Annotated in this window: 54 protein-coding genes (2 of these 54 running past the window's edge); 29 read left to right on the forward strand and 25 right to left on the reverse strand. The window is 59.7% G+C overall.

Going from position 1 to position 56656, the window contains the following annotated elements; all coding sequences use genetic code 11:
- From bufB to AC07VO_RS21570, 9 genes are all read right to left on the reverse strand, one after another.
- A protein-coding gene (bufB, locus tag AC07VO_RS21530; RefSeq protein WP_086944793.1) for an MNIO family bufferin maturase crosses the window boundary here: on the reverse strand, positions 1-207 show its start. It extends 648 nt beyond the left edge of the window; 207 of the gene's 855 nt are visible here — the first part of the coding sequence; the start codon lies at positions 205-207; its stop codon lies beyond the left edge, outside the window.
- Between the two features lie 26 nt (positions 208-233).
- Positions 234-539, reverse strand: a complete 306-nt coding sequence (locus AC07VO_RS21535; RefSeq protein WP_018926899.1) for a BufA1 family periplasmic bufferin-type metallophore — start codon at positions 537-539, stop codon at positions 234-236.
- Between the two features lie 155 nt (positions 540-694).
- Positions 695-1387, reverse strand: a complete 693-nt coding sequence (locus AC07VO_RS21540; protein WP_086944794.1) for an RES family NAD+ phosphorylase — start codon at positions 1385-1387, stop codon at positions 695-697.
- On the reverse strand, positions 1381-1785 hold the full coding sequence (locus tag AC07VO_RS21545; protein WP_019647893.1) for an antitoxin Xre-like helix-turn-helix domain-containing protein: 405 nt from the start codon (positions 1783-1785) through the stop codon (positions 1381-1383). Before AC07VO_RS21545 ends, AC07VO_RS21540 begins: the two co-directional genes overlap by 7 nt.
- Before the next feature lie 214 nt (positions 1786-1999).
- Positions 2000-2701: an ABC transporter ATP-binding protein gene (locus AC07VO_RS21550; RefSeq protein WP_018926896.1), complete on the reverse strand. Its 702-nt coding sequence runs from the start codon at positions 2699-2701 to the stop codon at positions 2000-2002.
- Complete coding sequence (livG, locus tag AC07VO_RS21555; protein ID WP_018926895.1) at positions 2702-3469, reverse strand: high-affinity branched-chain amino acid ABC transporter ATP-binding protein LivG; 768 nt, start codon at positions 3467-3469, stop codon at positions 2702-2704.
- Positions 3466-4722 (reverse strand): high-affinity branched-chain amino acid ABC transporter permease LivM, encoded by a 1257-nt coding sequence (locus AC07VO_RS21560; RefSeq protein WP_064619898.1) that lies wholly within the window; start codon positions 4720-4722, stop codon positions 3466-3468. The genes livG and AC07VO_RS21560 overlap by 4 nt, the downstream gene beginning before the upstream one ends.
- Entirely contained in the window at positions 4719-5642 is a 924-nt protein-coding gene (gene livH, locus AC07VO_RS21565; protein WP_495007666.1) for a high-affinity branched-chain amino acid ABC transporter permease LivH, read from the reverse strand. Before livH ends, AC07VO_RS21560 begins: the two co-directional genes overlap by 4 nt.
- A gap of 227 nt (positions 5643-5869) precedes the next feature.
- A complete protein-coding gene (locus tag AC07VO_RS21570; RefSeq protein ID WP_019580926.1) occupies positions 5870-6997 on the reverse strand; it encodes a branched-chain amino acid ABC transporter substrate-binding protein in 1128 nt (375 codons plus the stop codon).
- A 350-nt stretch (positions 6998-7347) separates the two neighbouring features.
- On the opposite strand from AC07VO_RS21570, the gene AC07VO_RS21575 reads away from it, so the two are divergent.
- Positions 7348-7653, forward strand: a complete 306-nt coding sequence (locus tag AC07VO_RS21575) for a DUF2288 domain-containing protein (protein ID WP_026286481.1) — start codon at positions 7348-7350, stop codon at positions 7651-7653.
- Positions 7654-7967: 314 nt separating this feature from the next.
- On the opposite strand, the gene AC07VO_RS21580 is transcribed toward AC07VO_RS21575, so the two are convergent.
- Positions 7968-10166: a hypothetical protein gene (locus tag AC07VO_RS21580; RefSeq protein ID WP_018926890.1), complete on the reverse strand. Its 2199-nt coding sequence runs from the start codon at positions 10164-10166 to the stop codon at positions 7968-7970.
- A 197-nt stretch (positions 10167-10363) separates the two neighbouring features.
- On the opposite strand from AC07VO_RS21580, the gene AC07VO_RS21585 reads away from it, so the two are divergent.
- Positions 10364-11260, forward strand: a complete 897-nt coding sequence (locus tag AC07VO_RS21585) for an NAD(P)-dependent oxidoreductase (RefSeq protein ID WP_168206183.1) — start codon at positions 10364-10366, stop codon at positions 11258-11260.
- Here AC07VO_RS21585 and AC07VO_RS21590 read toward each other — a convergent pair.
- A complete protein-coding gene (locus AC07VO_RS21590) occupies positions 11151-13427 on the reverse strand; it encodes a putative bifunctional diguanylate cyclase/phosphodiesterase (protein ID WP_495007667.1) in 2277 nt (758 codons plus the stop codon). The two genes, AC07VO_RS21585 and AC07VO_RS21590, sit on opposite strands and share 110 nt — an antisense overlap.
- A 148-nt stretch (positions 13428-13575) precedes the next feature.
- Positions 13576-13941: a YkgJ family cysteine cluster protein gene (locus AC07VO_RS21595; protein ID WP_018926887.1), complete on the reverse strand. Its 366-nt coding sequence runs from the start codon at positions 13939-13941 to the stop codon at positions 13576-13578.
- 262 nt (positions 13942-14203) lie between these two features.
- On the opposite strand from AC07VO_RS21595, the gene AC07VO_RS21600 reads away from it, so the two are divergent.
- Positions 14204-15571, forward strand: coding sequence for a spinster family MFS transporter (locus AC07VO_RS21600; RefSeq protein ID WP_256580779.1), 1368 nt, complete (start codon positions 14204-14206; stop codon positions 15569-15571).
- Between the two features lie 112 nt (positions 15572-15683).
- Here the strand turns inward: AC07VO_RS21600 and rapA are convergent, their stop codons facing one another.
- Positions 15684-18530: an RNA polymerase-associated protein RapA gene (gene rapA / locus AC07VO_RS21605; protein ID WP_018926884.1), complete on the reverse strand. Its 2847-nt coding sequence runs from the start codon at positions 18528-18530 to the stop codon at positions 15684-15686.
- A gap of 229 nt (positions 18531-18759) precedes the next feature.
- Between rapA and AC07VO_RS21610 the strand changes: the two genes are divergently transcribed.
- The 3 genes from AC07VO_RS21610 (at position 18760) to ccoM (ending at position 19628) form a co-directional block, all read left to right on the forward strand.
- Positions 18760-19101 (forward strand): hypothetical protein, encoded by a 342-nt coding sequence (locus tag AC07VO_RS21610; protein ID WP_018926883.1) that lies wholly within the window; start codon positions 18760-18762, stop codon positions 19099-19101.
- Between the two features lie 104 nt (positions 19102-19205).
- Positions 19206-19367 (forward strand): hypothetical protein, encoded by a 162-nt coding sequence (locus tag AC07VO_RS21615; protein ID WP_007935839.1) that lies wholly within the window; start codon positions 19206-19208, stop codon positions 19365-19367.
- 144 nt (positions 19368-19511) lie between these two features.
- Complete coding sequence (gene ccoM, locus AC07VO_RS21620; RefSeq protein WP_018926882.1) at positions 19512-19628, forward strand: cytochrome c oxidase subunit CcoM; 117 nt, start codon at positions 19512-19514, stop codon at positions 19626-19628.
- A 193-nt stretch (positions 19629-19821) separates the two neighbouring features.
- Here the strand turns inward: ccoM and AC07VO_RS21625 are convergent, their stop codons facing one another.
- Positions 19822-21297 carry an inorganic phosphate transporter gene (locus AC07VO_RS21625; RefSeq protein WP_018926881.1) on the reverse strand — a complete coding sequence of 492 codons (1476 nt, stop codon included), beginning with the start codon at positions 21295-21297 and terminating at the stop codon, positions 19822-19824.
- 377 nt (positions 21298-21674) lie between these two features.
- Entirely contained in the window at positions 21675-21875 is a 201-nt protein-coding gene (locus AC07VO_RS21630; RefSeq protein ID WP_018926880.1) for a hypothetical protein, read from the reverse strand.
- Between the two features lie 210 nt (positions 21876-22085).
- Between AC07VO_RS21630 and AC07VO_RS21635 the strand changes: the two genes are divergently transcribed.
- The 12 genes from AC07VO_RS21635 (at position 22086) to pcaC (ending at position 33544) form a co-directional block, all read left to right on the forward strand.
- Positions 22086-22271: a hypothetical protein gene (locus AC07VO_RS21635; protein ID WP_138866217.1), complete on the forward strand. Its 186-nt coding sequence runs from the start codon at positions 22086-22088 to the stop codon at positions 22269-22271.
- Positions 22272-22532: 261 nt separating this feature from the next.
- On the forward strand, positions 22533-23375 hold the full coding sequence (pcaR, locus tag AC07VO_RS21640; RefSeq protein ID WP_007935836.1) for a pca regulon transcriptional regulator PcaR: 843 nt from the start codon (positions 22533-22535) through the stop codon (positions 23373-23375).
- 288 nt (positions 23376-23663) lie between these two features.
- Positions 23664-25010, forward strand: coding sequence for a 4-hydroxybenzoate transporter PcaK (gene pcaK / locus AC07VO_RS21645; protein WP_019647901.1), 1347 nt, complete (start codon positions 23664-23666; stop codon positions 25008-25010).
- 220 nt (positions 25011-25230) lie between these two features.
- Positions 25231-26088, forward strand: a complete 858-nt coding sequence (locus tag AC07VO_RS21650) for a CoA transferase subunit A (protein WP_018926877.1) — start codon at positions 25231-25233, stop codon at positions 26086-26088.
- Complete coding sequence (locus AC07VO_RS21655; protein WP_019580916.1) at positions 26088-26867, forward strand: CoA-transferase subunit beta; 780 nt, start codon at positions 26088-26090, stop codon at positions 26865-26867. The genes AC07VO_RS21650 and AC07VO_RS21655 overlap by 1 nt, the downstream gene beginning before the upstream one ends.
- Positions 26864-28069: a 3-oxoadipyl-CoA thiolase gene (pcaF, locus tag AC07VO_RS21660; RefSeq protein ID WP_173861175.1), complete on the forward strand. Its 1206-nt coding sequence runs from the start codon at positions 26864-26866 to the stop codon at positions 28067-28069. The genes AC07VO_RS21655 and pcaF overlap by 4 nt, the downstream gene beginning before the upstream one ends.
- 37 nt (positions 28070-28106) lie before the next feature.
- On the forward strand, positions 28107-28811 hold the full coding sequence (pcaH, locus tag AC07VO_RS21665; RefSeq protein ID WP_018926874.1) for a protocatechuate 3,4-dioxygenase subunit beta: 705 nt from the start codon (positions 28107-28109) through the stop codon (positions 28809-28811).
- Between the two features lies 1 nt (position 28812).
- A complete protein-coding gene (gene pcaG, locus AC07VO_RS21670) occupies positions 28813-29379 on the forward strand; it encodes a protocatechuate 3,4-dioxygenase subunit alpha (protein WP_018926873.1) in 567 nt (188 codons plus the stop codon).
- 238 nt (positions 29380-29617) lie between these two features.
- On the forward strand, positions 29618-30913 hold the full coding sequence (locus tag AC07VO_RS21675) for an MFS family transporter (RefSeq protein WP_064619884.1): 1296 nt from the start codon (positions 29618-29620) through the stop codon (positions 30911-30913).
- Positions 30914-30958: 45 nt separating this feature from the next.
- Positions 30959-32323, forward strand: a complete 1365-nt coding sequence (locus AC07VO_RS21680; RefSeq protein WP_086944796.1) for a 3-carboxy-cis,cis-muconate cycloisomerase — start codon at positions 30959-30961, stop codon at positions 32321-32323.
- Between the two features lie 11 nt (positions 32324-32334).
- Positions 32335-33141, forward strand: coding sequence for a 3-oxoadipate enol-lactonase (pcaD, locus tag AC07VO_RS21685; RefSeq protein ID WP_086944797.1), 807 nt, complete (start codon positions 32335-32337; stop codon positions 33139-33141).
- Positions 33142-33151: 10 nt separating this feature from the next.
- Positions 33152-33544 carry a 4-carboxymuconolactone decarboxylase gene (pcaC, locus tag AC07VO_RS21690; protein ID WP_028939260.1) on the forward strand — a complete coding sequence of 131 codons (393 nt, stop codon included), beginning with the start codon at positions 33152-33154 and terminating at the stop codon, positions 33542-33544.
- Positions 33545-33652: 108 nt separating this feature from the next.
- Here the strand turns inward: pcaC and AC07VO_RS21695 are convergent, their stop codons facing one another.
- Positions 33653-34912, reverse strand: a complete 1260-nt coding sequence (locus AC07VO_RS21695; protein ID WP_018926868.1) for an OprD family porin — start codon at positions 34910-34912, stop codon at positions 33653-33655.
- A gap of 621 nt (positions 34913-35533) precedes the next feature.
- On the opposite strand from AC07VO_RS21695, the gene AC07VO_RS21700 reads away from it, so the two are divergent.
- From AC07VO_RS21700 to AC07VO_RS21715, 4 genes are all read left to right on the forward strand, one after another.
- Positions 35534-35797 carry an Os1348 family RiPP precursor gene (locus AC07VO_RS21700; RefSeq protein WP_018926867.1) on the forward strand — a complete coding sequence of 88 codons (264 nt, stop codon included), beginning with the start codon at positions 35534-35536 and terminating at the stop codon, positions 35795-35797.
- A gap of 111 nt (positions 35798-35908) precedes the next feature.
- The gene (locus AC07VO_RS21705) at positions 35909-36385 is read left to right on the forward strand and encodes a GNAT family N-acetyltransferase (protein ID WP_026286480.1); all 477 of its coding nucleotides are present in this window, start codon (positions 35909-35911) and stop codon (positions 36383-36385) included.
- Positions 36386-36399: 14 nt separating this feature from the next.
- Positions 36400-37560: an aKG-HExxH-type peptide beta-hydroxylase gene (locus AC07VO_RS21710; RefSeq protein WP_019580907.1), complete on the forward strand. Its 1161-nt coding sequence runs from the start codon at positions 36400-36402 to the stop codon at positions 37558-37560.
- A gap of 16 nt (positions 37561-37576) precedes the next feature.
- On the forward strand, positions 37577-39547 hold the full coding sequence (locus tag AC07VO_RS21715) for a multinuclear nonheme iron-dependent oxidase (protein WP_086944798.1): 1971 nt from the start codon (positions 37577-37579) through the stop codon (positions 39545-39547).
- A 72-nt stretch (positions 39548-39619) separates the two neighbouring features.
- On the opposite strand, the gene emhC is transcribed toward AC07VO_RS21715, so the two are convergent.
- The 3 genes from emhC to AC07VO_RS21730 are packed head-to-tail and all read right to left on the reverse strand — an operon-like array spanning position 39620 to position 45402.
- Positions 39620-41080, reverse strand: a complete 1461-nt coding sequence (gene emhC / locus AC07VO_RS21720) for an efflux RND transporter outer membrane subunit EmhC (RefSeq protein WP_019580905.1) — start codon at positions 41078-41080, stop codon at positions 39620-39622.
- Entirely contained in the window at positions 41080-44241 is a 3162-nt protein-coding gene (gene emhB / locus AC07VO_RS21725; RefSeq protein ID WP_018926862.1) for an efflux RND transporter permease subunit EmhB, read from the reverse strand. The genes emhC and emhB overlap by 1 nt, the downstream gene beginning before the upstream one ends.
- Positions 44242-44244: 3 nt before the next feature.
- Positions 44245-45402 (reverse strand): efflux RND transporter periplasmic adaptor subunit, encoded by a 1158-nt coding sequence (locus AC07VO_RS21730; RefSeq protein ID WP_018926861.1) that lies wholly within the window; start codon positions 45400-45402, stop codon positions 44245-44247.
- A 264-nt stretch (positions 45403-45666) separates the two neighbouring features.
- Between AC07VO_RS21730 and emhR the strand changes: the two genes are divergently transcribed.
- On the forward strand, positions 45667-46299 hold the full coding sequence (gene emhR, locus AC07VO_RS21735) for an efflux system transcriptional repressor EmhR (protein WP_064619872.1): 633 nt from the start codon (positions 45667-45669) through the stop codon (positions 46297-46299).
- 300 nt (positions 46300-46599) lie between these two features.
- Here emhR and AC07VO_RS21740 read toward each other — a convergent pair whose 3' ends face one another.
- Genes AC07VO_RS21740 through AC07VO_RS21750 form a run of 3 tightly spaced genes read right to left on the reverse strand, consistent with a single transcriptional unit; the run spans position 46600 to position 49180 of the window.
- Positions 46600-47649, reverse strand: coding sequence for an alkene reductase (locus tag AC07VO_RS21740; protein ID WP_086944799.1), 1050 nt, complete (start codon positions 47647-47649; stop codon positions 46600-46602).
- 21 nt (positions 47650-47670) lie between these two features.
- Positions 47671-48837, reverse strand: coding sequence for an MFS transporter (locus AC07VO_RS21745; protein ID WP_086944800.1), 1167 nt, complete (start codon positions 48835-48837; stop codon positions 47671-47673).
- Between the two features lie 34 nt (positions 48838-48871).
- Positions 48872-49180, reverse strand: a complete 309-nt coding sequence (locus AC07VO_RS21750) for an ArsR/SmtB family transcription factor (protein ID WP_086944801.1) — start codon at positions 49178-49180, stop codon at positions 48872-48874.
- 155 nt (positions 49181-49335) lie between these two features.
- On the opposite strand from AC07VO_RS21750, the gene AC07VO_RS21755 reads away from it, so the two are divergent.
- Positions 49336-49914, forward strand: coding sequence for an acyl carrier protein phosphodiesterase (locus AC07VO_RS21755; protein WP_086944802.1), 579 nt, complete (start codon positions 49336-49338; stop codon positions 49912-49914).
- Between the two features lie 45 nt (positions 49915-49959).
- On the opposite strand, the gene AC07VO_RS21760 is transcribed toward AC07VO_RS21755, so the two are convergent.
- Positions 49960-50751: a lysophospholipid acyltransferase family protein gene (locus AC07VO_RS21760; protein WP_495007668.1), complete on the reverse strand. Its 792-nt coding sequence runs from the start codon at positions 50749-50751 to the stop codon at positions 49960-49962.
- Positions 50751-51506, reverse strand: coding sequence for an L-ornithine N(alpha)-acyltransferase (gene olsB / locus AC07VO_RS21765; RefSeq protein WP_019580897.1), 756 nt, complete (start codon positions 51504-51506; stop codon positions 50751-50753). Before olsB ends, AC07VO_RS21760 begins: the two co-directional genes overlap by 1 nt.
- 154 nt (positions 51507-51660) lie before the next feature.
- Here olsB and AC07VO_RS21770 point away from each other — a divergent pair, with 154 nt between their 5' ends.
- From AC07VO_RS21770 to AC07VO_RS21790, 5 genes are all read left to right on the forward strand, one after another.
- Positions 51661-52548, forward strand: coding sequence for an acyl-CoA dehydrogenase middle domain-containing protein (locus tag AC07VO_RS21770; protein ID WP_086944804.1), 888 nt, complete (start codon positions 51661-51663; stop codon positions 52546-52548).
- A gap of 65 nt (positions 52549-52613) precedes the next feature.
- Complete coding sequence (locus AC07VO_RS21775) at positions 52614-53708, forward strand: serine hydrolase domain-containing protein (RefSeq protein WP_086944805.1); 1095 nt, start codon at positions 52614-52616, stop codon at positions 53706-53708.
- A complete protein-coding gene (locus tag AC07VO_RS21780) occupies positions 53705-54034 on the forward strand; it encodes a hypothetical protein (protein ID WP_064619846.1) in 330 nt (109 codons plus the stop codon). Before AC07VO_RS21775 ends, AC07VO_RS21780 begins: the two co-directional genes overlap by 4 nt.
- 232 nt (positions 54035-54266) lie before the next feature.
- Positions 54267-54857, forward strand: a complete 591-nt coding sequence (locus AC07VO_RS21785) for a YceI family protein (RefSeq protein WP_018926850.1) — start codon at positions 54267-54269, stop codon at positions 54855-54857.
- Position 54858: 1 nt separating this feature from the next.
- The gene (locus AC07VO_RS21790; protein WP_018926849.1) at positions 54859-56016 is read left to right on the forward strand and encodes a phospholipase D-like domain-containing protein; all 1158 of its coding nucleotides are present in this window, start codon (positions 54859-54861) and stop codon (positions 56014-56016) included.
- A gap of 57 nt (positions 56017-56073) precedes the next feature.
- On the opposite strand, the gene bglX is transcribed toward AC07VO_RS21790, so the two are convergent.
- Positions 56074-56656, reverse strand: partial view of a beta-glucosidase BglX gene (gene bglX, locus AC07VO_RS21795; protein ID WP_018926848.1) — the 3' portion only. It continues 1709 nt past the right edge of the window; the window shows 583 of its 2292 coding nt (coding positions 1710-2292); its start codon lies beyond the right edge, outside the window; it ends in the stop codon at positions 56074-56076.

Genomic DNA, 56656 nt, shown 5'->3' on the forward strand with positions numbered 1-56656 from the left:
GGACAGGCCAACACCGTGCAGCGACAGCGGATACTGCTTACGGATCAATCCCAGAAAATGATGAAACGGGCCGCCGGCCACCATGTAGTTTTCGGCGTGGACTTCGAAGAAACCGATGTCCGGTTGTGCACCGAGCACTTCACGAAAGTGCTCGGTCTTGAGCCCCAGCCCGGAGCGGGGCGGGAGCCCGGAGAATGAATGGTTCATGGTCGACACTCTGGCTGGGGGACTGATTACGACTTGGCTTTGTAGGCTTCCATCTGGCCGAAACCGGTTGGCGAGGTCTTGCTCATTGTGGTGGCGCAGGTGCCCTTGGGGACGAGCTTCCAGGCGTTGGCCTGGTAGTCGGTTTTGGCGGTGCCAGCGCAAGTGGTACCAGCACCAGCGGCGCAATCGTTATGACCTTTCATGGCCACGCCGAAGCATTTTTCCATGTTGGCGTCAGCGGCATGGGCCGTGGAGACAGCGGCGATGCTCAGGGCAGAACCAAGTGCCAGAACCAGGGCGGTGGCGGACAGGGTGCGGGTGGTAGCAGTCATGATGTTTCTCCGAAATTGAGCTTGGTATGGCAAGCGTTTGTGCTTGCTTACCGCTCTAGAGAAACGACAGGGCGGGGTGTTACAGCTGACTGCAGATTTTTTTCAAAAATCCTCAAAACACCATCAATCCCCTGTGGGAGGCGCCGATAAGACAGTCATGCAATGCTGATTTTATTAACGCTAGTGATCTGACCGTTCCAGATCATCTCGTAGTGGGCTGTTTGAATGACTGATGAGACTGGTCTGGGAGTCATCAGCGCCCAGCAGTAGTTGCCATGCATACGCACGGAGTTGTATCGCAGGCCAAGGCTCCCTGCATCCTTGACTGCCTTACCCAAGCGATGTGAGTGCGTGTAGTCGACGGGATCGTAGATAGGATCGTGCATCGGAATGGATACGGCATCCCTCATTGCTTCGTCAACGAAAGTGCAGGATAACCCCCGGAAAACAAACCTCTCGTAATTGAGATTCTGGACATTCGACCAATACTGATTTTGGTGATGCTGTACCTCAGCCAGAGCAGTTTCCATCGAGGCAGCCAAGTACAACACGCCGAAACTGCCATCGCTGAAACGCGAGCCAGTTGGGTTGACGTGGGTGAAAGGGGCTGTCGCATAAGAGCATCCAGGGATGCCAAAGGGAATTTCCGCACGCGGTATCAGCTCAAGCCGACCTACCTCATTTTGCAGCCTCGGATTTGTGAGGGCCTGTATCTGATACAGAACATCAAATTCGTTCGCGTCCGCCACGTCGTCAAACAACGCAATGGGCGGAAACTTTGAATTGATCAATCGGTAGGCCTGCAACTGCTCACCGGCCAATACTGGCAACTGGCTCACCATTACCATTGTGCGCCTCGCAGCACGTCGATCCGCCGAAACGTCTCGTACAAGGAAATCATATCCCCCTGGGACATGATTTCGAGCGGGGTACGCCCGTTGAAGAACTCGTTTTCGTTCGCCATCGTCGGAAAACCATAGACGTTCTCAGGGTTATCAAAGACAAGACGCAGAGCGGCATGGATGTTGAGAATAAAACTGATGCGCTGCATCTGGTCTGAATCCAGGTTTACGGACCAATCGGGATCGCGCTGCTTTGCCCGTGAGTACGTACTGCGGGAAATGCGCAGGATACGACAGGCCTGATCGCCCGATGCCTGCCACTTTTCGAGTATGCCTACAGCTGCTCGCAAACCAGTCACGCACTGGTCTTTGGTGAATCCTTGTGCCTGGGAGGTTGCTGTCATGTTGATCACTTCTTGTTTATCTGTAGATACAAATATATGCAAGATGACTCTATAGATCAATGACGTTTATGAGGCGGGGCTCCTCCGACAGGGCTTCTTCTTTATCATTCAGGTTGTGCTAAAGATACACAGCCCCGTAGGAGCGGCCTTCGGTGAGGTTTGTGCCAGGCACAAAAAAACGGCCCGAAGGCCGTTTTTTGTTTACCGCAAAGGCTTAACCGCCGAGGTACGCTTCGCGTACTTTCGGGTCGGTCAACAGCGCTTCACCGGTCCCGCTCATCACCACCCGGCCGTTTTCCAGCACGTAGGCACGGTCGGCGATTTTCAGGGCCTGGTTGGCGTTCTGCTCCACCAGGAACACCGTCACACCGTCCTTACGCAGTTGTTCGATGATGTCGAAGATCTGCTGGATGATGATCGGTGCCAGGCCCAGCGATGGCTCGTCAAGCAGCAGCAGCTTGGGCTTGCTCATCAGCGCGCGGCCGATGGCGAGCATTTGCTGTTCGCCGCCGGACATGGTGCCGCCGCGTTGGGCAAAGCGTTCTTTCAGGCGTGGGAAAAGTCCCAGAACCTTGTCCATCTGTTCCTGATAATCGCCCTTGTCGGTGAAGAACCCGCCCATGGCGAGGTTTTCTTCCACGGTCAGGCGGGCAAACACCCGACGGCCTTCCGGAACCACGGCGATGCTTTTACGCATGATCTGCGACGAGTCCTGGCCGACGAGCTCTTCGCCCATGTAGCGGATGCTGCCGCTGTGGGCTTGCGGCGAACCGCAGAGGGTCATCAGCAGGGTCGACTTGCCGGCACCGTTGGCGCCGATCAGGGTCACGATCTCGCCCTGGCGGACTTCGACGTTGACGCTGTGCAGCGCCTGGATCTTGCCGTAGAAGGTGGAAACGTTTTCGAACTGCAGCATTTACGCTTCCCCCAGGTAGGCTTTGATCACTTCAGGATTGTCGCGGATCTGCTCCGGCGTGCCGTTGGCCAACGGTGTGCCCTGGTTGATCACGAAGATATGGTCGGAAATGCTCATGACCAGTTTCATGTCGTGTTCGATCAATAGCACCGTCACATTATGCTCTTCACGCAGGGTGCCGATCAGCGCCTTGAGGTCGTCGGTTTCCCGCGGGTTGAGGCCGGCGGCCGGTTCGTCGAGCATGAGGATGCTTGGACGGGTCATCATGCAGCGGGCGATTTCCAGGCGGCGCTGCTGACCATAAGCCAGGGTGCCGGCCGGGCGGTTGGCGAACTCCTTGAGGTTGACCTTTTCCAGCCAGAACTCGGCGTATTCCATCGCCTCGCGTTCGCTGCGGCGAAACGCCGGGGTCTTGAACAGGCCTGCCAGGAAGTTGGTGTTCAGGTGCCGGTGCTGAGCAATCAGCAGGTTTTCCACGGCGGTCATGTCCTTGAACAGCCGCACGTTCTGGAACGTCCGCACCACGCCTTTGCCGGCGATCTTGTGGCCGGGCAGGCCTTCGATCGCTTCACCGTTGAGCTGGATAGTGCCGGCGGTGGGTTTGTAGAACCCGGTCAGGCAGTTGAATACAGTGGTCTTGCCGGCGCCGTTGGGGCCGATCATCGAGACCACTTGTTTCTCTTTGACGCTCAAGGCTACGCCGTTGACCGCCAACAGGCCGCCGAAGCGCATGCTCAGGCCATCTACTTTCAGGATCTCTCTGCTCATTTACGCAGCTCCATGTGAGGACGTTGCATGGGCAGCAGACCTTGAGGACGCCAGATCATCATCAGCACCATCAAGGCGCCGAACATCAACATGCGGTATTCGCTGAAGTCACGCATCAGTTCGGGCAACAGGATCATCACGACAGCCGCGAGAACCACGCCCAACTGCGAGCCCATGCCGCCCAACACCACGATGGCGAGGATGGTGGCCGACTCGATGAAGGTGAACGACTCCGGCGTGACCAGCCCTTGGCGCGCGGCGAAGAAGCTACCGGCGAAACCAGCGAAGCAGGCACCCAGGGTGAAGGCCGACAGCTTGATCACGGTCGGGTTCAGGCCCAGGGCACGGCAGGCGATTTCGTCTTCGCGCAAGGCTTCCCAGGCACGGCCGATCGGCATGCGCAGCAGGCGGTTGATCACGAACAGCGCGAACAGTGCCAGCAACAGCGCCACCAGGTAGAGGAAAACCACCTTGCTGACCGGGTTGTACGTCAGGCCGAAGAACTCGTGGAAGGTCTGCATGCCTTCGGTGGCCGTTCTTTCGAAGGTCAGGCCGAACAGCGACGGTTTGGGAATGTTGCTGATGCCGTTCGGTCCGCCGGTGAGGCCCGTCAGGTTACGCAGGAACAGACGGATGATCTCACCGAAGCCCAGGGTCACGATCGCCAGATAGTCACCGCGCAGGCGCAGCACCGGGAAACCGAGCAGGAAGCCGAATGTGGCCGCCATCAGGCCGGCGATCGGCAGGCAGATCCAGAAGCTCAGCCCGTAGTAGTGCGACAGCAGCGCATAGCTGTAGGCGCCCACGGCGTAGAAGCCGACGTAACCGAGGTCGAGCAGGCCGGCCAGACCGACCACGATGTTCAGGCCCAGGCCGAGCAGCACGTAGATCAGGATCAGCGTGGCGATGTCCACCGCACCGCGTGAACCGAAGAACGGCCAGACCAGTGCCACGACGATCAACGCCATGATGATCCAGCGCTGGGTGGTCGGCAGGGTCAGGAAGTGGCTCGCGCTGGCCGGGATCAGTTTGCCCTTGGGCACGGAGCTCATGGCCGCCGAGTATTCGCGGTCGAACAGCACACGCAGGAACATCAGCACCGAGCAGGTGGCGATGATGATCAGCGTGGAGGTGCTGGCGCCTTCCACTTCGAGGTTGATCCCGGCGATGGACAGTTTCAGGCCGAGTACCGGATAGGCCACGGCCCATACCAGCAGGGCGCTGAACAGCGCCTGTTTAAGATTCCTAGTCATACTTTCTCAACCTCCGGACGACCCAGCAGGCCGGTTGGCCGGAATAACAGCACCAGGACCAGAAGGCCGAAAGCCACCACGTCCTTGTACTGGTCACCGAATATATCGGCGCCGAATGCTTCGGCTACCCCCAGCACCAGACCACCGAGCATGGCGCCCGGAATGCTGCCGATGCCACCCAGCACCGCCGCGGTAAAGGCTTTGAGGCCTACCAGGAATCCGGCGTTAGGGTTGATCACGCCGTACTGCATGCTCAACAGTACTGCCGCCACGGCCGCCAGGGCGGCACCGATGACGAAGGTCAGGGCGATGATGTTGTTGGTGTTGATGCCCAGCAGGTTGGCCATCTTGATGTCTTCGGCACAGGCCCGACAGGCGCGTCCCAGACGTGAACGCGAGATGAACTGGGTGAGACAGAGCATCACCACCAGGGTCAACACGAACACCAGGATCTGCATGTAGGAGATCAGCACTTCCTGTGCGCCGCCTGGACCGAAGCTGAAGCTGCCCGGAATCAGGTTAGGGATCGATTTGTCCTTGGAGTCCTGCGAGAGCAGTACGGAGTTCTGCAGGAAGATCGACATGCCGATGGCGGAGATCAGCGGGATCAGACGGTTACTGCCCCGCAGAGGGCGGTAGGCGATCCGTTCGATACTGTAGCCGTAGGCACTGGTCACTACGATGGTCGCCAGGAAAGCGGCGGTCATCAACAACGGCAGAGAATGGATACCCAGCATGGCCAGTCCGGCAAGGACGATGAAGGCCACGTAGGAACCGATCATGTAGACCTCGCCATGGGCGAAGTTAATCATTCCAATAATGCCGTAAACCATTGTGTAGCCAATGGCTATAAGGGCATAGGTGCTGCCAATGGTCATCCCATTAACCAGCTGTTGGAAGAAGTGATAGATCTCAGGCATTACAGCGCTCCTAAAAACCTGATACGCATTTCACTGGTGGAGTCATGTTCCGGCCCGGGCTGTGTGGTCTGTGGCCACCTTCGCACGAGCGTTTGCCAGCGAACCGCTGGTGACGGTTTTAAGATTTTCAGGTAAGCCAACTCCCGGATCGCGGGACTCTGACTCATTAATCTCGTAAAACAAAGCCCACTGCTTGCGCAGTGGGCTTTATTAATCATGGCGCTAGCTTACTGAGGGGAAACTTCGGTTTTTGGTTTGCCGAAGTGCCACTCATAGACCACGAATTTGAAGTCTTTCAGGTCGCCCTTGCTGTCGAACGACAGATCACCGGTCGGGGTCTTGAAGGTGCCTTTGTGAATGGCTTCAGCCACCTTGGCGGTGTCTTCGCTCTTGGCAGCCTTGATACCTTCGGCAATCACTTCGACAGCCGAGTAGGCCGGGAACACGAACGGACCGCTTGGGTCCTGCTTCTTGTCGGCAAAGGCTTGTACCAGGGCTTTGTTGGCTGGGTCCTGGTCGAAGGATTTCGGCAGGGTGACCAACAGGCCTTCGGAAGCATTCTGGGCAATTTGCGAGATGGAGTCGTTGCCGACGCCTTCAGGCCCCATGAACTTGGCTTTCAGGCCTTTTTCCTGGGACTGACGCAGGATCAGGCCCAGCTCCGGGTGGTAGCCGCCGTAGTAGACGAAGTCGACGTTGGCTTGCTTGAGCTTCTGGATGATCGAGGAGAAGTCCTTGTCACCGGCGTTGAGGCCTTCGAACACGGCAACCTTGACGCCTTTCTTCTCAAGGGTCTGTTTCACGGCGGTGGCGATGCCTTCACCGTATTGCTGTTTGTCGTGCAGCACGGCAACGATTTTCGGTTTTACGTGATCGGCAATGTAGTTACCGGCGGCAGGGCCCTGGGCGCTGTCCAGGCCGATGGTGCGGAACACCAGCTTGTAACCACGGGTGGTGATGTCCGGGTTGGTGGCGGCCGGGGTGATCATGATCACGCCTTCGTCTTCGTAGATGTCCGAAGCTGGCTGGGTGGAGCTGGAGCACAGGTGGCCGACCACGAATTTCACACCATCGTTGACCACTTTGTTGGCGACGGCCACGGCTTGTTTAGGGTCGCACGCGTCGTCGTATTCCTTGGCTTCGAGCATCTTGCCGTCGACGCCGCCCTTCGCGTTGATCTGCTCGATGGCCATCTTGGCGCCGATGAACTGCATGTCGCCGTATTGAGTGACCGGGCCGGTTTTAGGGCCGGCGATGCCGATCTTGATGGTGTCGGCGGCGAACGAATGGCTGGCAACCCCGGCCAGAACCATAGCGGCAAACAGTTTTGAAATCTGCTTAGTAGCCTTAGTCATAGTGCTCCACTCTTACTGTTGTAGTTTTTATAGTCCTGGCGCCGTAGCAGCAGAACCGGGTCAGATATCGTCGATATCCTCCGGAAAATGCCCCCGGCAACTGTACCGGTACAGTGTAGAGCGCCGATTGTTAGCCTGGGAAGCTGGCGCCAGGGGGCAAAACCTGAGGGTGTCGCTTTGTTGAAAGAAAAAGACAGAATCGCGGCAGGATGTTAGCTGGCTAATACTTGAAGCAGCAGCATTCCCTGGCTTTCCCGGTTTTTTCAATCGGTAACGCAATTGCATCCGGGTTTTTCTGGCGCAACACCGACGTTATCATTCACATCGATTTCTTTTGCGGACAGGAACCCATGACTCAAGAACCTAGCACCCTCTATGCCAAGCTGCTTGGTGAAACCGCATCTATTACCTGGAAAGAGTTGGAGCCGTTCTTCGCCAAGGGTGCCCTATTGTGGGTCGACCCAGGCCTGGATTTGATTGCTGCGGCGGAGGCGGTGGCGACCGATGAAGGCGAGAAAGTCGCTGCCTGGCTGGCCGCCGACAAGGTCGCCAAGCTGTCTGAAACGCGGGCGCTGGATCTTTTCGAGCGTGATCCGGAGCTGTGGGCCGTGGTTGTTTCGCCGTGGATTATGATCCAGGAAAGGGCGAAGGCTTGAATGCTTGCACCGATTTGGTGCTTTGTTTTGTCGGGCAAAAGTGTGTAGCCGAGTAGCGTGATGGCACGTTGCCGTGGAGAAAGGCCACAGAAAGGCCGGTATAACGGTGACGTAAACGTAACGGGAACAGTTTATTGAGCAGCCGATGGGCTGCTCAATTGTTTCTGGGTGTTGTGATCGTTCCCACGCTCTGCGTGGGAATGCAGCCCGGGACGCTCTGCGCCCCAAAAGCGGACGCGGAGCGTCCATTGAGGCGTTCCCACGCGGAGCGTGGAAACGATCATCACAAGGCTGCGATCGTTAAAGGCTCGACCTCAATAAGCCGTCTTGCCCGTATGGTTATTCAGCGAAATAACCTTGGTCTTGCCAATCCGGTGACGGTAGATCTCGCGCAGGTACTTGATCGCCTTCTTCACGCAATCGCGCGACAAACGAATGTCATTGATCGAGACGAACTTGTCCTTGTCGTTGATCAGCTCGCGGTACTTCTTCTCGTACATCGGTTTGATCGCGTACCAGTTGGTGTCGAGGATCTTCGCCGGGTTTTCGAATTCGTTGAGCAGGTCGTCGATCCGGTCTTCGTCGAAGTCTTCATGGATGATGAAGTCCAGGATCGAGTTATCCAGCGTTTCGTCGAAGCGATACGGATTTTTTGCGAAGCAACGCTTGATGAACGCCACGATCAGCGTCAGGAAGTCGTCCGACAGGCATGGGCTCTTGGCGATCAGGGTGGTCAGCGACAGGTTGGCCGAGGCGCCGATTACCAATGCATAACGCTTGAGCGTGGTGTTGGGGAACAGACTGTTGAGGTGAGTCTTCAACCGGTTCAGGTCCATGTAGGACAGTTTGTAGTCTTTAGGCAGGGACACGATCGACACCACCGACGAGCAGTTCTTGAAGAAGTGCAGGTCGTGCAAGGCGGCTGCGTCATAGCCCGAATTCTTGTACTGCTCGAGCGAGGCGCGGTAGCGCTTGGACTCGATTGGCAACAGGCTGATGCCTTCAATCGCCTGAGTGACTTTGTTGAAGTGCGGCAGGTCGATGGAACGGAAGAACAGATCGTCGATGTTCAAGCGCTGCGGCTCTTTGTCGAACACCTTGAATTTGTCGCTGCTCGGCGGCGGGGTTTCCGGCACCACGGACTCGGCGTAGGCAATTGCCACCGGGCCGGCCAGGCTCATGAACAGGTCGTTGGCGTCCAGGCGAATGGTTTCGCCGATGTCGATGCCTGCGCGACGGAAATAGTTCTGGTCGTAGTCGGTGGTGACCGCCTGCGCCGTCAGAATGTTGAAGATCTGCTGTGAGATGTACTGGTTGGCGTGCTTTTCCATCGCGTTGACGTCGATATTCTGGATGTTGCCGTCATCGCTTTCTTCGGCATAACGCATGATGTCGTTGGAGATCAGCATCATCGCGTTCCATGGACGGATACGGCCCATGACGCTGGCTTCGCTGCTGTCTTCGTTGGCGAAGTTGTAGGAGAAGTCCCACTCTTCCGACAGGTATTTGCACAGCAGGCGACCGGCGTTGATGTGCAGCGCTTCGGACATTTCACTGCGGTGATCGGAAATGTTCGGCAGTACGCAGATGCCGCTGGTGAAGATCGGCTCGAAGACGAAGGAATGGCCGCTCTTGCCGTCGTGTTCGTCCATCGGCTTGGTGTCGAACGTCTTGTTCATGTACGAGTGCTGCTGGGCCAGGCCGAATTCCGAGGCCATGCCCGAACCGGTACCGCCACCGGCACTGAAGATCGAGAAGTACAGGCGCGACTGGTTGGCCTTGATCCCGCAGCTGTCGATCAGGTACGAGTGAATCATCTTCCAGTCGGGGCTGGAGAAGCGCTGGGTGTCCTTGTTCAGGATGATCTTGGCCAGGTACTGGCCGAGGATCGGCGCGTTACCGGCGCCACCGGCGTGGACTTCCGACAAGTCCATGATTTTCATTTTGCTGTAGTCGCGCAAAAAGCCGCTTTTTTCGCCCTTGCGCGAGAAACGGATGCGACCGGCGATGTCCTTGTCCAGGTCGCCGAGCATCACCAGCGGTTCCACCAGGAATACCGGTTTGGTGGCCTTGTTCGGCCCCAGGCGCAGGTTGTTGCGAATCCACTGCGCCGGGCTGTAGCCCTTTTCGGCGTAGCGTTTATCCGGCGACGGACGGTCTTCGTTGTTGAATTCGTTGAGGTAGAACTTGCGGGCGTTGTACACCAGCTCCGCCACGTCCAGCGCGATGTTCGAACCGCAGCGGCCCAGGCCGATCAGGCACACCGAGGGGAATTCCTGGTCGTTGTGCTGTTCGTTGTCGCCTTCCAGATGGGGCGGGCGCGGGAACACCAGGTCGCGCAGGCCGTCGAGGTTGTCGAGGATGCGGTCGGTATTGGTTTCGGTGAAGTACAGGTATTGCTGAGTCGACAGCGGACGCGACGGGGGCAATGGCTTCGACGATGAGGGGCTGTTCGCCGCGGGGCTCAGGGTCAGGTCGGATACCGCGGTGGCCGGATTGTTTTTAGAAGTCATTGTGCGCCATATACCTGGACTGGTCGGCTCGTCGACAAGTGTCATCGAGTCATCACGGAATGGGATCTCGCGTCTTTTTTTAGCGCGAATGTGGCCCAAGCGTCAGGGCCTTGGCCTGAACATCGCTCGGGGGAATCCTTTCCTTAACCATGATGAATCGGCCAATATTCGATGATCTTTAATCAAGGGGAGGCTAAATGATGGCAACGTTGCCTGCGCTGGGGTTCGCCGGAATCGGCCTGATGGGTTTGCCGATGTGCCGACGCCTGTTGGCGGCCGGTTACCCGCTGACGGTGTGGAACCGCAACCCGGCCAAGTGTGCAGCGCTGGTCGAGGCTGGTGCGCGGCAAGTGGCGACACCGGCCGAGCTGTGTCAGCACGCCGACGTGGTGATGTTGTGCCTGGCCGATACCGCGGTGGTTCGTGAGGTGGTGTTTGGCGCGGCTGGCGTTGCCGAGGGGGCGAAAAGCGGCCAGTTGCTGGTGGATTTTTCCAGCCTGGAGCCCACCGCAACGCGGGAAATGGCCACAGCACTGGCCAATAAAACCGGGATGGGTTGGCTCGATGCGCCAGTGTCCGGCGGGGTGGTCGGCGCCGAGGCCGGCAGCCTGGCGATCATGGTTGGTGGCGAGGCGGCAGACCTGGCGCGCGTGCGGCCGGTGTTGCTGACCCTTGGCCAGCGCGTGACCCACATGGGCGCGGTCGGCGCGGGGCAGGTGACCAAGGCCTGCAATCAGATGATCGTCGCCTGCAATGCCTTGGTCATTGCTGAAGTGGTGAGCCTGGCCGAGCGCTCCGGGGTCGATGCCAGCCTCATTGCCGAGGCGCTGGCCGGTGGTTTCGCCGATTCAAAACCGTTGCAGATTCTCGCGCCGCAAATGGCCGAAAGCCGTTTCGAGCCCGTGAAATGGCACGTACGTACGTTGCTGAAGGATCTCGATACCGCCGTGAAGTTTTCCCGCGAACAGGGTTCGGCCACGCCGATCAGCGGATTGGCCGCACAACTGATGCGCCTCCATGGGGGGCAGGGGTTCCTGGAAAAGGATCCTTCGACGTTAGTGCAGTTGTACCGTGAGCCAGACTCAACGGATTGACGGCATGCGTGTGCTGGTTGATTTCGGCCAGTACCGGCCGCAACTCAGCCAGCGGCACCGGATGGCTAAGCAGGTAGCCCTGGACGAAATCGCAGCCGTGGCGTTGGAGAAAGTCGTATTGCTCGAGGGTCTCGACGCCTACGGTGACGACCTGCAAATGCAGGGTGTGGGCCATGACGATAATGGCCTGGACGATTTCCATGTCCTGGGTCGCCTTGGGGATGTCCTGAATGAACGAGCGGTCGATCTTCAGCGTGTTTAATGGCAGGCGCCTGAGGTAGGCCAGGGATGAATAGCCGGTGCCGAAGTCGTCGATCGACAACGAAACGCCAAGGGCGCGAATCTGCCGCAGCAACACCAGGGTATTGGAAATATTGCCCATCAGCGCATTCTCGGTCACCTCCAGCTCCAGTCGCTGGGGCGTCACCCCGTAGATGCGCAGGGCGTGTTCGATTTCATCGGCCAGTTCTTCTCGCGCCAGGTTCAGGGGCGAGCAATTCACTGCGATCTTGAGGTCTTCGCAATCGTGGCGGGACAGTTCGCCCAGGTCTGCGCAGGCTTTGCGCAATACCCAATTGTCCAGTTCGGCGATCAGGCCGTTGGCCTCGGCGATGGCGATGAACCGGTCCGGCGTCAGCAGTCCGTGAACCGGGTGTTGCCAGCGGACCAGCGCTTCCAGTTTGGTGACTCGGCCGATTCTCAGGTCATAGATCGGCTGGTAATACAGCATCAACCCGGAGTCTTCGCGCAGGGCGTGACGCAGTTCTTCTTCAAGTTGCAACTCCAGGGTGGCGCGGGCTTTCAGGTTGGAACTGAAAAAGTGCAACCCGTTACGACCGCTGCCCTTGGACTGATAGAGCGCCAGGTCGGCGTTCTTCAGCAGTTCTTCGCAGGTCTTGCCGTCTTCCGGAAACAGGCTGATGCCGATGCTGGTGGTCATGACCATGCGCCGTCCGGACAACTCGATGGGGTCCTTCATTTTCAGCATGATGCGCTGGGCCATATGCCGCGCTTCTTCACGGTCGTACAGGTTGATGAGGAGGCAGAATTCGTCGCCTCCGAAACGCGCCACCACGTCTTCGTGGCTGCGCACTGAGGCCTTGATGTGGCTGGCGAGGACTTTGAGCAGTTCGTCGCCGGCATCATGGCCAAGGCTGTCGTTAATCCGCTTGAAGTGGTCGATGTCGAGGAATATCACCGCGAGCATGCCGCCCTCGTTGGTTTTTTCGATGAGTTTTTCGGCGAAGAGCTGGTTGAAGCCCCGGCGGTTGAGCAGGTTGGTCAAGGGGTCGTAATGCGCCACCTGTTGCAGCGACATGCGTGCCTGATCCAGTTGACCGAGCAGGGCGTTGACCCGCTGCAGGTCGGACTCCTTGTGTTGCAGCTTCTTGTCCGCCAGTGCGGCACTGATGCTGCTGCCGATGATCAACAGCGCCATCACTGCCACTGTCAGCCCCAGTTGCAGGTGATTGTTGTCGCCGGGCAGCGGTTGAAGGCTGTCGTCGGGCAGCACCAGGTTGAGCGATGCCATGCCGGTGAAATGCATGCTGACAATGCCGGCCCCGAGCACCAGGCTGGCGGTGTATTTGAGCAGTAGATGATACGCACCGGTGTCATCGCGCAAGTGACTGGAAATCAACAGGGCAGCCAGGCTGGCACCGATGGCGATCACGACGGAGAGCACGAACAGGGCGGGTTGGTAATAGACCAGCGCATTCGATCGCAGTGCGGCCATGCCCACATAGTGCATGGTTGCGATGCCCAGGCCGATCCACACCGCGGCCCGCAGGTATTGCCAGAAATTCAGTTGGGGATGGCTCAGGGTGTACATGGCCAGCCACGAGGCGGTCAGGGCGAACAACAGCGAGATCAGGGTAGTGGGCAGGTGGTAATGGATTTCGATCGGCACCTGGAACGCCAGCATGCTGATGAAGTGCATGGACCAGATACCGCCCGCCAGACACCCGGCGCCGACCCAGCGCCAGAGTCGTTGAGAGGCGGACTTTTCCACATGACCCACCCGCTCGGTCATGTCCAGCGTGGCGAAACCGGCCGTGCAGGCGACCAGATAGGCCAGCAACACCAGAAACGGGTTATGGGTGCAATTGAGTATGACCTGCCCGCTGTCCGGCAGCCCGGTCATGAAATGCAAACCAAGCCACTCCATAGCATGTCCCGTCTGTGAGTCATCTTGGCCTGCGTCATGCGCGCTGGCGAATGCTGGCAGTATAGAGGGCTTACACGGAGCGCAAGGGATGATAGCGCAATGATGTCAAATATTTTTCGAATGGCTTGATTGCGGTCGCTGCCAAGCCTTAGGCGATCTGCTCAAAAGGCGTTTCGAATTCAGGTTGCAGGGCGGGCAGCCCGAACGCGGCCCGTGCCGCATCGCAATCCACGTTCGCCTCGCCATTGGCCCAAGAGGCGTCGAACTCCCGACAAGTGCTGGAGCGCTGATCGTAAATCGAGCACTGCACGGTGCTGCCCACTTCACCCACCAGACCGACACAGCGAACAGGTTTGCAGTCTGTGCCCAGCATGGCCACCCGGCTGGGGCTGATGGACGTGACCAGTTCGTCAGGCACCGTGCCCCCGGCCGAGGTGCATTCACCCCAGAAAAAAGACACGCGGAAATGAGAACAGCAGGCACCGCAATTCAGACACGGACTGGCTTCGGACATGGGCAATGATCAAAGGAGGAATGGGAACGGGGTGGGCAGACAAGGCCGCTATTCTAGGCTTCGCCATGCCGTTGGGAAGGGGGGCGCAGAGGTATTTTTCCAGCCTGCGACTGATGGTGAAAAACCTGGCTTCCTGACAGCACTGATCCCACAGGTTATGTGTGGCGCCATGGGCTGATATCAGCCTTGCGAATAATGACAGACAGCCCTGACGGGCCTGACTAGATTGGAGGTTCCGGGGACAGTGACGGCCCCAACAACAATAAAAAGAGACGGACCCATGCAGAACTCGACCCAAGCGGCGAATGCCTGGCGCATTCTGTTCCTGTTGTTCCTGGCCAACCTGTTCAACTTCTTCGATCGCACCATTCCGGCGATCATCATCGAGCCGATCCGCATGGAATGGCACCTCAGCGACTTTCAGCTGGGGATCATCGGGACTGCATTCACCATCGTCTACGCTATTGCCGGCCTGCCTCTGGGGCGATTGGCCGATACTGGCTCGCGCAGCAAACTGATGGGCTGGGGCCTGGCGGCATGGAGCGGGCTGACCGCGGTCAACGGGTTGGTGGGCAGTTTCTGGAGTTTCCTGATCGTGCGGATGGGCATCGGCATCGGTGAAGCCAGTTACGCGCCGGCTGCCAACTCGCTGATCGGCGACTTGTTCCCGGCGCATCGTCGGGCGCGGGCCATGGGCATTTTCATGCTCGGCTTGCCGCTGGGCCTGCTGCTGGCGTTCTTCACCATTGGTGCGATGGTGAAGGCGTTCGACAGCTGGCGTGCGCCGTTCTTTATCGCGGCGGTGCCGGGGTTGATCCTGGCGGTCTTCATGTTCTTCATCAAAGAGCCGAAACGTGGCGCGGCGGAAAGCGTGCAGGTTTCACAGGAGCGTGTGGACCGGCCGATCCGTCGAGTGCTGGCGGTGCCGACTTTTCTGTGGCTGGTGATGGCGGGGCTTTGTTTCAACTTCGCCACCTATGCCTGCAACTCGTTTCTGGTGCCGATGCTGCAGCGTTATTTTCTGATGCCGTTACAGGACGCGGCGGTGGCGACCGGGGTGATCGTCGGAGTGACCGGGTTGTTCGGCCTGACATTAGGCGGATGGATTGCCGACAAGATTCACCAGCGGGTGGCCAACGGGCGACTGCTGTTCGCCGCGTTCAGCCTGATCATTTCGACGTTGTGCACGGCTTGGGCGCTGCATGCCGGGCGGATCGAGATCGGGGTATTTGTCGCGGTATTCAGCCTGGGGTGGTTATTCGCCTACAACTTCTACACCTGCGTGTACACGGCGATTCAGGACGTGGTCGAACCACGCCTGCGGGCGACGGCGATGGCGTTGTTCTTTGCCGGGTTGTATCTGTTGGGCGGTGGTTTGGGGCCGGTGGTGGTGGGCGGTCTGTCCGATCACTTCGCCCATACCGCGATGCTCTCGGCGGGTGCCGAGCAGATGACCGAGGCATTCAAGGCTGTCGGCCTGCATGACGCGATGTACCTGATCCCGGTGGCGCTGTTTTTCACCATGGTGTTTCTGTTTTTGGCATCGCGGTGTTTTGTGCGGGATGCCAAGCGGATGAAAGAAGGGTTGGTGGCGGTGGTTGAGCCAAAGGGTGCTGCGGTCACGGCCTGAGGATTGATCGTTCCCACGCTCTGCGTGGGAATGATCGGCGGGCGGGACAAGGCAAACAAAAAGGCCCGCATCGCTGCGGGCCTTTTCATCTTTGGCGATGGAGCAGGGCGGTTTAGCCCGCCACCAACACCCGAATCGCTTCCAGTCGCAATGCCGCTTTGTCGAGCATGGCCAGGCCTTGCTCGCGCTGCTTGCGCAGGGCAACCAGTTCGCTGTCGCGCACGGTCGGGTTGACCGCTTGCAAGGCGGTCAGGCGCGCCAGTTCTTCGTCGGTATCGGCCGCCAGGCGACGTTGTGCCTCGGCCACGCGCTCGGCATGACGCGGGGTGATCTTCTCTTCGCCGGCGTTGATCCGTGGCGTCAGCTGGTCGCGCTGGGCCTGGATGAACTTGTTGGCGCTGGCGCGGGGCACGCTTTCCAGTTGATCGTTCAGGGTTTCGAACGACACCCGGGCCGACAGGTCATTGCCATTGGCGTCGAGCAGGCAGCGCAGGGCGGCCGGCGGCAGGTAACGGCCCAGTTGCAGCGAACGCGGGGCAACCACTTCGCTGACATAGAGCAGTTCCAGCAACACGGTGCCCGGTTTCAGCGCCTTGTTCTTGATCAGCGCCACGGCGGTATTGCCCATCGAGCCGGACAGGACCAGGTCCATGCCGCCCTGAACCATCGGGTGTTCCCAGGTGATGAACTGCATGTCTTCACGAGACAGCGCCTGGTTGCGGTCGTAGGTGATGGTCACGCCTTCGTCGTCGCCCAGCGGGAAGCTGGCGTCGAGCATTTTTTCGCTGGGCTTGAGGATCAGCGCGTTTTCCGAATGGTCTTCGCTGTCGATGCCGAAGGCGTCGAACAGGGTTTCCATGTAGATCGGCAGGGCGAACTGATCGTCCTGTTCGAGAATCGCTTCGACCAGCGCATCGCCTTCACCCGCGCCGCCGGAGTTGAGTTCCAGCAAGCGGTCGCGACCGGTGTGCAGTTCGTCTTCCAGACGCTCACGCTCGGCGCGGGCCTCGTCGATCAGTGCTTTCCACTCGCCATCGTCGGTCTCTTCCAGCAGCGGCAGCAGGCGCGGGCCGAACTGATGCTGCAAGGCGTTGCCGGTCGGGCAGGTGTTGAGGAATGCGTTCAGCGCTTCGTGGTACCACTGGAACAGCCGCTCTTGCGGGCTGGTTTCCAGGTATGGCACGTGCAGTTCGATGACGTGCTTCTGGCCGATCCGGTCGAGACGACCGATGCGTTGCTCCAGCAGGTCCGGGTGCGACGGCAGGTCGAACAGCACCAGATGGTGCGAGAACTGGAAGTTACGGCCTTCACTGCCGATTTCCGAGCAGATCAGCACCTGGGCGCCGAATTCTTCGTCCGCGAAGTAGGCGGCGGCGCGGTCACGCTCAAGGATGTTCATGCCTTCGTGGAACACCGTGGCCGGAATGCCGGAACGCACGCGCAGGGCGTCTTCCAGGTCCATGGCGGTTTCGGCGTGGGCACAGATCACCAGCACTTTGGTGCGCTTGAGCATTTTCAGGGTGTCGATCAGCCATTCGACGCGCGGGTCGAATTTCCACCAGCGTTCTTCTTCGTTGGCGTCCGGCTGGGACTGGAAGCTGACTTCCGGGTACAGCTCGATGTGATCGCCCAACGGCAGTTCGAGGTATTCGGCCGGGCACGGCAGCGGGTAGGGGTGCAGTTTGCGCTCCGGGAAACCCTGCACGGCGGCGCGGGTATTACGGAACAGCACGCGGCCAGTGCCATGGCGGTCCAGCAGTTCGCGGACCAGACGGGCGCAGGCTTCGGTATCGCCATCGTTGACTGCGCTCAGCAGGGCTTCGCCTTCGTTACCGAGGAAGCCGTGAATGGTCTTGTGCGCTTCAGGCGACAGGCGCCCTTTGTCCAGCAACTCCTGAACGGCTTCGGCCACCGGGCGATAGTTTTCGCTCTCGGCGCGGAAGGCATGCAGGTCATGGAAACGATTCGGGTCGAGCAGGCGCAGACGGGCAAAGTGGCTGTCTTGGCCCAGTTGTTCCGGGGTTGCGGTCAGCAGCAATACGCCCGGGATCGTTTCAGCAAGCTGCTCCACCAGGGAGTACTCAGGGCTGACCTGGTCTTCGTGCCACACCAGGTGGTGCGCTTCGTCGACCACCATCAAATCCCAGCCGGCGGCGAACAGCGCGTCCTGGGCTTTCTCGTCTTCCACCAGCCATTCGAGCGCCACCAGGGCAAGCTGGGTGTCTTCGAACGGGTTGGTGGCATCGCTTTCGATGAAGCGTTCTTCATCGAACAGTGCAACTTGCAGGTTGAAGCGGCGGCGCATCTCCACCAGCCACTGGTGCTGGAGGTTTTCCGGCACCAGGATCAGCACGCGGTTGGCGCGGCCCGAGAGCAGTTGGCGATGGATCACCAGACCGGCTTCGATGGTCTTGCCCAGGCCCACTTCATCGGCCAGCAGAACCCGCGGCGCAATGCGGTCGGCGACTTCACGGGCGATGTGCAACTGGTGCGCGATCGGTTGCGCGCGCACACCGCCCAGGCCCCAGAGCGACGATTGCAACTGGCGGCTGGTGTGTTCCAGGGTGTGATAACGCAGGGAGAACCAGGCCAGCGGGTCGATCTGGCCGGCGAACAGACGGTCGCTCGCCAGTCGGAACTGAATGAAGTTCGACAGTTGGGTTTCCGGCAGGGTGACCACTTCGTTCTGCCCATTGAGGCCGTGGTAGACCAGCAGGCCGTCAATGTCGTCGACTTCCTGTACGGTCAGTTTCCAGCCCTCGAAGTGAGTAATCGAGTCACCCGGCGAAAACCGCACGCGGGTGAGGGGCGCATTCCGTAGCGCATACTGGCGAGTGTCGCCAGTGGCCGGGTAGAGCACGGTCAACAAGCGGCCGTCCTGTGCCAGAACGGTGCCTAAACCCAGCTCGGCTTCGCTGTCACTGATCCAGCGTTGCCCCGGTTGATACTGCTGCGCCATGCTGCCTGACTCCCACCTTGAAAAAGCGGGCTATCTTAACGGAATGAGCCTTCAGGGCCAAAGGATTACTCAATAGGAGCTACCGAAGGTTGCGATCTTTTGATCTTCAAGTCCTGAAAAGATCGCAGCCTTCGGCAGCTCCTGTCTGTGCGTTGGGTCACAAGTTTTCGACCGATGGCTCAAGTCGCCATCCCCGCAGCCGACAGCCTGCTGACAGGAGACCAAAAATATGCTGCCACCGATGCTCCCCTTGAGCGCCGTGCCGATCACTTCACAGCAGGATCCGATCCGCCAGCGCCCGGATATTCCCCCCGTGGTGTCGGTGCAGGAAAGCTCCAATGAAAGCACCATCGACCTGCAAAACCGCGACCCGGAAGAGGCGGGCCTGCAGCTGCGCGAGGAGCAGCGTCGGCAACAGGAACGGGAGCGGCGCCGTCGCGAGGCCGATGAGGATCCTGAAGAGCATTTGGCGATCCCCGGTAATGAGCTCAATGCCGACAATACCGTGCCGGTGGTGCCGTTGATGGAGAGTCAGCCACGTCAGGGGTTGTGGGTCGATATCGAGATCTGAAGTGTCGGAGACTGGTCAGCGCCCGCGCCAGACCGCATTATTGGCGCAATCCTGTCGCCTTTAGCCGGCAGCTGAATTCATTTCCAAGCGATGCACTGAACGCCATGAGCCAAGATGACAAGCTGATCGACCTCAATTCTGAACGTGCCAAACGGGTTCATGACCTAAATGAAAAGCGCCTGAACGAAGTGCGCCAGGCATTTGAGCAGGCCATGCCGTTGGGTAAAGCGAAGAAAAAGCCGAAGAACAAACCGAAAAAGCGTTGAAACACCCTGCATCTGTTGATGCAGGTCAGTTATTTCCCTTCCTTTACGCCCAGTCTCGGGCGGCATTGATCCCGGTCAATTTTCTCTCCTGCCCGATTGGTTAACTTAGCCCCATCGCAACAGAGCATGTGCAGGAGGCCAGTCATGTTTTTCGATAACGTGGTGATCGCCGGAGTGCTGACAGTCGGCCTCATGGTTCTGTTTTTTGCAGGGTTTGGTTTTTTTATCTGGAAGGATTCGCATAAGCGGAGAAAACCGTAGTTCTTTCTGGAGCAATGAGCACGCAAGGCATTTTGGGCGACTTCGGTCGCCCTTTTTTTTTGTGCGATCGAAAGGGATGCGGAGCGTCCCGGGCTGCATTCCCACGCAGAGTGTGGGAACGATCTAATACCGAAATGCGGGCAATAAAAAAGGCGCGAACCTCACGGAACGCGCCTTTTTCAGTAGCGGTGTATCAGCTACCCAGTGCCTTGGAGGCCAGCCAGAACAGGCCGGCCGACAGGGCTACGGTGGCTGGCAGGGTCAGGACCCAGGCCAGCAGGATGGTTCTGACAGTACCGCCTTGCAGGCCGCTTTTGTTCGCGACCATGGTGCCGGCCACGCCTGAGGACAGGACGTGGGTAGTGGAGACGGGCAGGCTGAAGATGTTGGCCAGGCCGATCATGCTCGCGGTGGTGATCTGCGCCGACATGCCTTGGGCATAGGTCATGCCTTGCTTGCCGATTTTCTCGCCGATGGTCAGTACCACGCGCTTCCAGCCGACCATGGTACCCAGGCCGAGGGCCAGTGCGACCGCCAGAATCACCCAGAACGGAGCATATTCAGTGGTGGTGGTCAGGTCCTTGCGCAGTTTGTCCAGGTCAGCCTTTTCACGGGCAGCGAGGCCAGGCAGCTTGCTGACTTTCTTCGCCGTGTCGTCCAGGCAGAGCAGGTAACGACGCACTTCGATGCGGCTCTCCGCCGGCAGCGAGTGGTAGTCAGCTACACCCTTGAGGGTGTCGAGCAGGGCGGCGATGGTCGGTTCGGTCTGTTGCGGGTTGCAACGGAATTTCTCCGGCAGATCACCTTCCACGCTTTTGCCCAGGGCCAGGAATTCACCCAGCGTATCGGCATTGCGCTTGTAGAACTGGCTCAGGTGCAGGGTCGCATCGCGCGTCCGTTCGATCTGGTAGGTGGTGCTGCCCAGGTCGAGTACGAACTGCGCCGGGACGATACCGATCAGCACCAGCATGATCAGGCCGATACCTTTCTGGCCATCGTTCGAGCCGTGCACGAAGCTGACCGCCATGGCCGAAATCACCAGTACCAGACGGTTCCAGAACGGCGGGTGTTTCTTGTCGTCGATCTTGCGGCGCTGTTCCGGTGTCTTGTGCATCTTGGATAGCGGACGCCACCATTTAAGGCCGATCAGCACCAGGGCGGCAACGAGGAAGCCGGCCATCGGCGAGAACACCAGGGACGCGCCGATGTCGATCGCTTTCTGCCAGTTCACGCCGTCGGCCAGCGGAATGTCGTTGATCAGGGCATTGGCCAGGCCGACACCGAGGATCGAACCGATTAGCGTATGGGAACTGGAGGCCGGGATACCGAAGTACCAGGTGCCCAGGTTCCAAGTGATGGCCGCGGCGAGTAACGAGAACACCATGGCCAGCCCGTGACCGGTGTTCACATTGATCAACAGTTCTACCGGCAGCAGATGGACGATGGCATACGCCACCCCCACACCGCCCAGCAGCACGCCGAGGAAGTTGAACACACCGGAAAAGAACACCGCCAGATGAGGCGGCATGGCTTTGGTGTAGATAACAGTGGCCACCGCGTTTGCGGTGTCATGAAAGCCGTTGATGAACTCGAAGGCGAGGACAAAGGCCAGGGCGAGCAAGAGGCTCACAAGCACCCAAGCATCCAGTCCGCTGAATAAATCGATCATGAAGGTTTTCTGACCCGTTCGTAAGGGGGCGCGATTATGCCAGAAAAGACTGATAATCGATGCACTTGCTGCTCATCGGTTACATTCTTCAATGAATTAGTGGGTGGCAATCCCCTGAATCCCAGGGTTTTTCAGGGGCCTACAAGTCATTGAATTCGCTTGGAAAGGCAGCTGCCACAAGGGTTTCTCTCGTTGGGACGAGAGGCTTGAACGCTTGTGTGAAATATCTGAGAAGAAGGTCAGGCAAGAGCCGTTTGCCTCATCGAATGGATGAGGAAGCCGCTGCCCGCTTGTAGCGGGCGCGAAAAGCACCATCGATACAACCCGTTTTTAACGGGTGCAGACGCAGGCTCTTGAAAGGATTCAAGTCGAGGCGGTCATGGCTCTTCGGCTTTGAGTTCCTTTTCCATCTTCTGCAATTCCTGGGTGAAGGCCTGATCCTGAACGGTGGCGCGTTTACGCCAGGGTTTGCGTTCGGGTTCGGGCTGAGCGGCGTAGGTGGTGATTTCCCCGCCGTAAACTTCCTTGTAACGTTGTTCCTGGCGCTCAAGTTCCGCGCGCAGTTCGTCTTTCGTCACAGTGCTACCTAATTGAGTTGAGATTAATTCTGGTGAAACGCGCTGCATCGATCTATTGACCATGCTCGTCGAAAGGACAATGCCTGATACGACATCGTTCCCACGGCACAATCAATACTTCAATGTTGCAGGCGGCCACGGCACCAGAGAAAAACAGCTGACGCAGCATCAGTCTCCTGTTTCAGCGAGCGCGTTGGCGGAACATATTAAATGAGCGTCAAGCGCTTGCTGCGGACAGCGGCGATGGATATCGCGCTGCCGGCGGGCGGAATCGGTACAAAAAAACCGGTCGCCTCTGAAATGCATTATAGCGGTCGATTCGAAGAACACTATCTCTTGGCAGTTAAAAGTAGTTCCTCATGTGTGATTGTTTTGTTGCTCGCAACTTGCCGGTAACTACGGTGGACTGATGCCAGTTGCAGTGGTGACTTTCTGGCGCCATTAAGCCGGACAAATTATTACATCGTTCTCCTTTAAACCAGTGACCGAAAATAACAACCGTATTGTGGGTGAGTGAAAGCAGGATGGCTGAATGCACGCAGCACGATTGCGATTATCGGTCTGTGGTTCGATAATCGCCCAATCCTGGCAGCCGCTGGCTTGTGTGTCAGACCGGGGCCGCTTGTAATAGTCGCTGATCCGTGTGGGGAACCTGATATGAACGATCAAATGCGCAATTCCTTCGCTTCAGTGGCGCCGCCGATCGTCGCCTCGCCCGCCAAGCGAATCCAGGCCCTGACCGGTGACCCGGATTTCATGACTTCCCTGGCCCGTGGCCTGGCGGTGGTGCAAGCGTTCCAGGAGCGCAAGCGGCACCTGACCATTGCACAGATCAGCCACCGCACGGAAATTCCCCGCGCCGCTGTGCGACGTTGCCTGCATACGCTGATCAAGCTCGGCTACGCCACCACCGACGGGCGCACCTATTCGCTGCTGCCCAAAGTCTTGACCCTGGGCCATGCCTATCTGTCGTCGACTCCACTGGCGGTGTCTGCCCAGCCGTACCTGGACCGCATGAGCGAGCAACTGCACGAGGCCTGCAACATGGCCACGCTGGAGGGCGATGACATTTTGTACATTGCGCGCTCGGCGACTACCCAGCGGCTGATTTCCGTCGACCTCTCGGTGGGTGGGCGCTTGCCGGCCTATTGCACCTCCATGGGCCGGATTCTGCTCGCCGCGCTGGACGACACGTCGCTGCGCGAATACCTCGACCATGCAGACTTGCAAGCCAAGACCAGTCGCACCCTGCATACCCCCGAAGCCTTGCTCGAATGCCTTCAAGAAGTACGGCGACAAGGCTGGTGCATCGTCGATCAGGAACTGGAGCAAGGCCTGCGCTCGATTGCCGTGCCGGTGTATGACGCTTCTGGCCAGGTAGTGGCGGCGCTGAACGTCAGCACCCATGCCGGCCGGGTCAGCCGCAGCGAGCTGGAGCAACGTTTCCTGCCAGGTCTGTTGAGTGCCAGCCGCGACTTGAGTGCGCAGCTGTTCGCCTAAGCTGTTCGATAAACGCACAGAGTCGCGTTTATCGAATTGACGCTGTTTCTCTCGGATCATTAATGTCGCGGCAGCGTCATCCGGCGCTGCTGGCCTTCAGCCGGTTACCGGACGACGACCCAATAATAATGAGAAGAGGCATCGTCATGTGCACGTTTCCCCACTGTCGCTGTTCCCACCGGCTTAGCTGCCGAAACCGGATCGCCTGATCCCGACCTTCTTTTCTTGTGACAGCGTCAGCCTCGGCTGGCACTTGTTCGACTGCGTTCTTTGCGTGGAATAAAAATAATGAACCAGCCTCAGTCTGCTGTAGGGAACTGCCTCGACGTGCAGTCCTTCATCAACGCTCAACCCATTTCGCGCTACCAATGGCGGGTGGTGATCCTGTGTTTCCTGATTGTCTTCCTCGATGGCCTCGACACCGCGGCCATGGGGTTTATCGCGCCGGCATTGTCCCAGGACTGGGGCATCGATCGCGCCAGCCTCGGCCCGGTGATGAGTGCGGCACTGATCGGCATGGTCTTTGGCGCCTTGGGTTCCGGGCCGTTGGCTGACCGCTTCGGGCGAAAAGTCGTACTGGTAGGCGCGGTGTTGTTGTTCGGTGCGTTCAGCCTGGCATCGGCTTACAGCACCAATGTCGATCAACTGCTGGTGCTGCGTTTCCTCACCGGCCTGGGCCTGGGCGCCGGCATGCCGAACGCGACCACGCTGCTGTCCGAATACACCCCGGAACGCAAGAAGTCCCTGCTGGTGACCAGCATGTTCTGCGGCTTCAACCTCGGCATGGCCGGGGGCGGTTTCATCTCGGCCAAACTGATCCCGGCCTTCGGCTGGCACAGCCTGTTGATGATCGGCGGGATTCTGCCGCTGATGCTCACCGTCGTTTTGCTGTTGTGGTTGCCTGAATCGGCGCGCTATCTGGTGGTGCGCAATCGCGGTACCGACAAAGTGCGCAAAGCCCTGGCACCGATCGACCCAGCGCTGGTGGCCCAGGCTTCGAGCTTCAGCGTGCCGGAACAGAAAACCGTGAAGGCACGCAATGTGTTCGCGGTGATCTTCTCCGGCACTTACAGCACCGGCACATTGTTGCTGTGGCTGACGTACTTCATGGGGCTGGTGATTGTTTATCTGCTGACCAGTTGGTTGCCGACGCTGATGCGTGACAGCGGCGCGAGCATGGAGCAGGCCGCATTCATTGGTGCGCTGTTCCAGCTGGGTGGGGTGTTGAGCGCAGTGGGCGTGGGTTGGGCGATGGACCGGTTCAATCCGCACAAGGTCATCGGCACTTTCTACCTATTGGCCGGGGTGTTTGCCTACGCGGTAGGGCAGAGCCTGGGCAACATCGCCGTGCTGGCGACCCTGGTGCTGGTGGCCGGGATGTGTGTCAACGGCGCGCAATCGGCAATGCCGTCGCTGGCGGCGCGTTTTTACCCGACGCAAGGGCGGGCGACCGGTGTGTCGTGGATGCTTGGGATTGGCCGCTTCGGCGCGATCCTCGGGGCGTGGATGGGCGCGACGTTGCTGGGCCTGGGCTGGAACTTCGAGCAGGTGTTGACGGCTCTGGTGATTCCGGCCGCGTTGGCGACCACGGCGGTGGTGATCAAGGGCATGGTCAGCCATGCGGATGCGACCTGATCCGGCTTGAGAGTGATCGTTCCCACGCCGAGCGTGGGAACGATCTGAAATGCTTTTTTGGGATCGGTAGCGAGGTAACAATCTGTTCGATAAACGAACACTCAGTCGATTATCGGATTGTTTGGGTTGTTCCAGGGGCTTAATCTTCAGTCATTCCGGCGCTGCGCATCGGCGCCTTTTTCCCACACTGTCGGTTCATAACAAAACGGGAGCCTGCCCCATGGCTGAAATCCTTTCGCTGCATGACGCGGTGAAGCAGTTCGTCAACGACGGCGATACCGTCGCGCTCGAAGGCTTCACTCACCTGATTCCTACGGCGGCCGGTCACGAAATCATTCGCCAGGGCAAGAAAGATCTGACCCTGGTGCGGATGACGCCTGACCTGATCTACGACCAGTTGATCGGTGCCGGTTGTGCTCGCAAACTGATTTTCTCCTGGGGCGGCAACCCTGGCGTCGGTTCGCTGCACCGTCTGCGCGACGCAGTCGAGCGGCAGTGGCCGCATGCGCTGGAAATCGAAGAGCACAGCCACGCCGACCTGGCCAATGCCTACGTCGCGGGCGCTTCGGGCTTACCGTTCGCGGTGCTGCGAGCCTACGCCGGTTCCGACCTGCCGAAGGTCAACCCGCTGATCAAGACCGTCACGTGCCCGTTCACCGGCGAAGTGCTGGCGGCGGTGCCGTCGGTGCGCCCGGACATCACCGTGATTCACGCGCAGAAAGCCGACCGCCAAGGCAACGTGCTGCTCTGGGGCATTCTCGGGGTGCAGAAAGAAGCGGCGCTGGCGGCCAAGCGTTGCATCGTCACCGTCGAAGAAATCGTCGATGACCTCAATGCACCGATGAACGCTTGCGTGCTGCCGACCTGGGCTCTGAGCGCGGTCTGCCACGTACCGGGCGGCGCGCATCCGTCCTACGCCCACGGTTACACCGAGCGTGACAACCGCTTCTACCAGGCCTGGGACCCGATTGCCCGCGACCGTGAAACCTTCACCGCGTGGATCAACGAGTACATCCACGGCTGCGCTGACTTCAGCGAGTTCCAGGCCAAGCTGGCCGCTGCTTCGGAGGCCAAGTAATGACTTACACCACCAATGAAATGATGACCGTCGCCGCCGCCCGCCGCCTGAAAAACGGTTCGGTGTGCTTCGTTGGTATCGGCCTGCCGTCGAAAGCCGCCAACCTGGCGCGACTGACGTCCTCGCCCGATGTAGTCCTGATCTACGAATCGGGTCCGATAGGTGCCAAGCCAAGCGTACTGCCATTGTCGATCGGTGACGGTGAGCTGGCGGAAACCGCCGACACCGTCGTCCCGACCGGCGAGATTTTTCGCTACTGGCTGCAGGGCGGGCGCATTGACGTCGGCTTCCTCGGCGCCGCGCAAGTCGATCGCTTCGGCAACATCAACACCACGGTAGTCGGCGACTACCATCAGCCAAAAGTTCGCCTGCCGGGTGCAGGTGGCGCGCCGGAGATCGCCGGTTCCGCCAAGAGCGTGTTGATCATCCTCAAGCAGTCGGCGCGCTCCTTTGTCGACAAGCTCGACTTCATTACCTCGGTTGGTCATGGCGAGGGCGGTGATTCGCGCAAACGTCTCGGCCTGCCAGGCGCCGGTCCTGTCGGCATTATTACCGACCTGTGCATCATGGAACCGGAAGCCGGCACCCATGAATTCGTGGTCACCGCGCTGCACCCAGGGGTGACCCGCGAGCAAGTGATCGCGGCCACCGGTTGGCCGATTCGTTTTGCCGACACCGTTGAAAACACTGCCGAGCCAACCGAAGTCGAGTTGACCGCGCTGCGTGATCTGGAAGCCCGCACTGCGGCGGCCCACGGCCAAGCACCCGGAGAAGCCTGATGCGTGACGTTTATATCTGCGACGCGATTCGCACCCCCATTGGCCGATTCGGCGGTGGTCTGTCGGCGGTCCGTGCCGATGACCTGGCCGCCGTGCCGATCAAGGCGCTGATGGCGCGCAACCCGTCGGTGGACTGGAACGCGGTGGACGAGGTGTTCCTCGGCTGCGCCAACCAGGCCGGCGAAGACAACCGCAACGTGGCTCGAATGGCGTTGCTGCTGGCGGGGCTGCCGGAAACCATTCCAGGCGTCACCCTCAATCGCCTCTGCGCTTCGGGCATGGACGCTATCGGCACTGCGTTTCGGGCCATCGCCAGCGGTGAGATGGAGTTGGCGATTGCCGGTGGCGTCGAATCGATGTCCCGCGCGCCATTCGTGATGGGCAAGGCGGACGCGGCGTTTTCGCGCAACATGAAGCTGGAAGACACCACCATCGGCTGGCGATTCATCAACCCGCTGATGAAAGCCCAGTACGGCGTCGATGCAATGCCGCAAACCGCCGATAACGTGGCCGACGATTACCAGGTTTCCCGCGAGGATCAGGACGCTTTCGCACTGCGCAGTCAGCAACGGACAGCCGCCGCGCAAGCCGCAGGATTTTTCGCCGAAGAAATCGTTGAAGTGCGCATTGCCCACAAGAAGGGTGAAACAGTGGTCAGCCAGGACGAACATCCTCGCGCCGATACCACACTCGAGACCCTGGCCAAACTCAAACCGGTCAACGGCCCCGACAAAACCGTCACCGCCGGCAATGCCTCCGGTGTGAACGACGGTGCTGCAGCGCTGATCCTGGCTTCGGCCGAAGCCGTGAAAAAACACGGCCTGACCGCCCGCGCCAAAGTGCTCGGCATGGCCAGCGCCGGCGTCGCACCACGGGTGATGGGTATCGGCCCGGTGCCGGCGGTGCGTAAATTGACTGAGCGCCTGGGCGTGGCGGTCAACGATTTCGACGTGATCGAACTCAACGAAGCCTTCGCCAGCCAGGGTCTGGCGGTGCTGCGTGAACTGGGACTGGCGGATGACGCGGCCCAGGTCAACCCGAACGGTGGCGCCATTGCCTTGGGCCATCCGCTGGGCATGAGCGGTGCGCGTCTGGTGCTGACCGCACTGCATCAACTGGAAAAGACGGGCGGCAAGAAAGGCTTGGCGACCATGTGTGTCGGTGTCGGTCAGGGCCTGGCCCTGGCGATCGAACGGGTCTGACGCACAGAAGCGACTAATAAGAATTGAGGAAAGCGCAATGACTGACAAACCAGGTTACCGTCGCCCGCAGGCGGGCACTCAGCCGGAATACCTGCACCCTCCTTATCAATCCACCAACCTTCGCTCGCCGTCCAAGCCGTTGGTGTTTTTGCCTCATTCGCTGTCGGAAATCACCGGCCCGACCATCGGCGCCGAGCGTATTCAGGAGCGGGACAACGACCTGACCGCCCAGCACTCGGGCGAGCCATTGGGTGAACGGATCATCATCCACGGCCGTGTGCTGGATGAAGACGGTCTGCCGGTGCCGGGCATTCTGGTGGAGATCTGGCAGGCCAACGCCGCCGGTCGTTACAACCATGCCCGCGATCTGCACGACGCACCGATGGACCCGAACTTCACCGGTACCGGCCGCACCGTGACTGACGCCGATGGCTGGTACCAGTTCCAGACCATCAAGCCTGGCGCCTACCCGTGGGGTAACCACCACAATGCCTGGCGTCCGGCGCACGTCCATTTCTCCCTGTTCGGACCGAGCATTCTGACGCGCCTGGTGACCCAGATGTATTTCCCGGGTGACCCGTTGCTGGCCTACGACCCGATCTACAACTGCGTGCCCGATACCAGCGCCAAAGAGCGTCTGATCGCCAGTTTCGATCTGGAAAAAACCATCCCTTCCTATGCCCTCGCTTATCGTTGGGACATCGTTTTGCGCGGCCGCGACGCCACGCCGATGGAGAAATAAGATGACGCTGAACGCGACCACGTCCCACACCGTCGGACCGTACTACCACATCGGCCTGACCTGGCTGAACCGTGAAGACCTGACCGTTGAACAGACCCTCGGCGAGCGTGTGGCGATCACCGGGCAAGTCGTCGACGGCAATGGCGACTTCGTCAACGACGCCATGCTCGAAGTCTGGCAAGCCAACGCCGCTGGCAAGTACGACCACCCCGAAGACGATCAGGACAAACCTCTGGACCCGAACTTCGAAGGGTTTGGTCGGGTGCCGGTGGATGCGCAAGGGCGCTTTCGTTTTACCACGATCAAGCCGGGCACGGTGGAAGGCCTGAAGGGCACGACCCAGGCGCCGCACCTGGTGGTGCTGGTGTTTGCTCGCGGGTTGGTGAAGCACTTGCTGACGCGGATTTACTTCGATGGTGAGCCAGCCAACGTGGCGGACCCACTGCTCGAATGCGTGCCTGCCGAACGTCGTGGCACCTTGTTGGCGAAGCAGGATGCTGCGGGTGTTTATCAGTGGAATGTGATTCTGCAGGGGACGGATGCGGAGACGGTGTTCTTCGATTACTGAGTGATCGTTGCTCTTGTGGCGAGGGAGCTTGCTCCCGCTGGCTTGCGAAGCAAGCCCAAACCCGGCTGACATGATGTATCAGGCAAACCACGCCAACCGGTTTACGACTGCTTCGCAGCCGAGCGGGAGCAAGCTCCCTCGCCACAGAGATTGCATTGCTCTCAGGTCATGCATCTGCGGAACGGGACTATTGCGAAATATGTCTAGACTCTCACGGTCCCCACAGAGTGAAAAAACAATGACAACCTCCACAGCTGTCTACACCGGTGAAGAACGCAGCAAAAGAATCTTTGCGATTGTCGGCGCCTCGTCCGGCAATCTGGTCGAGTGGTTCGACTTCTACGTCTACGCCTTCTGTGCGATCTACTTTGCCCCGGCCTTTTTTCCGTCCGATAACCCCACGGTGCAGTTGGTCAACACCGCGGGCGTGTTTGCCGCCGGGTTTCTGATGCGTCCCATCGGCGGCTGGATCTTCGGTCGGCTGGCGGACAAGCACGGGCGCAAGAATTCGATGCTGATCTCGATTCTGATGATGTGCTTCGGCTCGCTGCTCATCGCTTGCCTGCCGACCTACAACAGTATCGGTGTCTGGGCGCCGATCCTGTTGCTGTTCGCGCGCTTGCTGCAGGGCTTGTCGGTGGGCGGCGAATACGGCACCACCGCGACTTACATGAGCGAAGTCGCCCTCAAGGGCCAGCGCGGGTTCTTCGCGTCGTTCCAGTACGTGACGCTGATTGGCGGACAGTTGCTGGCGGTGTCGCTGGTGGTGATCCTGCAGCAGTTCCTCAATGAGGATGAGTTGCGTGCCTACGGCTGGCGGATTCCGTTCGTGGTCGGTGCAGTGGCTGCGTTGATTTCATTGTTCCTGCGTCGTGCGCTCAAGGAAACCAGCAGTAAGGAAATGCGCGAAAGCAAGGATGCCGGCAGCATTGGTGCGCTGTTCCGCGATCACAAGGCAGCCTTCATCACCGTGCTGGGTTACACCGCCGGCGGTTCGCTGATTTTCTACACCTTCACCACGTACATGCAGAAGTACCTGGTGAACACCGCTGGCATGCACGCCAAGACCGCCAGCTACATCATGACCGGTGCACTGTTCCTTTATATGTGCATGCAGCCGCTGTTCGGCATGCTCGCCGACAAGATTGGCCGGCGCAATTCGATGCTCTGGTTCGGCGCCCTCGGGACGTTGTTCACCGTACCGATCCTGTTGAGCCTGAAAAGTGTCAGCAGTCCGTTCCTGGCGTTTGTGCTGATTACCGTGGCGCTGGCGATCGTCAGTTTCTACACCTCGATCAGCGGTCTGGTGAAAGCCGAAATGTTCCCGCCAGAAGTGCGCGCCTTGGGTGTAGGCCTGGCGTATGCGGTGGCCAACGCGATCTTCGGCGGTTCGGCGGAATATGTAGCGCTGAGCCTTAAAGCCGCAGGCATGGAAAACTCGTTCTACTGGTACGTGACGGTGATGATGGCGGTGGCGTTCCTGTTCAGCCTGCGTCTGCCGAAACAGCCGAAGTATCTGGAAAACGACCTTTGATCTTTCCGCGGGGGCCGTACTGGCCCTCGCCTGCAAGGACTGTTTATGAATCAGCGACCGGGCAATCAATTGTTCGATGCCTACTTCACCGCACGCGACATGCGCGAGGTGTTCTGCGATCAGGGCCGGGTTCAGGCCATGCTGGATTTCGAAGCCGCATTGGCCCGGGCCGAAGCGCGGGTTGGCCTGATTCCGCAAGCGGCTGTCGCGTCTATTGAAGCGGCCTGTAAAGCCGAGCATTACGATTTCGCCGCGCTCGGTGAGGCGATTGCCACGGCGGGCAATTCGGCGATCCCTTTGGTCAAGGCGCTGGGCAAGCAGATCGCCAAAAGCGATGCCGAAGCCGAGCGCTACGTGCATCTGGGCGCGACCAGCCAGGACGTGATGGACACTGGCCTGGTGTTGCAATTGCGCCGCGCGCTGCAACTGATCGAAGCTGATCTGGCGCAGCTGGGGGAAACCCTTGCGACCCAGGCCAAGCGATACGTCGCCACGCCGCTGGCCGGGCGCACCTGGTTGCAACACGCGACACCGGTCACCCTTGGCATGAAGATCGCCGGTTGGCTGGGCGCGGTAACCCGCAGCCGCCAGCGTCTGCTGGAACTCAAGCCGCGCCTGCTGGTGCTGCAATTCGGTGGCGCCTCCGGCACCCTCGCAGCCCTTGGCGATCAGGCGATGCCGATTGCCGAAGTCTTGGCCGCGGAACTGCAACTGACCTTGCCGGAACAACCCTGGCACACCCAGCGTGATCGTTTGGTGGAGTTCGGCGCGGTGCTTGGCTTGATCGCCGGCAGCCTCGGCAAACTCGGTCGCGACATCAGCCTGTTGATGCAGACCGAAGCTGGCGAAGTGTTCGAACCGTCGGCGCCGGGCAAGGGCGGTTCCTCGACCATGCCGCACAAACGCAACCCGGTGGGCGCGGCGGTGCTGATCGGTGCGGCGACGCGGGTGCCGGGTTTGCTTTCGACTTTGTTCAGCGCGATGCCCCAGGAACACGAGCGCAGCCTGGGCCTGTGGCATGCCGAATGGGAAACCCTGCCGGAGATCTGCTGCTTGGTGTCGGGCAGCCTGCAGCAAGCGCTATTGGTGGCCGACGGACTGGAAGTGGACGCGATGCGCATGACCCGCAACCTCGACCTGACCCAGGGCCTGGTGCTCGCCGAAGCCGTGAGCATCGTCCTGGCGCAACGGGTCGGTCGCGACACCGCGCATCATCTGCTGGAGCAATGCTGCAAGCGTGCTGTGGCCGAGCAACGTCATCTGCGCGCGGTACTCGGCGATGAGCCGCAAGTGACCGCCGAGTTGTCGGACGCTGAACTCGATCATCTGCTGGACCCCGCCCATTACCTCGGTCAGGCCCATACCTGGGTCGAGCGAGCGGTGGCTGAACATTTTGCGTTGACTGCCTGAAGGAGACTGCTGTGGCATTCGTACAACTCGCCGATGGCGAACTGCACTACCAAATTCAAGGGCCGCAACTCGATGGACCGGTGGATGCGCCGGTACTGGTGCTGTCCAACTCACTGGGCACCGACCTGCACATGTGGGACGCGCAGATCCCGGCGTTCACCGAGCATTTTCGGGTGCTGCGTTTTGACACCCGTGGTCACGGCAAGTCATTGGTGACGCCAGGGCCGTACAGCATCGAGCAACTGGGCCGCGACGTGCTGGCGCTGCTGGATGCGTTGCACATCGAGCGCGCGCATTTCTGCGGTCTGTCCATGGGCGGGTTGATCGGCCAATGGCTGGGGATCAATGCCGGTCAGCGTTTGAACAAACTGATCGTGTGCAACACCGCGGCGAAAATCGGCAATCCATCGGTGTGGAACCCTCGGATCGAAACCGTGCTGCGCGACGGCGCGGCGGCGATGGTCGCCCTGCGCGATGCGTCGATTGCGCGCTGGTTCACTCCGGATTTTTCCGCCGCCAATCCGGCAGCGGCGAAGCAGATCACCGACATGCTCGCGGCTACCTCGCCTGAAGGTTACGCGGCCAATTGCGCGGCGGTGCGCGATGCCGATTTCCGCGATCAGTTGTCCTCGATCAAGGTGCCGCTACTGGTGATCGCCGGTACTGAAGACGCGGTAACGCCACCGTCCGGCGGGCATTTCATTCAGGAACATGTGCGGGGCGCCGAGTACGCCGAGTTCTACGCCGCGCACCTGTCCAACGTCCAGGCCGGCGCTGCGTTCAGCGAGCGGGTGCTGGCGTTTCTTTCAGGTCATTGAGGAATTTTTTGTGGACGAGAAACAACGTTACGACGAGGGCATGAAAGTCCGTCGCGCAGTGCTCGGTGACGCCCACGTCGACCGCAGCCTGAACGCGCTGACCGAGTTCAACTCGGAGTTCCAGGAGATGATCACCCGCCATGCCTGGGGCGACATCTGGACCCGTCCGGGCCTGCCGCGCCACACCCGCAGCCTGATCACCATCGCCATGCTGATCGGCATGAACCGCAACGAAGAACTTAAACTGCACCTGCGCGCCGCCGCCAACAATGGCGTAACCCGTGGCGAGATCAAGGAAGTGATCATGCAGAGCGCGATCTATTGCGGAATTCCGGCGGCCAACGCGACGTTCCACCTGGCCGAGTCGGTGTGGGATGAGTTGGGGGTTGAGTCGCGGGAGTGATCCGCGAAAGTTGTGTTGCTTGAGCTGACGTCTTCGCGGGCAAGCCTCGCTCCTACAGGTGGTGTGATCTGTAGGAGCGAGGCTTGCCCGCGAAGGCGTTTTAGAGTCTTACAGCAGGCTGATCGGATAGCTGACGATCAACCGGTTCTCATCGAACTCGTTGTTGCTGAAGTCACGGCGGATGGTGGAGTTGCGCCATTTGACGTTGAGGTCTTTGAGTGCGCCGCTTTGTACGGTGTAACCCAGTTCGCTTTCGCGGCCCCACTCCTTGCCGTCGCTGGTGGTGGCGGTGTGGACGTTGTCGCCGCTGATGTAGCGGTTCATCAGGGTCAGGCCCGGCACGCCCAGAGCGGCGAAGTTGTAGTCGTGGCGCACTTGCCAGGATTTTTCCCTGGCGTTGTCATAGCTGGAGTTGTAGCTGTCGTTGGCCAGGGTGCCGCCGCTGGTGCCGTTGACCCGCATCCATGCGTTGTCGCCGGTGAGTTTTTGCAGGCCGACGTAAAAGGTGTTGCCACCGTATTTGGCCGAGAACAGACCCGACCAGGTCTTGTTGTCCAGCTCGCCCGCCCGAGCGCTGCCGTCATCCTTGCCGTAGAAGAACCCGAGATTGGCGCCCAGCGTCCAGTCACCCAGCGGTTGGGTGTGGATCAGGTTGACGTATTGCTGGCTGTAGATGTCCTTGAGTTCAGCATTCCACAGGCCGATCTGAGTACGCTTGTCGTTGAAGACGTATTCACCGCCCTGGAAGTTGAAGCGGTCTGAGGTGAACGCCGCTTTGCCGGTCATCGACATGTCATTCATGCTGCTATCGTCGCGCGGGCTGTTGGCGCGGAACTGGCCGCCGTAGAGCGTCAGGCCATTGATTTCCTTCGAGGTGATCTGGCCGCCACGGAAGGTTTGTGGCAGCGAGCGACCGTCGTCCGAACGCAGGATCGGCAGCACCGGCATCCATTCGCCGACCTTCACTTCGGTCTGGGACAACTTCGCCTTGAACGCCACGTTGGCGCGACCGAAGTTGTCCGCCGGGCGGCCATCGTGATCCAGCGGCAGCAACTGCGTACCGCCGGTGCCTTTACCGCCGTCGAGCTTGACCGAATACAACCCCAGCACGTCCATGCCGAACCCGACGGTGCCCTGGGTGAACCCGGATTTGGCGTCGAGGATAAAGCTTTGCGTCCACTCTTCAGCCTTGCCCTGGCTCTTGGTCGGATTGGTGAAGTTACGGTTGATGTAGAAGTTACGCAGGTTCAGGTTGACCTTGGCACCTTCGACAAAGCCTGCTTCCTCGGCCAAGGCGGGCAGGGCCGCGCCGGCCAGTGCGATGGCGATCAGACTGGGGAACAAATACTGCGTGGTGGAGGAAGTCATGGACTCGGGTCTCTCTAATTGTCAGGGATAAGGCAGTACACAGCCGCAACCAAGGGGTCGCAGACAAAAAATCGAATTCGGATAAGGGGGCGGGCGAGATCAGCCGGAGCGCAGAGGGCGCGTAGTCATGGTGTCGGACCTTGTTGTTATTGATTTTTGCAGGTGCGGACAATGGTGCGAGGGATGGGCGGGGGGATTCAATTGGGGGGGATGGGGTTTTGGGCGATTAACGAACACTAATCGACGTCAGCGTGGGCGCGGACGGTATGAGGCATTCCTAATAAAATCCCATAGTTATTCGGGTTGATAAGGGGCGTCCGCAGGTGTGTTCTATTAATGGCGCCTTGTTGTTTTTTTTGATGTTAGATGGAAGTGTTTATTGCTTTAGTTGTAAGACGTTTCCTACAGTGTTGGCTGTCATTAAAGGTAGATCAATAGTCGCCGGTTAAACTTAAGAACTGGTGTTGTCGGTTATCGTAAAAAGATTTAAAGAGAACCATGGGCTTGGCTGGAAAAGAAAAGAGGCCTTGCTATATTCAAATTCCTCAGGCGGGCAAAAGAAACTCTCTTGCTTCGTCAGGGGATGTTTTTCGTCATGCCGAAATAACAAGGAGAAGTACCATGGGTAATAAAGTCAATCAGGAACGTTTGGCCTCGGTTCTGGGACGGGCCGTGCTGGACGAAAAATTTGCCAACGCCTTACACAGTGATCCGGCAGGGGCGGCTAAAAATATTGGCGTGCACTTAAGTACTGACGAGATCGCGGCGGTTAAAGGTATTGATGCTGCAAAACTGACGGCAGCTTCCTCCAGCATTCGGAGCAACCTGGGGATACGCGCGGTATTCGATACACAGAACCAGCAGCAACAAGCGCGCATGGATTAACGGTGGGTGATGCCATTTGGCGTGCCACGAAAGGTGGGCTTTTACGGTGGTACGCCGAATGGCCTTATCAGACCCATGACCTGAAGCACTCGGGCACGGAGTGAATGACGCATGTCTGTCACCTTGGCTCCAATGAATGACGCGGACTTTGCTACGTTCGCCGACAGAGCCCTTGCTGAATATGGCGACGGGATGGTCGCCGCCGGCGAGTGGGGCCAGGAGGAGGCGTCGCAAAGGGCACGAAGCGTCTTCGAGCAATTGTTGCCGCAAGGGCGATTGACTGAAAAGAATCAACTCTGGGTAATCCAGGATCAAGCGCGGCGCATCGGTGAATTATGGGTTGCCGAACGACACGCTGGCGCCGGTCGGATCGCCTTCATTCTGGATATTTACATTGACCCCGGCGAGCGCCGCCAGGGTTATGCAAAACAATCGCTGCTGGCCCTGGAATCATGGGCGAGCCAGGCGGGATGCAAGGAAGTGCGGTTGCATGTCTTTGGTCGCAACGATGCGGCGCGTCGTCTTTATGAACAACTGGGTTATGGCATTGCCAGTCTGACAATGGCGAAGCCGTTGCCGCCAACCTAAGGGAAGGTTGAGAAATGGACATCGGTAACAGTGGTCAACGTGAGCTCTCGGTCGAGGATTTATTTCAGGGCACGACCTTCCTTGCGGATTCGGAGCCTTCGCGATTTGAAGTCTTGCTGGAGCGTGTCAGTCGAAATCGATACACCAGCTTTGTTGCGCTGTACACCGAACTTTTTCAGTTGTTTCCCAACGCGCCACATCTGGCAGAGTTTTTTGAACAGGCATTTAATCTTATCGTCCCTCCGACCCGTGAACAGCGCTTGATTATTAATGATCCGGTGTTTCAAGTGTGGAATGTACTGACCGCTCATTATGCCAATCTGGTCATCACGAAAAAGACCGAGGACAGGAGTGAGCTGGAAAAAATGCTGTTTGAATTTCCAGAGATGTTAGTGCGTGTCAAAGCATCCGACAGTTCCCGCGTGAATCATTATTGCCCCCCTGTGCATCGGTTTGATGTCGATCCGCTGGTAGCGATAGTGATGCCGCCCAGTTATGAGTTTCCGGAGGATGAAGCCGTCCGCAAACAGTTGGAGCGTAGCGGTTACTCCGTACGGTTTTTTTGCGACGTGGTGAATATTGCCCTGTTGCGCATAGAGCACACATGGCCCGCCTGCCGTGAGCAAATCAAAAAACTGGTCAAGTCGATTTTCTATTTACCCGATGGTTCATTTCGAAGCTGTTCGGCGTCCCGTTTCACCGGAATCATCCTGCTGTCGAGCCGGGATGATTCGATACTCGATCTGGAAGAGTCCCTGGTGCATGAGGCCACCCATCAGTTGCTCTATCACATTGTCGAGGCGTGCCCGGTCGTTAAGGAAGAGACCTCGCGGGAGCCTTTGTACACCTTGCCGTGGTCGGGACAGAAGCGTGACTTTTATGGCTACTTCCACGCGTTTTACGTGTACATCGCGTTGGTCAAATACCTGGGGCGGGTTCGTTCGCGTTCGACCGATGAGCTGCAACGGGCGCAAAACCGTCTTCTGTACATTCTGCGAGGCTTGATCAAGGCATTGCCGGACTTTGAGGCCAGCACTGAATTCACCCCACAAGGACGTCAACTTCTGGAAAACCTCGCCAAAGAGGTCAGAGCGCAGGAAAACCAATATGCCGGGCTGTTGGCGATATCGGGGACTGATACTGAGCAACAACGCTTGCTGGGTCTGACCGCCTGAAGCCGGGGAGGCTCACATGGGGATGTTTGATGCCTCGTCCTATCCCGAGGCCGGAGTAGGGCTGGAATACCATTTGCCACGGCGCAGGGCACAGGATGACCGGTCGGAGGATGGACTTGACCCGACTGTCGAGCGAATTCTCGCTGAGGGTTTGCCGCATTTCGATTACGTCGAGTTTCAGCCGACCCACTGCATCCTGCAGCCTCGTTTACTTGACGTCAGCGCTCGAGTACCGAGCCTGCTGCACTCGTCCAGTTTGTCCCTGGGCAGCGTGGGCATCGCGATGGATCGCGAATTTCTGAACATGACGCGGAGACTGTGCGACAAAACCCGCTCGCCGTGGCTGGCCGAGCATATTTCCTGGTCGCGTTTCCACGGTGGCGACACGCAGCATTTCATTTTGCCGACCCTGGCCCAAGAGGTGGCTGACACGGTGGTGGCCAATGCCATCGAATTGCGCGAGCTCACGGCCACACTGCTGGTGCTGGAAAACGCACCGCGGTTGTTTTCATTGTCGGGCGCACAAGAGCAGTCCGAAGGCGAGTTCATTTCCAGTGTGGTGGAGCGCAGCGGCTCGGGATTTTTGCTGGATCTTGACAGCGCGATCACGACCGCCAGAACCCAGGGTTACGACCTGAACGACTATTTGCGTTCGTTGCCGCTGGACCGGTTGATTGAAATTCACACCAGCCATCCACGGCGGGATTGGGACATTTTGCGTGAGCTGTTCAGATCATCCCCGGTGAAAGCGATCACCCTGGAGTGGGATATTTCGCGCAAAACCGATGACGCGGAACTGTTGACCTTGATCAAGGCCATCAAGTCCTTGAGGCCCAAGGCCCTGTTCTGGCAGGAGCTTGATCAACAGGGTGATCAACAGACGCCGTCGGAGGACGCGCAGACCCTGCTGAAACTCAGGGAAAGCACCTGGCTCAGCGTTGGCTCGGCGTCGTTTTTTATCCGAGACCGGCAGCAGGACTTGAGCCTGGAGTTTGACGTGACGTTGCTGCCGTTACTGCGCCATTTCCTGAGCCCGCAAACGCTGGAAAGTGCCTTGTTGCTGCCGGGGGTTTTGCAAAGTCCTGCACAGGACGACAACCTGGCGTTTCTGAGAACACTGGTCAGCCATGGTGTTTTGCTGCCCGTGGTGAATCAATCGGGTTCGGTCACGTATAACCAGGGTAAGCATTCGCTCAACCTTTGGACCCGTTGGGATGCAGCGCTGGAGTTTTACCTGAGTACCCGGACCGGCTCGCACACGCCCTACATCAGCGTTGCCGAGCTGGAAACGGAGCTGGAGCAAAAGGCCTCGGCGCAACCTCAGCCGTCGGCGTTCAAGGACTACTGGTCCCATCCGTTCATCGCCCTGGAAAACCCGCTGCTGCCTGCCTGTGCGATTGCTCAGCCGACGCTGCTGGACTCGCTGTGCAATCGCCGTACGTCGCGAACCTTCAGTGATCAGCCGTTGAGTTCGGAACAACTGTCTTTGTTGCTCTACTACACTTGGGGCGCGACCGTCGTGCAGCACAACCGCATGGGTGACTATTTCCTGAAGAAAACCTCGCCGGCCGGCGGTTCGCTGCAGGGCACCGAGGTGTATGCGGTGCTGATGAACGTGCAGGGTTTCGAGCGGGGGCTTTACCACTATTCGGTACGCCGTCATGGGCTTGAGCTGCTTTCCCTGGAAGATCCGCGAGCCTGGATCAGCGAGGCTTGTGGTGGACAGGCGTGGATCAAGGATGCGGCAGCGGTGTTCGTTTCCACGGCGCGGGTCGAGCGAATGGCCTGGAAATACGAATTCAGCCGCGCACTGCGGGTGGCGCTGATGGATGCCGGGCATCTGAGTCAGACCTTTTCCCTGCTGGCCACCGCGCTGGATCTGGGCAGTTTCACGACCGCAGCGTTACGCGACGAAATGTTCGAAAACCGCTTGGGGCTCGATTATCTGGAAGAGCCGGTGTTTCTGGTCAATGGAGTCGGAGGGTGAAGCGAACAGGCTGGTTTTTTTCACGACCAACAAAAAGCCCACCAAACGGTGGGCTTCGTGTTTACGGCGCTATCAGAACAACTTCATCTTCGGCGCTTCTTCTTTCAACGGCTCGTTCTTCGCCGTCTGTTCATTCCAGCCACCGCCCAACGCCTTGTACAGGTTGACCGCGCTGGTCAGCTGCGCCAGGCGGTCGGTGATCAGCGCCTGTTGGGCACTGAACAGCTGGCGCTGGGCGTCGAGGAAGGTCAGGTTGCTGTCGACCCCGATGCGATAACGACGCTCGGCCAGACGGTAGTAGTCCTGGTTGGCGCTGACGAAATCACGCTGAGCCTGCAACTGCTCGGTGTAGGTCTGGCGTGCGGCCAGGCCATCGGCGACTTCCTGGAAGGCCGTTTGAATGGACTTCTCGTAGTTCGCCACGCTGATGTCTTTCTGGATCTTGGAGTAATCCAGGCTGGCACGCAGGCTGCCGGCGTTGAAGATCGGCAGGTTGATTTGCGGCTGGAACAACCAGGTGCCCGAACCACCCTTGAACAGACCGGACAGGTCCGGGCTCAGGGAGCCGGCATTGGCGGTCAGGCTGATGCTCGGGAAGAATGCAGCCCGCGCCGCGCCGATGTTGGCGTTGGCGGCCTTGAGGTTGTATTCGGCCTGGAGGATGTCCGGGCGACGTTGCAGCAAGTCCGACGGCAGGCCGGCCGGCACGTCGCTCAGCAGGTCGTCCGACAGTGGCTTGGCTGCTTGCAGATTGGCCGGGATGCCGGTGCCGAGCAGCAACACCAGGCTGTTTTCATCTTGGGCGACCTGACGGGTGTATTTGGCCTGTTGCGCACGGGCGTTTTCCACCGAGGTACGTGACTGGGCCAGATCCAGCGCCGAGGCTACGCCCACTTCGTTGCTGCGCGAGGTGAGCTTGTAGCTCTCCTCGAAGGCACCGAGGGTTTCCTGGGTCAGTTTCAGCAGTTCCTTGTCGGCCTGCCAGGTCAGATAGGCATTGGCCACGCTGGCCACCAGACTGATCTGCGTGCTGCGCCGTGCTTCTTCAGTGGCGAAGTACTTCTGCAGGGCCTCTTCGCTCAGGCTGCGCACCCGACCGAACAGGTCGAGTTCATAGGCGCTGATGCCGACGGTGGCCGAGTAGGAACTGCTGATGTTCGCTTCGCCGGTTTGCGAGGCCCGTGCCGGAACCCGCTGACGACTGCCGCTGCCGGTGGCCGAAACCGCCGGGAACAGGTCGGCGCGCTGGATGCGGTATTGAGCCGCATAAGCGTCGATGTTCAGCGCCGCGACACGCAGGTCACGGTTGTTCTCCAGCGCGGTCTGAATCACCTGCTGCAGCGCCGGGTCGTGGAAAAACTGCTTCCAGCCCTGTTCGGCGGCGGCCTGGTTGGGCGCCTGGGCCGGCGAATACGCCGGGCCTTGCGGGTATTGGCCCGCCACCGGTGCTTCAGGCCGCTGATAATCGGGTATCAGCGAGCAGCCACTCAGCACGAAAGCGGTGACTGCCAGGGAGAGTAGCGACTTGCTCATTAGCCAGCCTCTTGAGGAGTTTCAATGGCGTCATCCTGGTCGGCAACTTTGCGCTGGCCCATGGACGACACGGTGACGAAGAACAACGGAACCCAGAAGATCGCCAGGATCGTGGCCGTGAGCATACCGCCAATCACCCCGGTACCGATCGCATGTTGGCTACCCGAACCGGCGCCCGTGGAAATGGCCAGCGGTACCACGCCGAGCACGAATGCGAGCGAGGTCATGATGATCGGTCGCAGACGCATCCGGCAGGCTTCGATCGCTGCATCGCGCAGGCTACGCCCTTGCTCATGCAGTTCCTTGGCGAACTCGACGATCAGAATGGCGTTTTTCGCCGCCAGACCGATGGTGGTCAACAGCCCCACCTGGAAGTACACGTCGTTGGACAGGCCGCGCAGGCTGGTCGCCATCAGCGCACCGATGATCCCCAGCGGTACGACCAGCATGACCGCGATCGGGATCGACCAGCTTTCATACAACGCCGCCAGACACAGGAACACCATCAACAGCGACAAGGCGTACAGCGCTGGTGCTTGCGAGCCGGACAGACGTTCCTCGTACGACAGACCGGTCCAGGAAATACCGACACCGGCCGGCAGTTTCTTGGCCAGGGCTTCGACTTCGGCCATGGCCTCACCGGTGGAATAGCCGGGCGCCGGGGCACCGAGGATTTCTATCGCTTCCACGCCGTTGTAACGGGCCAGTTTCGGTGAACCGTAGATCCATTCACCCCTGGCGAACGCCGAGAACGGAACCATGGTGCCGGCGCTGTTGCGCACGTACCACTTCTTCAGGTCTTCAGGACTCATGCGAGCGCCGGGCAGGCCTTGCACGTAAACCTTCTTCACACGACCGCGGTCGATGAAGTCGTTCACATAGCTACTGCCCAGGGCAATCGACAGGGTGTTGTTGATGTCGGTGAGGGTCACGCCCAGGGCGCTGGCCTTCTCATCGTCGATTTCCAGCTGGTACTGCGGCTCGTCATTCAGGCCGTTCGGACGGACTTGCGACAGGACCTTGCTTTGCGCCGCCATGCCGAGGAACTGGTTACGGGCTTCCATCAGCTTGTTGTGACCGATGCCGGCACGGTCCTGAAGGAATACGTCGAAACCGGTGGCGTTACCCAGTTCCAGTACCGCTGGTGGCGCAAAGGCAAACACCATGGCGTCGCGGAAGGTAAAGAAGTGCTGTTGGGCACGGGCCGCCAGTTTGAACACGCTGTTGTCGGCGTTACGTTCGTCCCACGGTTTGAGCATGATGAACGCCATGCCCGAACTCTGGCCACGGCCGGCAAAGTTGAAGCCGGTCACGGTAAACACCGAGGCCACTGCATCGCCTTCGCCGCCATCCTTGCTCGGACGCAGCAGGAACTCGCGCATTTCATCCACGACCACTTGCGTGCGCTGGGAGCTGGAACCGGCCGGGGTTTGCACCTGGGCAAACAGTACGCCCTGGTCTTCTTCCGGCAGGAACGCCGTTGGAATGCGGGTGAACAGCCAGATCATGCCGACCACGATAATCAGGTACGCCAGCAGGTACGGAGCCTTGTAAGCGAGCATGTTGCCGACGCCGCGCTCGTAGCTTTTGACGCCACGGTCGAAGTTGCGGTTGAACCAGCCGAAGAAGCCGCGTTTCGGCGTGCCGTGCTCGCCTTTCGGAATCGCCTTGAGCATGGTGGCGCAAAGCGCCGGGGTGAAGATCAATGCAACCAGCACCGACAACGCCATGGCCGAAACGATGGTGATCGAGAACTGCTTGTAGATCACACCGGTGGAGCCACTGAAGAACGCCATCGGCAGCAGTACCGCGGACAGCACCAGAGCAATACCGACCAGCGCACCCTGGATCTGCCCCATGGATTTCTTGGTGGCCTCCTTGGGTGACAGGCCTTCTTCGCTCATGACCCGTTCGACGTTTTCCACCACGACGATGGCATCGTCCACCAACAAGCCGATGGCCAGCACCATGCCAAACATGGTCAGGGTGTTGATGCTGAAGCCGAATGCCGCGAGGATCCCGAATGTACCCAGCAATACCACCGGCACGGTCATCGTGGTGATGACGGTGGCGCGGAAGTTCTGCAGGAACAGGAACATCACCAGGAACACCAGCACGATCGCTTCGACCAAGGTTTCAACCACTCCTTTGATCGACTCGGTCACCACCGGGGTGGTGTCGTACGGGAACACCACTTCCATCCCTTGCGGGAAGAACGGCTTCAGGTCATCGATGGTTTTGCGCAGGGCCTTGGCGGTATCGAGGGCGTTGGCACCGTTGGCCAGCTTCACCGCCAGACCGGAAGCCGGGCTGCCGTTGAACTGGGCGCTGACGCTATAGTTCTCGCCACCCAGGCCTACTTCGGCGACGTCTTTGAGGCGAACCTGCGAGCCGTCCTTGTTGACCTTGAGCAGGATTTCCTTGAACTGCTCGGCAGTCTGCAGGCGGGTCTTGCCGATGATCGTAGCGTTCAGTTGCTGGCCGGGCAGGGCGGGCAAGCCGCCGAGTTGACCGGACGAGATCTGGACGTTCTGCGCCGCGATGGCGGTTTTCACGTCCACCGGGGTCAGGTTGAAGTTGTTCAACTTGGCCGGGTCGAGCCAGATCCGCATCGCGTACTGGGCACCGAAGACCTGGAAGTCACCGACACCGGCGGTCCGCGAGATCGGGTCCTGCATGTTCGACACGATGTAGTTGGACAGGTCGTCCTTGGTCATGCTGCCGTCACGCGACACCACACCGATGACCATCAGGAAGTTTTTCACCGACTTGGTCACGCGGATACCCTGCTGCTGCACTTCTTGCGGCAGCAGCGGGGTGGCCAGGTTCAGTTTGTTCTGGACCTGAACCTGCGCGGTATCGGAGCTGGTGCCCTGCTCGAAGGTCGCGGTGATGGTCATGCTGCCGTCGGAGTTACTTTCCGACGAGACATAACGCAGATTGTCGATACCGTTGAGCTGTTGCTCGATCACCTGCACCACGGTGTCCTGCACGGTTTGTGCAGAGGCGCCGGGGTAAGTCACGGAGATCGCAATGGCCGGAGGCGCAATGCTCGGGTATTGGTTGATCGGCAGCTTGAGGATCGATAAAGCCCCGACCAGCATGATCACCAGGGCAATTACCCAGGCGAAAATCGGACGGTCGATAAAAAATTTCGACATGGTTTACTCCCCTTTGCCGCCGACAGCGACTTTGGCTGCCTGTGCGGGGACCGGGCTCTTGGCGTTGACGTTGGTGGCTTCAGTGGCCTTGACTTCAACACCAGGTCTGACGAATTGCAGCCCTTCAGTGATCAGGCGATCGCCTGCCTTCAAGCCGTCTTCAATCAACCATTGGTTGCCGACAGTACGGCTGGCCTTGAGCTGACGCAGTTCGACCTTGTTGTCCGGACCCACGACCAGCGCGGTCGGGGTGCCTTTGAGGTCGCGGGTCACGCCTTGTTGCGGCGCCAGAATCGCCGCGCTGTTCACGCCGGATTGCAACTGAGCGTGAACGAACATGCCCGGCAGCAGGGTGTGATCAGGGTTCGGGAACACCGCGCGCAGAGTCACGGAACCAGTGGTCTGGTCTACCGAGACTTCAGAGAACTCGAGCTTGCCGTCCACGGCGTACTGGCTGCCGTCTTCCAGGGTCAGCTTGACCGCGGCGGCATTGTCGCCCGCCTTTTGCAGACGACCGCTTTCCAGTTCGCGGCGCAGCTCAAGCAGCTCCACCGAGGACTGGGTCACGTCGACATAGATCGGGTCCAGTTGTTGGATGACCGCCATGGCGTCGCTCTGGCCGCTGCTGACCAGCGCGCCTTCCGTCACCGACGAACGGCCGATTCGACCGGAGATCGGTGCGTAGACCTTGGTGTAGCGCACGTTGATCTGGGCGGTCTGCAGGGAGGCTTCCGATTGCAGGCGGTTGGCCAGTGCCGTGTCGTATTCCTGACGGCTGACGGCCTGTTCGTCGACCAGTTGCTTGTAGCGATCGGAGATCGACTTGGTCGAACGCAGGTTGGCTTCGGCGCTTTTCAGGGTCGCGTCATAGACCGACGGGTCGATCTGATACAGCTGCTGACCGGCCTTGACGTCGCCGCCTTCCTTGAACAGTCGTTTGAGAATGATGCCGTTGACCTGTGGGCGAACTTCGGCAATACGGAACGCACTGGTGCGCCCTGGAAGTTCGGACGTCAGGGTGAAGGCTTGTGGTTGCAGGGTTACGACGCCGACCTGAGGGGTGGGTGCGGCAGGTGCCGCCTCTTCCTTTTTACATCCACTGAGCAGCGATGCCAGGGCGAGGGCAGTAACCAGAGCGGTAACAGCTGGCTTGAATTGCATGAAGATCCTCGGGTCAGGCGCGCAAGTTGCGCACAAGAAAGGTGGAAGGTTAAAAAATTTTACCGGGTGGATAAGTAGCTTGCTAAGGAATATACTTACATTCATGCTTGTTTGTAAATACCTTGGCGGCGTACCCACACCGTTACAAAAGCCGTCCAAAGATTTGAATTGTAGGCCTGAGACGAAGCCCGAAAGCGCTCGCCTCACTTCTATTCAGCGGATGCTCAGACATCGCTGAGGCACCCTGATTGAGGTTTTACTGCCATGGTCCGTCGCACCAAAGAGGAAGCTCAAGAAACCCGAAGCCAGATACTCGAAGCGGCAGAAAAAGCCTTTTTCGAGCGGGGCGTGGCACGCACGACGCTGGCGGATATCGCTACCCTGGCCGGGGTGACTCGCGGGGCTATCTACTGGCATTTCAGTAACAAGGCGGATCTGCTGCAGGCGATGCTCGATACCCTGCACGAGCCGCTGAATGAAATGGCCAAGGCCAGTGAAAGCCAAGACGAACTCGACCCGCTGGGCTGCATGCGCAAACTGCTGATTCATTTGTTTCATCAAGTTGCCATGGACCCGAAAACCCGACGCATCAACGAGATTCTGTTTCATAAGTGCGAATTCACCGATGAAATGTGCGACCTGCGCCAGCAGCGCCGAACGGTCAGCCTCGATTGCAATGTGCGAATCGCGCTGGCCCTGAGTAATGCGGTGAATCGCGGGCAGTTACCGGAAAACCTCGACGCTGCCCGCGCGGCCATCAGCTTGCATGCCTACATCGATGGCATCCTGTATCAGTGGCTGTTGGCTCCCGACAGTTTTCAACTGCACATCGAAGCCGAGCGTTGGGTCGACACAGGTTTGGATATGCTGCGCTTGAGTCCCAGCCTGCGCAATTGAAACAAAATGCGTAATTGGATCCGTTTTTGTCAAGGCATGACGCGGGGAATGTCCCTGCTTCGCGCGCCTTTTTGCAATGGGATGCTTTTATATACGTACGTTCGCCAGGTTGATAGGTAGCGAGCTACGTATTTTGTAGGGATTTTGTGTCGAGTATGTGAATGAGTGTGAACGCCCCGGCTACAAGGGCGCCGAATAGCCGACCAAAGGCATCGCATTTGCCTCAGTGACCTTTGATCTTCCATACGCAAAAGCCCCGGCTCTTTCGAGTCGGGGCTTTTGCATTTCAACGGTCGAGGCTTACAGCGTCGGATAGTCGATATAACCGACCGGGCCCTTGCCGTAGAACAGTTCCGGACGCGGCTCGTTCAGCGGTGCATCGGCCTTCAAGCGCGCTGGCAGGTCCGGGTTGGCGATGAACGGCACACCAAACGCCACCGCGTCGGCCTTGCCGCTGGCCAGCCACTCGTTGGCGCTGTCCTTGGTGAAGCGTTCGTTGGCGATGTACGGGCCGCCGAAGGCTTCTTTCAATTGCGGGCCGAGGCTGTCGGCGCCTTCTTTTTCGCGCGAGCAGATGAACGCGATGCCGCGTTTTCCCAGTTCGCGAGCGACGTAGGTGAAGGTCTCGGACAGGTTGTCGTCGCCCATGTCATGGGAGTCGGCGCGCGGTGCCAGGTGCATGCCGACGCGGCCAGCGCCCCAGACTTCGATCACGGCGTCAGTCACTTCCAGCAACAGGCGCGCACGGTTTTCCAGGGAGCCACCGTAGTTGTCGGTGCGCTGGTTGGTGCTGCTTTGCAGGAACTGGTCGAGCAGGTAACCGTTGGCACCGTGGATTTCCACGCCGTCGAAACCGGCGGCCTTGGCATTCTCGGCCCCCACGCGGTAAGCGTCGACGATGTCGGCGATTTCAGCGGTTTCCAGGGCGCGCGGAGTTGGGTAGTCGGCCAATGGACGAACCAGGCTGACATGGCCTTTAGGCTGGATGGCACTCGGTGCGACCGGTGCTTCGCCGTTCAGGTACGAAGGATGGGAAATCCGACCCACGTGCCACAGTTGCAGGAAGATTTTGCCGCCCGCGCCGTGGATCGCTTTGGTCACATTGCTCCAGCCGCGCACCTGGTCGTTGGACCAGATGCCGGGAGTGTCCGGGTAACCGACGCCCATCGGCGTGACCGACGTGGCCTCGCTGAGGATCAGGCCGGCAGAGGCGCGCTGCACGTAATACTCGGCCATCAGCGCGTTCGGCACACGGCCTTCGTCGGCGCGGCAGCGGGTCAACGGTGCCATGATGATGCGGTTGGCCAACTCGAGGTCGCCCAGTTTGATCGGATCGAAAATAGTCGTCATTTAATAGCTCTCTTTTAGCGATTAATGGGTAGCGGGGGCCAGCTCGGCATCGCCGCTCTGACGGAAAGTAATCAGGGTCACCAGCAGGGCGAGTACTGCCAGTGCGGCGGCGGCCAGTGGCACGCGGGTCAGGCCGAAACCATGGGCGATGACGCTGCCGCCGACCCAGGCACCGAGTGCGTTGCCGACGTTGAAGGCGCCGATGTTCAGGGTCGACACCAGGTTCGGTGCAGCTTTGCCGAAGGTCACCACGTTGACTTGCAGGGCGGGGACGGCGGCAAAGCATGCGGTGGCCCAGAGGAACAGGGTGATTTCGGTCGGGATCAGGGCCACGCTGGTCCAGGTCAGCACGGTGGAGACCACCGCCATGGTGATGAACACACCGATCAGCGTCGCCGCCATGCCTTTGTCAGCCAGCTTGCCGCCGATGATGTTGCCGACTGTCAGGCCCAGGCCGATGAGCACCAGGGTCCAGGTCACGCCACGCGGGGAAACACCAGTGACTTCGCCCAACAGCGGCGCGACATAGGTGAACAAGGTGAAGACCGACGCGGCGAACAAGGCGGTCATGCTCAGGGATAACCAGATACCGGCCCCCTTGAGGGCGCGCAGTTCGGCGCGCATGTCGAGTTTCTCTTCATCGCGCTTGGCCGGCAGGAAGCGGATCAGGCCGATCAGCGCAACCATACCGATCACGGTCACTGCCCAGAAGGTCGAACGCCAGCCGGCTTCCTGGCCGAGCGCGGTGCCCAGCGGTACGCCGAGGACGTTGGCCAGGGTCAGGCCGGTGAACATCAGGGCCACGGCCGACGCACGTTTGTTGGCCGGCACCAGGCCTGCCGCCACCACCGAACCGATGCCGAAGAACGCGCCATGGCACAAGGCGGTGACCACACGGGCAAACATCAGGACGTTGTAGTCACTGGCCAGGGCGCAGAGCAGGTTGCCGATGATGAAAATCCCCATCAACGCTACCAGCGCGGCCTTGCGCGGCAGCCTGGCGGTGGCCAGTGCCATGAACGGCGCGCCGATGGCCACGCCCAGGGCGTAACCGGTCACGAGCCAGCCGGCGCCGGGGATCGACACGCCGAGGTCCGCCGCCACATCGGGCAGCAAGCCCATGATGACGAACTCGGTGGTGCCGATGGCGAAGGCGCTCAAGGCCAGAATGAGTAGCGAGAGGGGCATGGTTGATTCCTTATCGGCGTACTGACGTAAAGGGTCAGAGCTCTTTGCTGAAGGTGCGAAGGAACTCCTGGATGGTTTCCTCGTTGCGTTTGAAAAAATGCCACTGGCCGACTTTGCGGCTGCTGATCAGGCCGGCGCGTTGCAGGGTCGCCAGGTGTGCGGACACCGTGGACTGCGACAAACCGCAACGTTGATCGATCTGCCCGGCGCAGACGCCGTGCTCGTTGCTGTGGGTCTGGTCGGGAAATTCGACGGCCGGGTCTTTGAGCCAGTGCAGGATTTCTCGCCGTACCGGATGTGCCAGGGCTTTTATTATTTCGTCGAGGTCGAGGTCGAGGTTCATGGCTTGGGGCTCGTGATGAGTAAAACGTTATATCGCGATGGGGCGAACTTTAAATCGGTATTTCGCGATATACCAATATGATTTCGGTCTGATGACTGCGTAAATCGGTATATCGGGTTATAACGATATTGGTGAGGCAGTGCTAAGCTGCGTCCATGAACTATCTCGCACATCTGCACCTCGGTGGCCAACGCCCCGGTCAAATGCTCGGCAGTCTGTATGGCGACTTCGTCAAGGGACGGCTGCAGGGGCAGTTCGATCCGGAGATCGAAGCGGCCATCCAGTTGCATCGCAGCATCGATGTCTTCACCGACCGTCATCCGTTGGTGGATGTCTCGTTGTCACGGTTTTCCATCACGCGCAGGCGTTACGCCGGGATCGTGCTCGATGTGTTTTTCGACCATTGCCTGGCGCGGGACTGGGCGCTGTACGCCGACCGTCCGCTGGGGCAATTCACCTCGGATGTTTACCGGGTGCTGCTGGCCGAGCCGCAGTTGCCGGAGCGCCTGGCGAAGATTGCGCCGCACATGGTGGCCAATGACTGGTTGGGGGCTTATCAGGAATTCGAAGTGCTGGAGCAGGTACTGCGGGGGATTTCACGCAGGCTGACGCGGCCCGAGGAACTGGCCGCGGCAATGCAGGAGTTGCGGCGGTTGTATGAACCGTTGAGCGAGGATTTTCGGTTGTTCTATCCGCAGCTTCAGGATTTTGTGCAGAGTCAGCCGGCGACATAAAACCACTGTGGGAGAGAGCAAGCCCGCTCCCACAGAAAAGTGTGTTTAAGCGGCGATGGCGGGGCGAATCGGGACTTGCCGGGGTTCCGGAATCGCCCCAAACAACGCCTTCTGCACCGCCTGTTGCGCTTCGAACGCCAGTGCCGCACGCTCGCGACCTTCGCAAGCGATCGGCTTGAGCAGGTGAATCTCCACCTCACCCCGATCATTGGCGAACAAGCGCATCAGGTGTGACAGCAAATCATCATCGCCAATGAACGGTGCCAGGGTATCCAGCTCGCCGTTGCGCAGATAACGAATCGCCACCGGTTGCAGCGCCACTTCGGAATCGATCGCCGCTGACAGCAAACGACCATGAAACGTGCGCAGCGAACGCCCATCGGTGGTGGTGCCTTCCGGGAACATCAGCAGCGGGTGTTCCTGTTCCAGATGGCGAGTCATCTGTTTGCGGATTAACTGACTGTCGCCTGAACCACGGCGAATGAACAGGCTGCCAGCCTTGGCCGCCAACCAGCCCGCCACCGGCCAGGTGCGCACTTCAGCCTTGGACAGGAACGACAGCGGCGTGAGCATGCCCAGCAGCGGAATGTCGGTCCAGGACACATGGTTGCTGACCCAGAGCATCGGCGCCTTCGGCAATTGACCATGGACGGTGACATGAAAGGGCAGGGCATTGCTCATCCGCGCCATGAAAAACCGCGACCAGCGCTGGCGACGGACCATCGAATGGGCAATCCCCAGTCGTTCGAACGCGCCGAACACACTGGCCATGGTCAAGCCCAGCGCCACCACCATCAGCACTCGCGCAATTCGCGCGTACACCCGCAAGCGGCTCATTACACAGCCGCCTTGAAGTGCTTGGCGTAACGCGGGCAGAGCTCGTCGCGCTTGAGCAGGATGAACACGTCGGCCACCTGGAAGTCTTCGTCCCAGCACGGCTCGCCGCAGATTTTTGCGCCCAGGCGCATGTAGGCCTTGAGCAGCGGCGGCATTTCGGCGATGACGTTCGATGGAATGTCCAGCGTCGGCAATGGCTTCTTCGGCTCGGCCCGCAGGTGTTCGGTGCACAGGTAACGTTCGCGCAGGCGTTGCATGATCGCGTGGGCCTGGATGCCGCCGTCCTGCATCGGAATGCTCGCGCAACCCATCAGATAGCTGTAGCCGCCCTGGTTCAGCACTTCGGCCAGTTCACCCCAGAGCACGGCGATGGTGCCGCCGTTGCGGTAGGCCGGGTCGACGCAGGTGCGACCGATTTCCAGGATCGGGCCTTTCAGATGAACCAGGCCATGCAGGCTGAATTCTTCTTCGCTGTAGAACTTGCCCAGGCTGCTGGCGGCCGTGTGGTCGAGCAAACGAGTGGTCGCCACCAGGCGCCCGGTGTTCAAGTCACGTACGCCGATGTGGGCGCAGTGAACATCATAGTCATCCATGTCCAGACCCAATTCCGCGCCTTTCAGCCTGGCGTTGAATTCGCCGCTGAACACGTTGAAGCGCAAGGCCTGGGCTTCCTGCAGTGCCTCGGCGCCCACCAGGCGTTCGGCTTGCAGGCGGCGTTCATTGCCGGTGTCGCTGATGCGGGCGATCTGAGTCATTGCGAATCTCCGTACGGGCTGGCCACCCGTCTTGGGTTGCAGCCGATCGACTTTCTTTATGCAGCCGTGTTGTGCAAAGTCAGGCTATGTAGCCCCGGTGTCATCGCCATGAAGCTTTGGTGATGCTTATATGACAGCCCACAAGGAGCCTCTTATGCCCTGGCAAACCCTGTTGAACCGCAGCGATCGCCTGCCCGCCGACCCCGATCTTGGCGAAGGCTTCGCGACCTTGTTGCACCGCTTGGGCACGGTCACCCCGTTTGAATTGGCGGTGAACGGCGGACGGCTGATGGCGACTCCGGGGTTGGCGTTTCTGGTGGGGTATCAAGCGGCGCTGCGGATGCTCTGGCCGAGCGCGCCGCTGAGCCTCGGTGCGTTGTGCGCGACCGAGCAACGCAGCTTGCGGGTGGCGGACATGCAGACCCGGCTGCGGGATCTGCGTCTGAGCGGACGCAAGGATTTCGTCACCGCCGGCGATGCCGCCGACTGGCTGCTGGTCGCCGCTCGCAGCGAAGAGCCAGGCAGCGATCCGCGCCTGAGTCTGGCGGTGGTTTACCCCGGCGAACCGGGCGTGCGTCTGGAGAAACTCGCGCCGTTGCCGTTGATGCCCGAGATCAGCCACGGTCGGCTGTTTCTCGACAACGCGCTGTGCGAATTGTTGGCGGGGGACGGCTGGGATGCTTACGTCAAACCGTTCCGCACCCTGGAAGACATTTATGTGCTGAGTGCGATGACCGCGTGGCTGTTCGGCATTGGCCAGGACAACGACTGGCCGCACACCTTGCAACTGCGTTTGCTGGCGCTGCTGGCCGGGTGCGCGGAAGTCAGCCGCCAGGCGCCGAACAATCCGGCCGGGCATGTGTTGCTGGGTGGGTTGTTTGCGCAATTCGACGGGCTCAAGGCTGAAGTGAATCAGGCCATGACCGACGGCCCGCCGCAGTGGGCGGCGATGTGGCAGCGCGATCAGGCCGTGATGGATCTGGCGGCAGGGGCGCGGGGCAAGCGGTTGGCCAAGGCGTTGGCGGGATCTTCGTTAGGGTGACGGGCCTCCCAAAACTGTCATCAACCTCGACTAGGCTCAGCAGGTTCATCCTCCGAGCGTCCTCCATGTTCAAAGGCTTGTCGCTGATTTCCATCCTGCTGTTCAGCTTCACGGCCCAGGCCGAAAACTGGCCGGCCGAGCAATGGTTGCCCGGCCCGACAGTCACCGGTCCGGCCGTTCAAGCCCTGGAAAACTACGCTTTCCCACTCCGCAACGACACCACCCGCAAGGGCATCCGCACCGATGCCTTGCTGGTGATCCATGACGGCCAACTCGTCTACGAGCGCTACGCCGGCCCGACCCGTGCCGACACCCCGCACCTGACCTGGTCGATCAGCAAAAGCCTGTTGGCCACGGTGCTCGGCGTGGCCTATGGCGAAGGTCTGTTCAAATTGCAGGACCCGGTGGTGCAGTTCTATCCAGCGCTGGAAAAACACACCGCCATGACCATGGCCGACTTGCTGCACTGGGCCTCGGGCCTGGATTGGCAGGAAGACTATGAGTACGCACCGTTGAAATCCTCGGTGGTGGCGATGCTCTACACCCGAGGTCATCGCGACATGGCTGCGTTTACCGCCGACCACGACGCGTACGCCAGGCCCGGTCAGGCCTTCCGCTACTCCAGCGGCGACAGCAATCTGCTTTCCGCCGCGTTGAAAGCCATTGTTGGCCCGGCCCGATATCCGGATTATCCGTGGACCGCATTGTTAGAACCCTTGGGCATTCACGGCGCGGTTTGGGAAGTGGATGCCACGGGGACATTTGTCGCCTCGTCCTATGCCTACCTCACCGCCCGGGACCTGGCACGGGTCGGCCTGTTGATGGCGCGCGACGGTCGCTGGCGCGAGCGGCAGCTGCTGCCCAAGGCGTGGGTCGACTTCAGCCGTGAGCCGTTCGCCCACTACCGAGCCAACCAGGATGAAGCGGTGCCCGGCGGGCATTGGTGGCTCAATCGAGCGGTGGATGGTGCGGCACAACCCTGGCCCGATGCGCCCGTCGACACCTTCGCCGCGCTGGGCCATTGGGGCCAGGCGATGTATGTGATTCCCAGCGAAAAGCTGGTGATCGTCCGCTACGGCGATGATCGCGATGGAAGTTACCGGCATAACGAACTGCTCAAACTCGCGCTCAAGGCGTTTGCCATGAAGGTGCAGCCATGAGCCGTCGCAGTTTCATTCGCCGTCGGCCGTTCAGCACGCTGTTGCTGGTGCTGCTGATCGCCGTGCTCGGCTGGGTCTGGCAGGAACGCGTGGCGCTGTGGGCTTTTCCCGACATCATCAGTGCTTACACCGCCAAGGAATACTGCTCGTGCCGGTATGTGATGAACAATCCGGCGGCGTATTGCCAGGGTTATGTGAAGCAGTATTTACCCACCAGCGGTTTCGTCGATGATGCCGCGAGCAAGCGGGTGACGGTCGGCGGATTGGGGCGCAGCAACAGCGCACAGTGGATCGGCGAGCGCCAGGGCTGCCGCCTGCAACCCTGACGTGGTCGTACTCGTTGTGGCGAGGGAGCTTGCTCCCGCTCGGCTGCGAAGCAGTCGTAATGCCAGCGGCGGAGATCTGATTGGAGGAACTCATTGTCTGATTTCGGGAGCGCTTCGCACTCCAGCGGGAGCAAGCTCCCTCGCCACAAAGATTGGGGCGAAGTCACAGAAAGTTTGCAACCTGCCTCAAGCCAGTTAAGGTTCGCTCAGGTTTATCTGCCCCCGAGTTTCTATGTTCAAGCGGTTCATCTACAAAACCCTCGCTTCCCTGCTGCTGGCCGGTGTCACCGTGTCGGCCCAGGCCAATTGGTATCTGGACGGCGAGTCCTCGCGGCTGTCGTTTGTCAGCACCAAAAACGCCAACATCTCCGAAGTGCAGCGCTTTCTGGTGCTGCATGGCAAGGTCGACCCCAAGGGGCTGGCCGAGGTGGAAGTCGAGCTGGAGTCGGTTAATAGTGGTATTCCGCTGCGTGACGAACGCATGCGCAAGGAACTGTTCCAGATCCAGACGTTTCCCGAAGCGCTGATCACCACGCAGATCGATTTGCGGCCAATCAACGACCTGGCGCCCGGTGCGCAACTGGAATTGCGCTTGCCGGTGACCGTCGACCTGCATGGCAAGCAACACCAATACAACGCCGAACTGCTGGCGACCCGTCTCGATGACCGGCGCTTTCAAGTAGTGACCCTCGAGCCTTTGGTGATCAGCGCCGAAGATTTCGACCTGGCCCCAGGCCTGGAAAGCTTGCGCAAGCTCGCCGGTTTGTCGGCCATCAGTCTGTCGGTACCGGTGGGTGCGGTGCTGATTTTCACGGCGCGCTGAAATGCGTGGTGCAATTTTTCCATGGCGCGAAGGCAATCGCTTCGAACTGCTGATCGACGGCCCGCAGTTTTTCCCGCGCATGCTGGTGGCGATTGCCCGCGCCGAAGAACAAGTCGAGCTGGAGCTGTACCTGGTGGAGGCAGGGGCCTGCGCCGAGGCGATGGTTCAGGCGCTGGTCCAGGCGGCCGAGCGTGGCGTGCGGGTACGCTGTCTGTTCGATGACTATGGCAGCCTGGCCTTCACCCTGACTTTGCGTCAGCGCCTGATGGCCGCCGGGGTCGAGTTGCGTTTTTACAATCGGCTGAGCTGGCGACGCTGGGTGGGCAACTTCTATCGCGATCACCGCAAGTTGCTGCTGGTGGATCAATCCCTGGCGGTCGTTGGTGGCACCGGGGTCACCGATGAGTTCTGGTCGCCGGGCGAAGACACCTGCGAATGGCACGAAGTGATGGTGGAAATCACCGGTCCCCTGGTCATCGACTGGCAATTGCTGTTCGACCGCCAATGGATCGCCAACCGCTATCGGCGTGCCTGGAAACCCGTTTCACACTTCGGTCTACCGCGCCTGCCGCGAGTGCCGGTGATGGGCGAGGGCATGGGCCGGGTCGCTTATGCCGACGCCCGCCAGCACCGGGACATTCTGCAATCGCTGATTCGCGCGCTGAACAGCGGCAAGCAGCGAATCTGGCTGGCCACGCCCTATTTCCTGCCAACCTGGAAAGTCCGCCGCTCGCTGCGCCGGGCGGCGAATCGCGGCGTCGATGTGCGTCTGCTGCTGACCGGGCCGCGTACCGATCACCCGTCGGTGCGCTACGCCGGGCATCGCTACTACCCGCGATTGCTCAGGGCCGGGGTGAAGATCTTCGAATACCAGCCGTGCTTCCTGCACCTGAAAATGGTGTTGATCGACGATTGGGTGAGCATCGGCTCATGTAATTTCGATCACTGGAATCTGCGCTTCAATCTGGAGGCCAACCTCGAAGCCCTGGACCCAGGGCTGACCCGAGCGGTGGCGGCGAGTTTCGAGAATGACTTTGCCTTGAGCCAGGAAGTCAGTCTCGAGGCGTGGAAGCGCCGACCGTTGTGGCGGCGGGTCAAGCAGAGGGTTTGGGGATGGGTGGATCGGGTGGTGGTGAATCTGCTGGATCGGCGGGGGTAGGTTTTTTAGATCCAGATCATTCCCACGCAGAGCGTGGGAATGATCAATTAAGCGGGGTTACAGCAACTCAAAGCTCTGCTGCGTCACGTCCTGGGAGTCCAGGCCGATCTCCACGTTGAACTTGCCCGGTTCCGCGGCGTACTTGAGCTGGGCGTTGTAGAACTTCAGGTCATCCTCGGTGATGGTGAAGTGCACGACTTTCTGTTCGCCGGCCTTGAGCAGCACTTTCTGGAAGTTCTTCAGTTCCTTGACCGGGCGGATCATCGAGCCGGTCACGTCCTGGATGTACAACTGCACCACGGTTTCGCCGTCACGCTTGCCGGTGTTCTTCACCACGACGCTGGCGTCGAGCTTGCCGGTCTTGTTCAGCGTGGTCGACGACAATGCCATGTCGGTCAGGCTGAACTGGGTGTAGCTCAGGCCGAAGCCGAACGGGAACAGTGGCCCGGTGGTGTCTTCGAAATACTGCGAGGTGTAGTTGCCCGGTTTGCCGGGAGTGAACGGCCGGCCAATGCTCAGATGGTTGTAGTAGGTCGGAATCTGACCCACCGAGCGCGGAACGGTGATCGGCAGCTTGCCCGACGGGTTGTAGTCGCCGAACAGCACGTCAGCGATGGCATTACCGCCTTCGGTGCCGCTG

The sequence above is a fragment of the Pseudomonas sp. GW821-FHT03E01 genome, from assembly GCF_059420765.1.

What these genes read in the sequence shown, in the direction of transcription:
- AC07VO_RS21575 (WP_026286481.1), top strand. Translation starts at nt 7,348, where the DNA reads ATGACTCAAGAACCTAGCACCCTCTATGCCAAGCTGCTTGGTGAAACC.
- AC07VO_RS21790 (WP_018926849.1), top strand. Translation starts at nt 54,859, where the DNA reads ATGCGTGGTGCAATTTTTCCATGGCGCGAAGGCAATCGCTTCGAACTG.
- AC07VO_RS21745 (WP_086944800.1), bottom strand. Translation starts at nt 48,837, where the DNA reads ATGCCCCTCTCGCTACTCATTCTGGCCTTGAGCGCCTTCGCCATCGGC.
- livH (WP_495007666.1), bottom strand. Translation starts at nt 5,642, where the DNA reads ATGCCTGAGATCTATCACTTCTTCCAACAGCTGGTTAATGGGATGACC.
- AC07VO_RS21785 (WP_018926850.1), top strand. Translation starts at nt 54,267, where the DNA reads ATGTTCAAGCGGTTCATCTACAAAACCCTCGCTTCCCTGCTGCTGGCC.
- AC07VO_RS21655 (WP_019580916.1), top strand. Translation starts at nt 26,088, where the DNA reads ATGACTTACACCACCAATGAAATGATGACCGTCGCCGCCGCCCGCCGC.
- AC07VO_RS21710 (WP_019580907.1), top strand. Translation starts at nt 36,400, where the DNA reads ATGGACATCGGTAACAGTGGTCAACGTGAGCTCTCGGTCGAGGATTTA.
- AC07VO_RS21695 (WP_018926868.1), bottom strand. Translation starts at nt 34,912, where the DNA reads ATGACTTCCTCCACCACGCAGTATTTGTTCCCCAGTCTGATCGCCATC.
- AC07VO_RS21590 (WP_495007667.1), bottom strand. Translation starts at nt 13,427, where the DNA reads ATGGAGTGGCTTGGTTTGCATTTCATGACCGGGCTGCCGGACAGCGGG.
- emhB (WP_018926862.1), bottom strand. Translation starts at nt 44,241, where the DNA reads ATGTCGAAATTTTTTATCGACCGTCCGATTTTCGCCTGGGTAATTGCC.
- AC07VO_RS21635 (WP_138866217.1), top strand. Translation starts at nt 22,086, where the DNA reads ATGAGCGTCAAGCGCTTGCTGCGGACAGCGGCGATGGATATCGCGCTG.
- AC07VO_RS21755 (WP_086944802.1), top strand. Translation starts at nt 49,336, where the DNA reads ATGAACTATCTCGCACATCTGCACCTCGGTGGCCAACGCCCCGGTCAA.
- AC07VO_RS21780 (WP_064619846.1), top strand. Translation starts at nt 53,705, where the DNA reads ATGAGCCGTCGCAGTTTCATTCGCCGTCGGCCGTTCAGCACGCTGTTG.
- AC07VO_RS21595 (WP_018926887.1), bottom strand. Translation starts at nt 13,941, where the DNA reads ATGTCCGAAGCCAGTCCGTGTCTGAATTGCGGTGCCTGCTGTTCTCAT.
- emhR (WP_064619872.1), top strand. Translation starts at nt 45,667, where the DNA reads ATGGTCCGTCGCACCAAAGAGGAAGCTCAAGAAACCCGAAGCCAGATA.
- AC07VO_RS21580 (WP_018926890.1), bottom strand. Translation starts at nt 10,166, where the DNA reads ATGACTTCTAAAAACAATCCGGCCACCGCGGTATCCGACCTGACCCTG.
- livG (WP_018926895.1), bottom strand. Translation starts at nt 3,469, where the DNA reads ATGAGCAGAGAGATCCTGAAAGTAGATGGCCTGAGCATGCGCTTCGGC.
- AC07VO_RS21740 (WP_086944799.1), bottom strand. Translation starts at nt 47,649, where the DNA reads ATGACGACTATTTTCGATCCGATCAAACTGGGCGACCTCGAGTTGGCC.
- AC07VO_RS21775 (WP_086944805.1), top strand. Translation starts at nt 52,614, where the DNA reads ATGTTCAAAGGCTTGTCGCTGATTTCCATCCTGCTGTTCAGCTTCACG.
- AC07VO_RS21535 (WP_018926899.1), bottom strand. Translation starts at nt 539, where the DNA reads ATGACTGCTACCACCCGCACCCTGTCCGCCACCGCCCTGGTTCTGGCA.
- AC07VO_RS21715 (WP_086944798.1), top strand. Translation starts at nt 37,577, where the DNA reads ATGGGGATGTTTGATGCCTCGTCCTATCCCGAGGCCGGAGTAGGGCTG.
- AC07VO_RS21550 (WP_018926896.1), bottom strand. Translation starts at nt 2,701, where the DNA reads ATGCTGCAGTTCGAAAACGTTTCCACCTTCTACGGCAAGATCCAGGCG.
- AC07VO_RS21675 (WP_064619884.1), top strand. Translation starts at nt 29,618, where the DNA reads ATGACAACCTCCACAGCTGTCTACACCGGTGAAGAACGCAGCAAAAGA.
- AC07VO_RS21700 (WP_018926867.1), top strand. Translation starts at nt 35,534, where the DNA reads ATGGGTAATAAAGTCAATCAGGAACGTTTGGCCTCGGTTCTGGGACGG.
- AC07VO_RS21570 (WP_019580926.1), bottom strand. Translation starts at nt 6,997, where the DNA reads ATGACTAAGGCTACTAAGCAGATTTCAAAACTGTTTGCCGCTATGGTT.
- ccoM (WP_018926882.1), top strand. Translation starts at nt 19,512, where the DNA reads ATGTTTTTCGATAACGTGGTGATCGCCGGAGTGCTGACAGTCGGCCTC.
- AC07VO_RS21610 (WP_018926883.1), top strand. Translation starts at nt 18,760, where the DNA reads ATGCTGCCACCGATGCTCCCCTTGAGCGCCGTGCCGATCACTTCACAG.
- AC07VO_RS21770 (WP_086944804.1), top strand. Translation starts at nt 51,661, where the DNA reads ATGCCCTGGCAAACCCTGTTGAACCGCAGCGATCGCCTGCCCGCCGAC.
- emhC (WP_019580905.1), bottom strand. Translation starts at nt 41,080, where the DNA reads ATGAGCAAGTCGCTACTCTCCCTGGCAGTCACCGCTTTCGTGCTGAGT.
- pcaH (WP_018926874.1), top strand. Translation starts at nt 28,107, where the DNA reads ATGACTGACAAACCAGGTTACCGTCGCCCGCAGGCGGGCACTCAGCCG.
- AC07VO_RS21625 (WP_018926881.1), bottom strand. Translation starts at nt 21,297, where the DNA reads ATGATCGATTTATTCAGCGGACTGGATGCTTGGGTGCTTGTGAGCCTC.
- AC07VO_RS21650 (WP_018926877.1), top strand. Translation starts at nt 25,231, where the DNA reads ATGGCTGAAATCCTTTCGCTGCATGACGCGGTGAAGCAGTTCGTCAAC.
- pcaK (WP_019647901.1), top strand. Translation starts at nt 23,664, where the DNA reads ATGAACCAGCCTCAGTCTGCTGTAGGGAACTGCCTCGACGTGCAGTCC.
- AC07VO_RS21760 (WP_495007668.1), bottom strand. Translation starts at nt 50,751, where the DNA reads ATGAGCCGCTTGCGGGTGTACGCGCGAATTGCGCGAGTGCTGATGGTG.
- AC07VO_RS21705 (WP_026286480.1), top strand. Translation starts at nt 35,909, where the DNA reads ATGTCTGTCACCTTGGCTCCAATGAATGACGCGGACTTTGCTACGTTC.
- AC07VO_RS21730 (WP_018926861.1), bottom strand. Translation starts at nt 45,402, where the DNA reads ATGCAATTCAAGCCAGCTGTTACCGCTCTGGTTACTGCCCTCGCCCTG.
- pcaG (WP_018926873.1), top strand. Translation starts at nt 28,813, where the DNA reads ATGACGCTGAACGCGACCACGTCCCACACCGTCGGACCGTACTACCAC.
- AC07VO_RS21545 (WP_019647893.1), bottom strand. Translation starts at nt 1,785, where the DNA reads ATGACAGCAACCTCCCAGGCACAAGGATTCACCAAAGACCAGTGCGTG.
- rapA (WP_018926884.1), bottom strand. Translation starts at nt 18,530, where the DNA reads ATGGCGCAGCAGTATCAACCGGGGCAACGCTGGATCAGTGACAGCGAA.
- AC07VO_RS21585 (WP_168206183.1), top strand. Translation starts at nt 10,364, where the DNA reads ATGATGGCAACGTTGCCTGCGCTGGGGTTCGCCGGAATCGGCCTGATG.
- AC07VO_RS21680 (WP_086944796.1), top strand. Translation starts at nt 30,959, where the DNA reads ATGAATCAGCGACCGGGCAATCAATTGTTCGATGCCTACTTCACCGCA.
- AC07VO_RS21540 (WP_086944794.1), bottom strand. Translation starts at nt 1,387, where the DNA reads ATGGTAATGGTGAGCCAGTTGCCAGTATTGGCCGGTGAGCAGTTGCAG.
- pcaR (WP_007935836.1), top strand. Translation starts at nt 22,533, where the DNA reads ATGAACGATCAAATGCGCAATTCCTTCGCTTCAGTGGCGCCGCCGATC.
- AC07VO_RS21750 (WP_086944801.1), bottom strand. Translation starts at nt 49,180, where the DNA reads ATGAACCTCGACCTCGACCTCGACGAAATAATAAAAGCCCTGGCACAT.
- AC07VO_RS21560 (WP_064619898.1), bottom strand. Translation starts at nt 4,722, where the DNA reads ATGACTAGGAATCTTAAACAGGCGCTGTTCAGCGCCCTGCTGGTATGG.
- olsB (WP_019580897.1), bottom strand. Translation starts at nt 51,506, where the DNA reads ATGACTCAGATCGCCCGCATCAGCGACACCGGCAATGAACGCCGCCTG.
- AC07VO_RS21615 (WP_007935839.1), top strand. Translation starts at nt 19,206, where the DNA reads ATGAGCCAAGATGACAAGCTGATCGACCTCAATTCTGAACGTGCCAAA.